Raw genomic sequence first — 57128 nt, forward strand, 5'->3', positions numbered from 1 at the left:
CGCCCGAGGCCCGTCGAACCCGCCTGACGGGATCCCGTCGGCGCTGTCACCAGCCTGTCGCATGGAGGTCATCGACCGGTCGCGGCGCTGTCATGCCAGGATCGCACGGCCGTCACGGCTGAGTCGCGCCAGTCTCCTACTCGCACCTCCGAACCGGAACGCTCCGGGGGGTAGCGAGGAACGAGAAAATGACTGTTCAAGCGATGCATGCAGCCGCGGGCGCCGGTGGTCGGCGAGGCCGGTCGATGCTGCTGCTGGCGGGTGCGGCCATGCCGCTGCTGATGGCGGCCCCGGCACAGGCCGCCGAGACGACGACCACGAACACCGGAACGGTCGGCGGCACCGCCGCCGCCGTTCCGGCCGATTCGGCTGACGTCACGGCCGGCAGCCAGCCACTCGAGGAGATCGTGGTCACCGCGACCAAGCGCGAGACCAATCTCCAGAAGACTCCGATCGCGATCAGCGTCGTCAATTCGCAGGCCCTCAAGGATCGTCACGTCGAGAGCCTCTACGACCTTGCCGACGGCGGTGTTCCGAGCCTGAGGGTGGCGACCTTCGAGGCGCGCCAGTCGGCGCTGACGGTCGGCATCCGCGGCATCGTTCCGCTCGATGCCAACCAGCCTGCCCGCGAGCAGGGCGTCGGCATCTACGTCGACGGCATCTATCTCGGGCGCCAGCACGGCCTCAACGCGGCGCTGTTCGACGTCGACCGGATCGAGGTTCTCAAGGGCCCGCAGGGCACCTTGTTCGGGCGCAACACGGAAGGCGGCGCGCTCAGCATCGTCACCAAGGCGCCGAGCGGCCAGTTCGCGCTCCGCGCCACCGGCGGTATCGCCAATTACGGCGGCTACAATGGCGACGTCCATCTCGACCTGCCGGCCTTCGCCGGCTTCGCGATCAAGGTCGACGGCATCGTCCAGCACCAGGACGCGACGACCAATGACCCGGAGCCCGGCTCGACCGGCTGGAACTTCTACAACCGGCGCGGCGTGCGCGCGGCGGTCCGCTGGACCCCGGTCCACGGCCTCACCGACGATTTCAGCTACGACAACGGCTATGACGCGAACACGCCCTTCTACAGCCAGCTGCTGAACTTCAACCCGAACAGCTGCGTCGCCGGATCCCAGTCCGCGTCGCCGAACTGCTCGCTTCCGGGCACCGCCTACACGACGCTCACCGGGACGGTGAAGCCGCTCCCGCCGGGCGTGATCGTCAACGGCGACAGCCGGATGAAGGTCGCGGACATCGGGGTTCCCCAGCGCAAGAGCATCGACAAGACGCACGGCTTCACCAATATCCTTAAGTACACCGTGTCTCCCGCGCTTGAGCTGCGCTCGCTGACGGCGTGGCGGGGCGTCGATGCGACCCAGTGGGATAACAGCGGCGGCGCTCACCGCGTGCCGGTGGTCACCCTGACCGCCGCCTGCACCGCCACCGCGCCGTGCGGGTTCAGCCGCTACAGCCTTGCCGACCTCCACCAGCGTCAGTTCAGCCAGGAACTGCAGGCGGTCGGTTCGATCGGGATCGTCGACTATGTCGCCGGCCTTTACTACTTCAATGAGCATGTCAGCGACGATGCGGCGACGCCCAACTCCAAGGGGGCCATCGCCACGCTCAACGGCGCCGGCCAGGTCGTCGGCGCGACCTATGTCGACATCCCCTTCTGCACCGCCAGCACCCCGGCGTTCGTCGGCGAAGCGGTCAACGGCTGCTCGATCGACCGCGCCTCCGAGGTCAAGTCGAAGAGCTATGCCGCCTACGGTCAGCTCACCGCCAACGTGACCGACGCGCTGCACCTGACGGTCGGCGGCCGCTACACGCACGACAAGAAGAAGGGCGTCCTCCACTACTTCCGCAACGTCAACTACGACACCAATCCGACAGTCGCGGCGGCCAACGGCTACCAGCCGCTCGACCAGAGCTGGAACCGGTTCAACCCGATGATGACGCTGGCCTACGACGTCTCGCCCGCGGTCCACGCCTACGCCAAATATTCTACCGGCTACCGCGCCGGCGGAGCGAGCTCGCGAACCGCCAACTATCAGGCGTTCGGGCCGGAGGACATCAAGGCCTACGAACTCGGCCTCAAAACCGACTTCTTCCAGCACCGCGCCCGCTTAAACCTGGCCGGCTACATCATGGATCGCAAGAACAGCCAGGTCGACATCAGCTTCATCCAGCCGGCGGCGGGATCCAACGTCAACGTGCTGCGGACGATCAATGCGCCCGGGATCACCAAGATCCGCGGCGTGGAGGCAGACCTCACCGTATCGCCGGTCGACCGGCTGCAGCTCACCGCGTCCTATGCCTACACTTACACCGACATCCCCGCCGTTCCGATCACCTACACCGCCGGCGGCGTGTCGACGACGGTGCCGCAGAAATTCTACATCGTCTTCACCCCGCGCAACGCGGCGAGCGGCGCGATCGACTATTCGATCCCGCTGGGCGGCTCGGGCACCAGCCTGCGCTTCCATGCCGATGCCAACTATGCCCAGTCGACCCAGGCGTTCGACCAGTTTGCGCTGCACAACGATGCCTCGTTTATCGTAAACGGCCGGGTCTCGCTTGCCGACATCCCGCTGCGCGGCTCGACGGTGACGGTCTCGGCCTGGGCCCGCAACCTGTTCGACGAGCAATATGTGTTCCGCCGGGATCCCTCGAACAGCCTGCCGGCGGGTCCGACCACCAGCGTGGTCAACGGCAGCATCGCCAACGTGCTGGGTGACTACGGCAACTTCAATGCGCCGCGGACCTTCGGACTGGAGGCCTCGATCCGGCTCTGAGGCGCCGCATCCGGGGCGGCAGACAGGATCTCCCGCCTAGTCCTCGATTATGACGAAAAAGAAAAGGGCGGCGGAGCCGATGCTCCGCCGCCCTGGTTCATGCCGTTGCCTCGCCTTCAGGCCGCCGGCGCGATCTCGCCTTCGTCACCCTCCGCAGCGCGGGGTCGACGGGTCCGGCGCCGCCGTGGCGCGGCGTCTTCGGCTTCCTCGCCGTTGGCGGGAGCGCCGATCGCCGGCGGCAGTCCGGCAAGCGCCAGCCCGCCATCCTGAGCCTGGCCGTCCTCGGCTGGAGCCGCGTCCCGACGCGGTGCCCGGCCGCGGCTCCGGTCGAAGCGGATGGTCCGCCCGTTCGCGTCGCCGTCGCTCCCGTTGGCCGCGCCATCTTCGCCGTCCGCCCGCTCGGCGACCCGCTCGTCCTGGCGATCGCGCCCGTACCGTTCACGCCGATCGCGACGCTCGGGGCGGTCCTGCCGCTCCGGCCGGTCCTGGCGCTCGGGCCGTTGCGGACGTTCGTCGCGCTCAACCGCCTCGACCATGTCCTGGTCGTTGTCGGCCTCGATGCCCTCGTCGTCGAACTCGTCGTCCTCGTCGAAGTCACCGCGCGCGCGGCGCTGTTCCTCGAAGCGCGAGCGGCTTTCGCTCAGCACCCGGAAATAATGATCGGCGAACTGCAGATAATATTCGGTCTGCACGCGGTCGCCGGCAAGCTGGGCGTCGCGCGCCATGTTCTTGTATTTCTCCAGCAGCTGGGCGGCATTGCCGCGCTGGCGGTTATCGCGGGCGTTGCCGCCGCCGTTTCCACCCATGCCCTGCGGACGCTGGCCCCCGCGACCGCGACGGCGGCCACCCTGACGATTGTTGATCAACTGCTTTCTTTCCCCGGCACTGGCGCCCTCGGGCGCATGTTGTACCTTCCCCGACCGAGCAACGGCACGGCACCACCGGTACCGTTCCCGCCCTTGTCGCTCCGCTCAAGCGAAAACGCACCGCTTGCTCGAAAGAATCGTCGGGGGTGGACTGGGGCGATCCGGCCTGTTCTTCAGCCTCAGGCGTGAAGCGGCCCCGTCCTCGAAGACCTTATCTAATGGTTCGCGCACGAATTTCCAAGTGAAAAGGCGCTCACCTAAATCAGAAGCGCACGGGGGCGCCCGGCGAGATCATGCGCGAGGCGGACGTCGAGCCATTCCCGGCGGAACAGCTCGGCCGCGCTGTCCGCCTGGTCGAACCCGATCTCGATCGCGGCGAGTCCGCCGGGTGCCTTCACCCGCGCGATCTCCGGCGCCAGCCGGCGGTAGTCCGACAACCCGTCCTCGCCCCCGAACAGGGCTTCGGGCGGCTCATGCTCGGCGACCCCGGGCCCAAGTTCGGCTCCCGGCGCGACATAGGGCGGGTTGCACAGGATGAGGTCGAACGGCTCGTCGATTCCGCTCGCCCAGTCGCCGAGGTGGAAGGTGGCACGCGGCTCGAGCCCGAGGCGGCGGGCATTCGCCGACGCGTAGGACAAGGCACGTCGGCTGCTGTCGATCCCGAGCCCGGTCGCGCCATGCCAGATGTCCAGCGCCGCGAGCAGCAATGTCCCGGGGCCGGTCCCGAGGTCGAGCACCCGCCTCGGCGGGTCGCGCCTGTCGAACCACTCGATCGCGCTGGCGATCAGCACCTCGCTGTCAGGCCGCGGGATGAGGACGCCGGGCCCAACGTGAAGGTCGATGTTCCAGAATGCCCGCCGGCCCGTGATGTAGGCGACCGGCTCTCCAGCGAGGCGGCGGTCGACCATCGTCCAGTAGCGCTTGGGCACCGTCCAGTCCGGCGGATTGAGCAGCAGCCGGTCGCGGTCGATCCCGAGCGCCTCCGCCATCAGCAGCTCGGCGTCGAGCCGGGCGGTATCGCTGTGAGGCGACAATTTCCGCGCAGCCTCTGCGAGCGCGCGGGTGATGTCCTTCACTGTTCTTCCAAGCCCGCCAGCCGCTGCGCCTCGTCCTCAGCGATCAGGGCGTCGGTCAGGTCCTTGAGCGCCGGCCCCTCGAGGATCTCGGGCAGTTTGTGCAGGGTCAGGTTGATCCGGTGGTCGGTGACTCGCCCCTGCGGGAAATTATAGGTGCGGATCCGCTCGGAGCGGTCGCCCGACCCGACCATTGATTTGCGCGCCCCCGCCCGCTCGTTCGCCAGCCGCTCGCGCTCCATCTCGAACAGGCGGGTGCGGAGCACCTTCAGCGCCTTGGCCTTGTTCTTGTGCTGGCTCTTCTCGTCTTGCTGGATCACCACCAGCCCGGTCGGCAAATGGGTGATGCGGACCGCGCTGTCGGTGGTGTTGACCGACTGCCCGCCCGGCCCGGAAGAGCGATAGACGTCGATCCTCAGGTCCTTGTCGTCGATCTGCACGTCGACGTCCTCGGCCTCGGGGAGCACGGCAACGGTCGCCGCGGACGTGTGGATCCGCCCCCCGCTCTCGGTCGCGGGGACGCGCTGGACCCGGTGCACGCCGCTCTCGAACTTGAGCCGGGCGAACACGCCGCCCCCGGCGATCGAGGCGACCGCCTCCTTGTAGCCGCCGACGTCCGACGCCGAGGCGCTGATCAGCTCGAACTTCCAGCCCTGGAGATCGGCAAACCGCTGGTACATCCGCAGCAGGTCGCCGGCGAACAAGGCGGCCTCGTCGCCGCCGGTGCCGGCTCGCACCTCGAGCATGGCCGCGCGCTCGTCGGCCGAATCCTTGGGCAGCAGCTGGATGGCGAGGCTCCGCTCGGCACCGGGCAGCTGCTCCTCGATGTCGCGCAGCTCCTCCTCCGCCATCGAGCGGAGCTCCTCGTCCGCCTCGCGGGTCATCACCTGCAGGCTCTCGCGCTCGGCCCGCAGCCTACGGACCTCGCGCGCCGCCGCGGCGACCGGCTCGATCTGCGCATATTCCTTGGACAGGCGGACGAAATCGTCGGGCGCGAGCGTGCCCGCCGCCATCGCCTCGGACAGCTCGTTCTTCTTCGCCTCGATCTGGGCGATCCGCTCCGACGAGATCTGCATCAGCGCCCGTCCGCCTCCGCCGGCTGCGGTCCGAGCAGCAGCGCGATCCGCGCGACCAGGTCGGCGTCTCCCACCGGCTCGCCCCGGATCGGAGTGAAATGATGCTCGCCCTGCGGGTGTTCCTCGGCGCGCAGGAAGAGGATCCCGAACAATCCTTCCTTGCGGGCACGCTCGGTCTGCTTCTTGGCATTGCCGCGCAGATAGGTGCGGACGGGGATGCCCGATCCGCGCAGCCGCGCCGCGACCTTGGCGACCAGCGGCTGCTCCGCCGGCGTGTCGGGAATGACCGCGACGAGCTGGCGATCCTCGGACGGCGGCGGGTCGATCATCAGGCCGAGCCGCTCGATCCCCGCCGCCCAGCCGACCGCCGGCACGGGCGGGCCGCCCAGCGCCTCCATCAGTCCGTCGTAGCGGCCGCCAGCCAGCACCGTTCCCTGCGCACCCAGCCGGTCGGTGATGAACTCGAACGCGGTATGGCGATAATAGTCGAGCCCGCGCACCAGTCGCGACGCGCGCGTCCAGCGCACTCCCGCCGCGTCGAGCCCGGCGGTCACCGCCGCGAAATAGTCCGCTGCCTCGTTCGTCAGGTGCGCGTCGATCTCGGGCGCGGCATCGGCGATCGGGCGATCCTGCGGCGCCTTGCTGTCGAGGATGCGCAGCGGGTTGCGGTCGAGCCGGTCGCGGCTGTCCTCGCTGAGGCTCGCGGCGTGCTCGCTGAAATGGGCGTGGAGCGCGTTACGCCAGGCAGTGCGGGTCGTTGGGTCGCCGAGTGTGTTGAGGTTGAGCACCACCTCGTCCTCGCCGAGGCCGAGCTCCTTCAGCAGCTGCGCGGCGAAGGCGATCACCTCGACGTCGGCCTGCGGCTCGGCGGCACCGAGGATCTCGGCGTCGAGCTGGTGGAACTGGCGGAAGCGACCCTTCTGCGGCCGCTCGTAGCGGAAGGCCGGTCCGTGCGTCGCAACCTTGAGCGGTGCGAACTGCTGCCAGCCCTCGCTCAGATAGGCGCGCGCGATCCCGGCCGTGAACTCGGGGCGCAGAGTGATCGGGTCGCCGGAGCGGTCCTCGAAGCTGTACATCTCCTTGGACACGACGTCGGTGGTCTCGCCGAGCGAGCGGGCGAAGACCGCGGTCGGCTCAATCACCGGCACCTCGACCCGCTTGAAGCCGAACAGCCGGCGCACGCGGTCGAACGCCGCGACCACGGCGTGGAAACGGTCGGCATCCTCGCCGAGCAAGCTCTGGGTGCCGCGCACCGGCTGGGGAATGTTCGTCTGGGCCATGGAAAACTCGTCGCGAGCCCCTAGCGGCCTCCACCCGGATTGGCTAGGCGCGCGTCATGCGCAATCTCCGTTTCGCCGCGCTGTGCTTCGCGGCTCCCCTGGCCATCGCCGCCGCGTCGCCAGTGCCGCCCCAGAACAGCCGTCCGCAGCCCGTGCCGATCGCCGACACCATCCCGGTCCCGCGCGACACTCCCTATCCTGGCACGCTGCAGCTGACGGTCGACGCGACCGACACCGCGCGCGGCATCTTTCGGATCCGCGAGCGGGTCCCCGTCGCCCAGGCGGGCGACCTCGTCCTTCTCTATCCCGAGTGGCTGCCCGGCAACCATTCCGACAGCGGCCAGATCAACAAGGTCGCCGGCTTCCGCCCCACCGCCAACGGCCAGCCGCTCAAGTGGCGCCGCGACCCGGTCGACGTCTATGCCTTTCACGTCGACGTGCCGCAGGGCGTGAGCGCGGTCGACGTCGAGTTCCAGTACGTCTCGCCGACTGACGGGAACCAGGGCCGGATCGTCATGACCCCGGACATGGCGAGCATCCAGTGGATCGCCAACTCGCTCTATCCAGCCGGCTATTTCGTCCGCCAGATCCCGATCCAGGCATCGGTCATCCTCCCGGCCGGCTGGCAGGTCGGGACCGCGCTCCGGCCGCAGGCGCAGGTCGGCGGCCGGATCGACTATCCGGTCACCAGCTACGAGATCCTGATGGACTCGCCGCTGATCGCAGGGCGCAATTTCCGCAACATTCCGCTGACGGATCGGGTGAGCATCGACGTGATCGGCGACACTCCCGCCGACCTCGAGGCCAAGCCCGACCAGATCGCCGCCCATCGCCGCCTCGTCGAGCAGGCGGTCAAGCTGTTCGGCGCGCAGCATTACGACCACTACAACTTCCTGCTGACCATCTCGGACAATCTCGGCGGCTCGGGGCTGGAGCATCATCGCAGCTCGGAAGACGGCGTGCGACGCGGCTACTTCACCGAATGGGACAGCGTGCTGCGCGACCGCAACCTGCTGCCGCACGAATATAGCCACAGCTGGGACGGCAAGTATCGCCGCGGCGAAGACCTATGGACGCCCGACTACAAGACGCCGATGCGCGGCACCTATCTCTGGGTTTACGAGGGCATGACCCAGTTCTGGGGCTATGTGCTCGGCGCCCGCTCCGGCATGCTGTCCAAGCAGGACACGCTGGACGCGCTCGCCGCCACCGCCGCCGCCTATTCCGAGGGCACGCCGGGGCGGGCGTGGCGGCCGTTGGTCGACACGACCAACGATCCCGCCATCGCTAAGCGCGCGGCGCAGCCGTGGCGCAGCTGGCAGCGCAGCGAGGACTATTATTCCGAGGGCCAGCTGATCTGGACCGACGTCGATCGGATCATCCGGACCCGCTCCGGCGGCCGCAAGTCGATCGACGATTTCGCCCGCGCCTTCTTCGGCGGCCGCGACGGGGACTATGGCGAGGTCACCTACAACCTCGACGAGGTGGTCGCGACGCTCAACCGGGTCCAGCCCTACGACTGGAAGACCTATCTCACCACCAAGGTCTACGAGATCGCCGCCAATCCGCCGCTCGAGGGCCTGACCCAGGGCGGCTACAGCCTCGTCTACAGCGACCAGCCGACCAAGTGGATCAAGTCGGGCGAGGCGCGCGGCAAGACGACCGACCTCAGCTACTCGGGCGGCCTGTCCCTCGGCAGCGACGGCAAGGTCTCGGGCGTGATCTGGAACAGCGCGGCGTTCAATGCCGGGATGGCGGTCGGCAACACCATCCTTGCTGTCAACGGCCGCGCCTACAGCGCCGATGCGCTGAAATCGGCCATCACCGCGGCCAAGGGAACGACTGCGCCGATCGACCTTTTGGTCAGGAGCGGCGACCAGTTCCGTACGCTAAGGCTCGATTGGCACGGGGGTCTCCGCTACCCGCGCCTCGTCAAGGTCGGCCGCGGCAACGGCACCCTCGATCAACTGCTGGATCCCAAATGAACATCGATCTGATCCCCGCGGGCAAGAATCCGCCCGAGAATGTCAACGTCATCATCGAAGTGCCGATCGGCGGCGAGCCGATCAAATATGAGTTCGACAAGGCGTCGGGCGCGATCTTCGTCGACCGCATCCTCCACACGCCGATGCGCTATCCGGCGAACTACGGCTTCATCCCGCAGACGCTCGGCGGCGACGGCGACCCGCTCGACTGCCTGGTCATGACGCGGCACCCGCTGATCCCCGGCTCGGTGATCCGGGCGCGGCCGATCGCGGTGCTGTTCCTCGAGGACGAGGCCGGCGGCGACGAAAAGCTGCTGGCGGTGCCGGACACCAAGACCACGCAATATTATACCGACGTGGAGGAAGGGACCGACCTGCCGGCGATCGTCGCCGCGCAGATCGAGCACTTCTTTACCCACTACAAGGACCTGGAGCCCGAGAAGTGGGTGCGGGTCGGGCACTGGGGCGGAAGCGAGGACGCATTCCGCGTGATCCGCGAGGGTCTCGAGCGCGCCCAGCAGGCCAAGGCCGCCGCGGCCTAGCTCCTCTATTATCCGTTGTTCGAAAAGGGCGGCCCGGCGTGAGCGGGGCCGCCCTTTCCTTGTCAGCGCGAGGCGCCGGGTAGCCGGGCGAAAAAGCGGCTCGGCAGGAACAGCTTGCGCAGGCTGATGCTGACCGAGCGGCCGACCGGGTCGAGCAGGTCGGGCTGGTAACTGATCGGCACCGCGCCCGTCGCGTCGCGCACGCGCTGGCGGACATCGAAGATGTTGTTGATGTCGAGCCGGACCTGGGTGCCGCGCAGCCAGGGATGCTTCAGCACCCAGTCGAAGCGGTCGCCGGGATTGACGAAGAAGCGCAGGTCGGTGGTCGCCAGCGGCGAGAAGCGGAGATCGCCGTTGGGGCCGCCGATCACGCTCGTCCCGCTCGCATAGTTGACCGAGGCGCGAACCCCGAACCCGTTGTTGAAATAGCCGCCCTCGGCCTGGACGTTGTGCTGCGGGGTTCCGCCGCCGGCGCCGAGCGTGCCGCCGTTGCGGAAATCGATCGGGGCGAGCCCGTCGCGGATGTAGAGCCGGTCGCGCAGGGTGACGGTGTCGGTGAGGCTGAACTGCAGCCGGCCGCCCTGTCCGAAGCCGCCGCGACCGCCGCCGCCTCCGCGTCCGAAGCCGCCGCCGCCGAAGCCCCCGCCACCGCCGCCGCCCGGGCCGAAGCCGCCGCCGCCCGGTGGCGGACCGCCGTCGCCGCCACCGGGGGGCGGCGGAGGCGGCGCGCCATCCGCGCCCGGCCGGCCACCGCCGCCGCCGCCCTGGGCCTGCTGGCGGGCCCGGCGGAACTGGTCGATCAGGGCCTGCGGGGGCCGCTTCGACTTGAGCGGCTTGGAAAAGTTGAACCCGATCCGCAGCGTGTCCGTCTCGCGCCGGTCGAAGTTGACCGGGCGCAGGTCGGCGCGGAGCAGCGTTCCGCTCGCATCGCGGACGAAGCGGTCGGGGAAGGCCGCCTGCAGCGCCGCGGTCGGCGCCCCGAGCGCCTCGACCGGGTCGTTCAGCCGGCTGTGGACATAGTCGGCACGGAAGGTGAGGTCGGTCGCCTCCCACGGCTGCCAGTTGCCGCCGAGCTTGAACACACTGCGGCGGTCGTTCTGCAAGGCGGGGTTGCCGCCGGTCACCGCGGTCACCGTGCTGGTGGTGCCGTTGATGAAGTCGAAGATGCGCACGCCGGGCTGTTCGAGCACCGGGTCGCCGAGCTGGTTGAGCGTCGGCGCCCCCTCCTCGCGCGTGTAGCTGCCGATCAGGTTGAGCCGCGCGACCGGCGACCAGTTGGCCCCGCCCCCGAGGGTGGTCAGCGTGCCGGCGTCGCTCAGATGCTCGACCTCGGCGTTGGCGTTGAGCGTCAGCGTCCCGATCGCCCCCAGCGCGCCGTTGCGCTTGGCGACGGGGAGGTCGACGTTGACCGAGCCCCCGAGCTGGTCGCGGCCGAGGTCGGATTCTGTCAGCCCGATCGAGCGGCGCGAGCGGCTGTAGAGGTCGCGGGTGCTGCCCGACGCGCGCAGCGTGATGTTCGAGCGGCCCGCCGGCAGGTCGAGCAGCGGACCATTGGCGGTCAGGTCGAGGTTCGCCTGATGGTTCTCGCTGTAGGCGCGGTCGGTCTGGATCTCGGTCCGGTCGGTCAGCGTCCGGGTGATGTCGATCTCCGCCGCGCTGTTCGCCGTCCAGCGCCACTTGCCGGCGTCGCCGTTGAGCAGCCCGGCCAGCCGCGCGCTGTCGGTCTGCTGGTTGCGGCCGAGCGGATCGAGGATGCCCGAGGCCGGCAGGCCGAGCAGCGAGCGGCCGCTGTCGTGCTGGAGCCGGAGGTCGACCGTTCCCGCCACCTTCTGGCTGAGGTTGCGGTTGACCGTCGCCCCCACCCGCACCTGGTCCGACGCGCCCCGCAGCGTCCGGAACGGCCGCGGGTCGGGCCCGACGAAGCTCGGATCGAGCAGGATGTTGCGCTCGGCCTCGGTCAGCGCGCCGCTCCGCTCGGCATGCGCGGTCAGTGTGGTGCGGCCGTTGCGGTCGATCTGCAGCCGGGTGAGATCACCCTGCTGGCTGGTGTAGCCGCCGGCGGTCGGGACCCCGCCCTGGACCCGAGCCACGGTCGAGCGGAAGCGCTGGCGGAGAACGATGTTGATGACCCGCTGGGTTGCGGCATAGCCATATTTGAGCGCGACCTCCTCGGGCAGGATCTCGACCCGCTCGATCGCCTCGGGCGGCAGGTCGCGCAGCTCCTGGAAGCCCGAGCTGCGGCGGCCGTTGAGCAGCACCACCGGGGCCTCGCCGCCGCGCCCGCGCGCGCTGCCGACTTGGGGGGCGAGCTGCTGGATGAGCTCGTCGACGCTCGCCGCCCCGTAGGCGCGGACGTCGCGCGCGTTGAGCGTGTTCTCCGCCGGGATGTCGCCGACCACCGAGCCGCGCGGGCGCTGGCCGGTGACGACGATCGCGTCCTCGTCCTCCGTGGCATTGTCGTCCGCGGTCGCCGGCGCCGCCGGGGCGGGCTGGACCTCGGCGACCGGCGGCGCGGTCGGCTCGCCGGCCGGCGGTGGCGGGGTCTGGCCGGCGGTCTGGGCGAGAGCGGGCGCGGCGAACAACGCGGCGGAAGCGAACAGGGTGCGATGCAGCATGGAAATCCGTAACGTTGGGAGAACAGTCATGCTCCCGCCAGTCATTGCGCCCGGATGAACTTAGCCTTTAAGCCTCGTATCCGCTTCGACCAACAGGAGTCTCAAGGTGACGAACGGGCGTGTAGGCGTATTGGCTTTCTTTCTCCTGACAGGATCGGCGGCGCTGGCGCAGCGGCCGGCCGGCCCTGCCGAGCGGGCGACGCTCGGCGCGATCGAGCGGATCCGGCGGATCGACCCGGCGGTCGGGGCGGTGATCGCGATCGATCCGACCGCCCTCGGCCAGGCCCGGCGCGTCGACGCCGCCGGCACGCGCGGGTCGCTCGCCGGCGCGCCGGTCCTGATCAAGGACAATATCGAGGAGGCCGGCCCGCTGCCGACCACCGCGGGCAGCCTGGCGCTCGCGGGCAACGTCACCGGCCGCGACGCTCCGCTGGTCGCCCGGCTGCGCGCCGCCGGGGCGGTGATCCTCGGCAAGACCAACCTCAGCGAATGGGCCAACATCCGCTCCAATCACAGCATCTCGGGGTGGAGCGCGGTCGGCGGCCAGACCCGCAATCCCTGGGCACTCGACCGTGATCCCTGCGGCTCGTCGAGCGGCAGCGGCGCGGCGGTCGCGGCCGGTCTGGTGCGGATGGCGATCGGGACCGAGACCGACGGCTCGATCACCTGCCCCGCCGCGGTGAACGGCATCGTCGGGTTCAAGCCCACGGTCGGGATGGTCAGCCGAACCTTCATCGTCCCGATCAGCGCGAGCCAGGACACGGCGGGGCCGATGGCGGCGAGCGTCCGCGAGGCGGCGATGCTGCTGACCGCCATCGCCGGCAGCGACAGCCGCGATCCCGCCACCCGCGGCGCGGACGCGCACCGGGTCGACTTCGCCGCCGGGCTCGACCCCCACGCGCTTCGCGGCAAGCGGATCGGGGTGATGCGGTTCGCCTCCGGCTTCGGCACCGACGCCGCCTTCTCGACCGCGCTCGCGATCCTCCGCGAGCAGGGCGCCACCCTGGTCGAGATCAAGAGCTTCGACGACAAGGCGATCGGGCCCAACGAGAACAAGGTGCTGATGGCCGAACTCAAGGCCGGCATGAACGACTATCTCAAGAGCTCGCCGGCGAGCGTCCCGCGCTCGCTCGCCGAGCTGATCGCGTTCAACGAGGCGCATGCAGGGCAGGAGATGGCGCTGTTCGGGCAGGAGACGTTCCTGACCGCGCAGAAGACGAAGGGCCTGGATGCCGAGTGGCGCAAGGCGCGTGATACCAGCTTCGCCGCCGCCGGCCCGAACGGGATCGACCGGCTGATGAAGGCCGATCGCCTCGATGCGCTGGTCGGTCCGACCATGCCGCCGGCGTGGAAGATCGACGCGGTCAACGGCGACCAGATCGCTGGCGGCGGCGCGGGCGGCCTCGCGGCGGTCGCCGGCTATCCCCACCTGACCGTCCCGATGGGTCTGGTGAAGGGGCTGCCGGTGGGTCTGAGCTTCATCGGCGGCAAGTGGGACGACGCCAAGATCCTCAGCCTCGGCTATGCCTATGAGCAGGCACGCGGGCCTTTCCCGACGGCGCCGCTGGTTCCCTCGATCGAGCGGGTCCCGCCGGTCGCCCAGCAGCTCGCCCCGCAGCGGCTCTAGGCGGTCATCCGGAGCCCGGCGATCGCGCCGACGATGACGAGGATGAGGAGGAGCCGGAGCGTCGCCGCCGGCTCCCCGAACCAGATCATCCCGACGATCACCGTGCCGACCGCGCCGATCCCGCCCCACACCGCATAGGCCGTGCCCATCGGGATCGTCCGCGAGGCCGCCTCGAGCAGGCCCATCGAAAGCGTCACCGAGGCGAGGAAGCCCAGCGTCCAGGACGGGTTGCGGAACCCGTCGACGAACCGCAGCGTGGTGGTGAACCCCACCTCGAACAGACCGCCGACGATCAGCAACAGCCAGGCCATGTCGCGCCTTTCACTTTACGGCGGCGCGCGGGCCGCTAACCCTTGTCTCCATGGCTGAGACAGGCATCGGCAGCAAGCTTGCGCCCCCGCGCTTCCTCCTGTTCCTGGCGGTGCTCGCAGCCGGAATCGGTGCGGCGTTTGTCTATCACCAGCGGATCACGCTCGGCTTCCTCGCAGCGTTCGACCTTGCCGCGCTGGTGTTTCTCGCCTCGGTGCTGCCAATGCTGATGGTCGACGACCCCAACCGGATCCGCGAGCAGGCGCGCCGGAACGACGCCAACCGAACGATCCTGCTCGCGATCACCTTCGTGGTGACGGGGGTGGTGCTGGTCGCGATCGCCTCGGAAAGCTCGGCCCGGCATCTCGGCTGGCCGATCAAGGCGCTGATCATCGCCACGATCATCATCGCCTGGCTGTTCAGCAACGTCATCTATACCTTCCACTACGCGCATCTCGCCTATGGCGACTCGCCGGGACAGGAGTGCCGGAGCCTCAGCTTTCCGAAGACCGAGGCCCCGATCTACTGGGACTTCATCTACTTCGCCTTCACCCTGGGCATGACCTTCCAGACCTCGGACGTCGACATCCAGGACCAGCGCATCCGCAAGGTCACGGTGGCGCACTGCCTCGCCGCCTTCTTCTACAACATCGGGGTGCTGGCGTTCACCATCAACGTGCTCGGCAGCTCGTCCGGGGGCTAGGCGGCGAGCTCGGGGACCCGTTTCTCGCGCCGCGCCGCGACCCAGCAGCCCGCGACGATCAGCACCGCCCCGGCCAGCGTCGCCGCCGCGACCCGCTCGCCGAACACCAGCCAGCCGAACAGGGAGGCCCAGACGAAGCCGCTATATTCGGTGACCGCCAAGTAGCCCGCCTCCGCCCGCGCATAGGCCCAGGCGAACAGCAGCGCGCCGGCGATCGACAGGACCGAAGCGATCGCGATCGCCGGCCACTGCCCGTGGGGCGGGACGACACCACCCGCCAGCGGCAGCGCGGCAACCATGCAGCCGGCGACCACCAGGTTCTGGAAGAAGCTGATCTCGAGCGGCCGGGCGGCCATCGCCTGGGTCCGCATCAGCACGATGTTCACCGCGTAGCACAGCGCCGAAAGGATGATCGCCCCGCTTCCGAGCAGCGCCTCGCGGCCAAGGTCGGCGCGCAGCTCGCCGAGCATGATGACGCCGACCCCCGCCAGCGCGAGCAGCGCGCCGGCGACCGTCCGCGGACCGATCGTCTCGCCGAGCGTCGCCGCGGCCAGCACCAGCGCGATCAGCGGGGCGATGAAAGTCAGCGAGATGGCTTGCGCCATCGGCACCCTCCCCAGTCCCCAGAAGAACAGGAACGCCATCACCGCCATGGTCAGCCCGCGCAGCAGGTGGATTCGCAGCACCGTGCGGGTCGGCCATGCCCGGCGGCGGGGCAGGTAGAGCAGCGAGGAAAGGAGCAGCGACGCCAGCGAGCGCCACAACATGGTCGAGAAGATCCCCAGCGCGAGCACCAGCGTCTTCACCGCCGCGTCCATCGCCGACAGCAGCCCGACCGCGCCGAGCGCAGCGAAAAAGGCAGGCAGCGGGAGCTGGGCGACGCGGTTCATGCCCGCCGCTCTAGCCGGCCGCCGCCGAAAGACTAGCGCAGCACCATCGTGTCGCCGTGGATCTCGACCGCGCTCAGCTGGCTGAGGAAGCTCTGGCCGAGCAGCGACTTCGTCCCGCCGTCCATGATCACCGCCCCGACGTTCGCGGCGGACCGACCGCCGAGGCTGACCCGGTCGAGCAGCACCATCGAACCCTTGAGCTCGCCCGACGCGGTCGCGCCGACCGTCTGGAAGCTCGCGCGATCGAACTGCAGCCCGGCCCCCTGCGCGTCCTGCGGGGTCAGCGCCACGGTGGTCGCCCCGGTATCAACGAGGAAGTGCACGGTCGCGCCGTTGACCTGCGCGTCGACGTAGAAGTGCCCGTCGGGCGAGCGCTGGATTACCGTGTCGGGCCCGGCCGTCGTGTCGATCAGTGTCGGCGGCGGCGCGCTGGCCTCCACCATCTGCACCGGCGGCGGCGCTTTGGGCGGAGCGGTTCCGACCGGCGAAGGCGAAAGGCTGCCGGGCATCAGCGCGCCGGCGACCACCGCACCGATCAGTAGCAGGAAGACCGCCCGCAGCATGCGCGCTCAGCCCGCCGCGTGCGAGGCGTCGATCAGCAGCGGCGGCTCGCTCGGCCGATGCGGCGCCAGCTCGCCGAGCAGCGCGCCTCCGGTCAGCAACAGGATGATGAGCTTGGCCATCGCCGCGACTCTGCGCCGCGGTCGGTGAAGAAAGCGCTAAAGCCTATTCCGCCGCGGCGGGAACCGTCTCGCGCGTGGCCTCGATCTCGGCCGCCTTCGCCTCGACCAGCCGGACGATATGGTCGATCATGCCCTCGTCCTGGACATGATGGTCGGTCACACCCGATAGATAGACCATGTGCCGGCCGTTGCCGCCGCCGGTCACCCCGATGTCGGTCTCGCGCGCCTCGCCGGGTCCGTTGACCACGCAGCCCAGCACGCTGAGGCTCATCGGCGTGCGGATGTGCTGCAGCCGCTCCTCCAGCCGCTCGACGGTGCGAATGACGTCGAAGCCCTGCCGAGCGCAGGACGGACAGCTGACCACCCGCACCCCGCGGCTGCGGATACCAAGCGCCTTCAAAATCTCGTAGCCGACGCGCACTTCCTGTTCTGGCTCGGCCGAGAGCGAGACGCGGATCGTGTCGCCGATCCCAGCCCACAGCAGGGAGCCGACCCCGATCGACGACTTGACCGTCCCGCCGATCAGGCCGCCGGCCTCGGTAATCCCGAGGTGAAGCGGGCAGTCGACCGCCTCGGCCAGCGCGTGGTAGGCGGCGACCGCGAGGAACACGTCGCTCGCCTTCACCGCCACCTTGTAGTCGCGGAAGCCATGGTCCTCGAGGATGCGGATATGGTCGAGCGCGCTCTCGACCAGCGCCTCGGGACAGGGCTCGCCATATTTCTCGAGCAGGTCCTTCTCGAGACTCCCGGCATTGACCCCGATCCGGATCGCGCAGCCGTTGGCGCGGGCGGCGGAGATGACCTCCTTAACCCGCTCCTCCGACCCGATGTTGCCGGGATTGATGCGAAGGCAGGCGGCGCCGGCGTCGGCGGCCTCGAGCGCACGCTTGTAGTGAAAGTGGATGTCGGCGACGATCGGCACGGTCGAGGCGCGCACGATCTCCTTCAGCGCGGCCGTGCTCTCGACGTCCGGACAGCTGACGCGGATGATGTCGACCCCGGCCTCTTCGCAGCGGCGGATCTGGTCGATCGTGGCGCGCGCATCGGAGGTCGGCGTGTTGGTCATGGTCTGGACGGTGACCGGGGCGTCGCCGCCGACGGGGACGTTGCCGACCATGATCTGCCGCGACTTGCGCCGCTCGATGGTACGCCAGGGACGGATGGAGGACATGGTGGGGATATAGGGCAAGGGAGTGGCCGCGCCAACCGGGCGAAGCCGGGCGGGTTTCGGATTCGCCCCGATTAACCATGCGTGTTAAATGGCGCCTTTCGCGGATTCGCTCGGGGATCGGCGGCGATGACGGAACATCAGCGACTGCTGCCCAGGGATCGTCCGCGAAGCCGCGCGCGAACCCCGAAGCAGCGCTATGCCGCCTTCATCAGCTATGCGCACGAGGACGAGGCCTGTGCCGCTTGGCTCCACGAGGCGCTCGAATGCTTCCGCGTCCCGCCGCAGCTGGTCGGCCGGCTGACCAAGATGGGCGCCATCCCGCAGCGGCTCACCCCCGTCTTCCGCGACCGCCACGAGCTCGCTGCCAGCGACGATCTCGGTGAGGAGATCGAGGACGCGATCGCCGGCTCGCGCTTCCTGATCGTTCTCTGCTCCCCTGCCGCCGCCGCCTCGGTCTGGACCAACAAGGAGATCGACAGCTTCAAGCGCCGTCACGGCGAGGAGCGGGTGCTGGCGCTGATCAACGACGGCGAGCCGGGCGCCTCGGCGATGCATGGCCGCGAGGGCGAGGAATGTTTCCCGCCTGCGCTGCGGGTTCGCTACGACAAGCGCGGCCGTCCCACCACGCAGCCGGCCGAGCCGATCGCCGCCGATCTCCGCGCGCAGGGCGACGGGCGCCGGCTGGCGCTGCTCAAGATCATCGCCGGCATGCTTGGGGTCGGGCTCGACGACCTCGCCCAGCGCGACGCGCACCGGCGGCATCGCCGCATGTTCGCGCTCACCGCGGCCTCGCTCGCCGGGATGCTGGTCACCAGCGGTCTGGCGGTCACCGCGATCCGCGCCCGCGATGCCGCGCGCGAGGAACGGCGCCAGGCCGAGGGGCTGGTCGGCTTCATGCTCGGCGACCTCCGCCGCAAGCTCGAGCCGCTCGGCCGCCTCGACGTGCTCGACAGCGTCGGAACGCGCGCGCTGGCCTTCTACGCCCGGCAGGACAAGCGGAGCCTGTCGGACGATTCGCTGGCGCAGCGCTCGCGCGCGCTCACCTTGCTCGGCGAACTGGCCCAGACCCGCGGCGACATGGCGGGAGCGCTGACCCGCTATGCCGAGGCCAAGGCGACCACCGCCGAGCTGCTGCGCCGTCGCCCGGACGATCCGCAGCGGCTCTTCGACCACGCGCAGAACGTTTACTGGACCGGCTATCTCGACGAACAGCGCGGCGATCTCGATCAGGCGATCGCGGCAATGCGCGACTATCGGCGGCTCGCCGCTCAGATGGTCCAGCGGGCGCCGGGCAAGCCGGAATACCAGCTCGAGGTCGTCTACGCCGACACCAACCTGGGGACCATGCTGATGCGGGGGCGGCACTATCGCGAGGCCGCCGACACCTACCAGAACGCGCTCAACCAGAGCGAGCAGCTGGCCGCGGCGCAGCCCGGCTCGCAGGATGCGCAGGAGCAGGTCTCCGGAGCACTCGGCTGGCTCGCCGAGGCGCGCGAGTTCGGCGGGGAGTTCGACGAGGCGCGGCTCCTGCGCGAGCGCGAGACCCGGCTCGCCCAGCAGCTATGGGCGAGGAGCAAGGGCGACATGTCCTTCCGCCGCGACGAGCTCGCCGCCCGGGCCGCGCACGCGCGGATCCTGGCCGCGCTCGGCGACAGCCCCGCGGCGCTGAAGGAATATGAAACCGTCAACCAGCTCGGTGCGCAGCTGCTGAAGACCGATCCGAGCAATAGCGAGTGGCAGCAGGCGATCGTCACCGCCGCGACCGGCGAGGGCACGGCGGCGCTGGTGGCGGGCGACCTCGCGCGCGCGGCGGACGCGACCCGCCGGGCCTGTTCCGGGACCGACGGGCTGGTCGCCCGCGACCGCAGCGTCGCCGCGTGGCGGACGACCTTCCGCGCCGAATGCCTCCGCCTTCGCGGCGCGCTGGCCGAGCGGAAGGGCGACCATGCCGCCGCCGCGGACTCCGCCCGAGCGGCGATCCTGGCCTGGCGGAGCGCGAGCAGCGGGGCGCCGCGGGCGATGGGGATCGCCCAGGCCGAAGCCCGCCTCGGCCAGGCTCTCACCGGCCAGGGGCGGCTCGCCGAGGCCGGCTCGGCGCTGGCGCGCGCCATGGCGAGCTGGCCGCGCGGGGTCGAGGAGCGCCCCGACGAGCTGGCGACCAAGGCGCTGCTGCTGCGCGCGTCGGGGCAGGAGCCGGCGGCGCGGCAGCTGGCCGCGCGGTTGGCCGCCATGGGCTATCGCCGGGCCGATTTCCTCGCCCGGTGGCAACAGGGGAGCAGGCAATGATCGACGACAAGGACTCCGGCGTAGTCAAGATCCACATCAGCTTTCCCGACGGGAAGTTTCCGCCGGTGCCGGCGGTGGACGTCGAGGTGCCCGGCAAGATGAAGGCCAAGAAGCTGAAGAAGCACGGCCTGTGGTTCGAGCAGGTGTCCGCGCACGACATCCACATCGAGATCGCGGGCGGCGACGCGGTCGACGCGCGGTTCCGCGGGGCCAACAGCAAGGAAGTCGGCAAGGCCATCTACATCAAGGCCGGCGCGCGCGAGGACGATTGCGCCAACGATCCCGGGCTCGCCGACTTCACCGTCAAGAACTTCGACAAGCGCCACCTGCACCTCGTCACGCCCAATCGCGAGGAATGCTGGGCCTACCACCTCTTCTTCGAGACCACCGAAGGCGACTGCGACGTCGACCCCATCATCAAGAACGGCGGCACCATCCCCAGTGTCTGAACGTCCGGTATGCGTCTCCTCCCGCCTGAAGGAGAGCAAGGTTGAACCAGATGCGAGCAGCGGGGCGCTTCGGCGACCTGCCCGGCGTGCCGGTCACCTGCGAGGTGCACACCACCGCCGATCCCGACCCCCATGCCTGCTACCGGCTGGTCTGGAAGCAGCACGGCGAGCCCTGCGGCGAGGGCGCCACGCTCCAGCTCGAGCCCCGCAGCGGCTACCATGACGTGATTTTCGACATCGTCGACGACGCCGGCCGCGGCATCCGCTTCCTCCACGATCCGCGGCACAGTTTCGCCGAGGATCCGGCCAGCCCCGCGGGGCAGATCGACGGCGACTCGGTCAGCATCGATCGCCGCCGGCTCACCGTGCGCGACCGCAACGACCAGCGCGCCTGCGTCATCCGCGCCCTGCTCCGCTTTGACCCGCCGCCCTTCGCCGCCGCGATCGAGATCCGCAACGGCGGCGCTGGCCACGGAGGATCCGGCTGGCTGGGTGTCATCGCGGCGCTGGCGATGGTGATGGTCGCGGCGCTTGTGGTGCTCGAACTGCGATAGCAAAGCCCGCACCGAAGCGGCTAAAGCCCAGCCCGTGTCGATTCGAAAGCTGGTGCCGGCGCTCGCCGGTCTGTTCGCCCTTGTCCTCTCCGCCCCTGCCTCGGCCTGGTGGGAATATGGTCATCAGACGGTTGCCAGCATCGCCTGGCTGAGCGTTCGGCCGGAGACCCGCGCCCGGATCAGCGAGCTGCTTCGCCAGGAGAAGCTGCTCGACACGCCGACCTGCCCGGCCAAGACCATCGAGCAGGCGAGCGTCTGGCCCGATTGCGTCAAGCCGCTCGGCGACCGCTTCTCCTTCGCCTACAGCTGGCACTACCAGAACACCGAGATCTGCCGGCCCTTCTCGCTCAAGGCCGACTGCAAGGACGGCAATTGCGTCGCCTCGCAGATCGACCGCAATGCCCGGCTCCTCGCCGACACCACGGTCCCAGCGCGCGAGCGGGTCATGGCGCTCGCCTTCCTCGTCCACTTCGTCGGCGACCTTGCCCAGCCGATGCACGCCGCCGGCCACAACGGCGACCGCGGCGGCAACGACGTCAAGGTGAACTATGGCGTGGTCCCGTCCAACCTGCACAGCATCTGGGATGGCTATCTCGCCGAGCGGGCCTTCTCGACCCCGCCGAAGGACGCAGCCGGGATCCTGGCCCAGTCCACGCCCGCCGAGCGCGCGCGGCTTGCGGCGGGGACGACCGAGGACTGGTCGCGAGAGGGCTGGGAGCTGGCCCGGCGCTATGCCTATGGCTCGATCCTCCAGGACCCCTGCGCGGTGCCGGCGCAACAGCCGACGTCGATGAGCGAGCAGACGATCCGCTCGCTGGTCCCGATCGTCCGCCGGCAGGCGCTCGCCGGCGGCCTGCGCCTCGCCAGGTTGCTCGACGACGCGCTCGGGCCGCGTCATCTCGCGCCCGGCCAGAAGCCGCCGAAATCGCCCGTTCCGCCGAAGCCGGCGGGCTAGGCCCGCAACCTTCCGCTTCACTCCTCCGTTGCGCGGCTTTCCCCACGGAGGCCTGAGATGATCACGAGAACGGCGACCGCCCGCTACGAAGGCATGGGCAAGAGCGGCAAGGGCTGGGTGTCGACTCAGTCGGGCGTGCTCAAGGACCAGCGCTACGGCTTCAACACCCGCTTCGAGAACGAGCCCGGGACCAACCCCGAGGAACTCATCGCGGCCGCCCACGCCAGCTGCTTCACCATGGCGCTGAGCTTCGCGCTCGCTAACGCCGGCGTGAACGATGGCACCCTCGAGACGGAGGCTCGGGTCAAGCTCGACCAGGACGGCGCCGGCTTCAAGGTCAGCCGCTCCGACCTGCGGCTTCGCGCCAGTGTTCCCGGGATCGACGATGAGCAGCTTCGCCGCCTCGCCGACGAGGCGAAGCAGGGTTGCCCGATCTCGAAGCTGCTCAACGCCGAGATGAACCTCGAGGTCGAGACCACCACCCCGGCGGCCTGATCCGCGGTCCCCTTGCGTGAGTTGAAGATGCTGGCCATGCGCGGGCCATGGCCAGCGCCGCGCAGGGAGAACGAACCGCCGGCCTGCTGCTGATTGCGGCGGCAGGAGCGGCGGTTCTCGTCGCCAATTCACCGTTGGCGCCTGCCTATCAGCGCCTGCTTCATTCCGGCCTCGGTCCGCTGTCGGTCCAGCACTGGATCGGCGACGGGCTGATGGCGCTCTTCTTCCTGCTGGTCGGGCTGGAGGTGAAGCGGGAGTGGCTGGTGGGGCGGCTGTCCACCTGGCGCGAGCGTCGCCTGCCGATCGCCGCAGCGGCGGCGGGAATGGCCGTCCCCGCGGTCGTGTTCCTGCTGGTCAGCCGCGGCGACCCGAGCCTGATCCCGGGCTGTGCAGTTCCTGCCGCCACCGACATCGCCTTCGCGCTCGGCGTGCTGGCGCTGCTCGGCAGCCGTGCCCCGCCCGCGCTGAAGCTGCTGCTGGTCGCGCTCGCGATCATCGATGATGTCGGCGCGGTGGCGATCATCGCCATCGCCTACTCTGGCGGCCTGCATGCGCTCGCGCTCGGCGCCGCCGCGCTGCTGTTCGGTGCCATGCTGGCGATGAACCGCGCCGGGGTGCGGTGCCCGCCGGCCTATCTTCTCGGCTTCGCCCTGCTCTGGATTGCCGTTCACGAGTCTGGAGTCCATGCGACCATCGCCGGGGTCCTCGCCGCGCTGGCGGTTCCGCTCCGCCCCGGCGAGCGCGGATCGACGCTGGAGCGGATCGAGCGCCCGCTCCACCCGCTCGTCATGTTCGGGATCGTCCCGCTGTTCGGCTTCGCCAGTGCCGGCGTTGCGCTGGGCAGCAGCGGCGCGCTGCTGGCACCGCTGACCCTGGCCGTCGCGCTCGGCCTGTTCCTCGGCAAGCAGCTGGGCGTGTACGGCGCCGTCCGCCTGTTCGGTCGTCCCGAAGGAGTCAGCTGGCCGCAGCTCTACGGCGGTGCGCTGCTGTGCGGGATTGGCTTCACCATGAGCCTGTTCATCGGCGCGCTCGCCTTCGTCGATCCGGTGCTGGTCGAGCAGGCCAAGCTCGGCACGCTGGTCGGGTCGCTGCTGTCCGGCGGCTGCGGCTACGCCGTCCTCCGCTTCTGCAGCCCGAGCCCGGTGCCGGCCAGCCGCGGCGACCAGCAGGCCGCCGACGAGATCTTCTACGAGGACGATTGATGCGGATCTTCTGGGACGAGCGGCAGCTGGCGCATCGGCCGTCGATCGAATTCTTCAACGGCGCGCTGGAGCCTGCGAGCGAGACTCCCGCCCGTGCCGAGCAGGTGCTGGCGGCGGTCGGCCGAACCGAGCCGGTGACGGAACGCGGCATGGCGCCGCTCGAGGCCGTTCACGACCCTGCCTACCTCGAGCTGCTGCGGACAGCGCACGACGAATGGCTCGCAGCGGGTCGCAGCGGGGATGCCCTGCCTTACTGCTTCCCTATCTCCCGCCGGCCGCGGAAGCTCGAGCGGGTCGACGCGCGGCTCGGCGCCCATGCCACCGACACCTGTGCTCCGATCACGGCTGGGACTTGGGAGAGCGCCACCTGGGCGGCCTATACCGCGCTCGCCGCGGTGGATTCGGCGCTCGCCGGGGAGCACGCGTTCGCAGTGACCCGGCCGCCCGGCCACCACGCCGGCGCCGCCTTCATGGGCGGCTACAGCTACATGAACCATGCCTGCGTCTCGGCCGAGCACGCGCGCGCGGCCGGTCGGCGGGTGGCGGTGCTCGACCTCGACTATCACATGGGGAACGGCAGCGAAGACATCCTGGCGGGTCGCGACGGGCTGTTCCTCGCCTCGCTCCATGCCGATCCGTCGACCGATTATCCCTTCTTCTGGGGCGACCGGAGCGAAGGCAACATCCGCAACACGCCGCTCCCGCGCGGCACCGGCTTCGCAGCCTACGACCATGCGCTCGCCGAAGCGCTCGAGTGGATCGGCGAGCAGGGATGCGACCTGCTCGTGATCAGCTTCGGCGCGGACACCTACCGCGGCGACCCGATCAGCCACTTCGAGCTGGACACCTCCGATTATGAGCGCCTCGCACAGAGGATCGCTGGGACAAATCTTCGCGCAGCCATTGTCCTTGAGGGCGGCTATGCGCTCGACGCGCTCGGCCGCAATGTGGCGAGCTTTCTCGCCGGCTTCTGACTAGACGGACACAATGGATCATTTCGACCTGCGCGACGGGGTCCTCCACTGCGAGGACGTGCCGCTCCCTCTGATCGCCGACGCAGTCGGGACCCCGACCTACGTCTATTCCGCGGCGACCATGGTGCGCCACGCCGAGGTGATGACCGACGCGGTGGCTGGAGCCGGCAACGGCGAACCGCTCGTCGCCTATGCCGCCAAGGCCAATTCCAACGCCGCGGTGCTCCGCCAGCTCGCCGGGGTCGGTCTGGGCGCCGACGTGGTCTCGGTCGGCGAGTACCGCCGGGTCCGCTCGGCCGGGATCGCGCCGGAGAAGATCGTCTTCTCGGGCGTCGGCAAGACCGAGGCGGAGATGGCTGAGACGCTCGCGGGCGGGCTGTTCCAGTTCAACGTCGAGTCGGTCGAGGAGCTGCGGATGCTTTCGGCGGTTGCCGCCGCCCAGGGCCGGGTCGCGCGGGTCGGGCTTCGCATCAACCCGGATGTCGAGGCCGGAACGCACGCCAAGATCACCACCGGAACCGCCGACAACAAGTTCGGGATCGCCTACCAGGACGCGCTCGCCGCCTACGCGGTCGCGCGCGACCTGCCGGGGCTCAAGGTGCAGGGCGTGACCATGCACATCGGCAGCCAGCTGGTCAGCCTCGACCCACTGCAGGCGGCCTTCGCCAAGCTGGGCGCGCTGATCGGCGCGCTTCGGGGCGACGGCCATGCGATCGGCGTCGCCGACCTCGGCGGCGGGCTCGGCGTGCCGCACGGCGACGACCAACCCGACCCCGCCAGCCCGGCCGCCTATGGCGAGATGGTGCGGCGGGTGACGGCGGGCTGGGACACGCGGCTGGTGTTCGAGCCGGGCCGGCTGATCGTCGGCAACGCCGGCGTGCTGCTGACCCGGGTCATCCGGGTCAAGCCGGGCGCCCGCCACCCCTGGCTGATCGTCGACGCCGCGATGAACGACCTGATGCGCGTCGCGCTCTACGACGCGTGGCACGAGATGAACGCGGTCCGGCCGAGCGGTGCTCAGGCGACCTACAATGTCGTCGGCCCGGTTTGCGAGAGCGGCGACACCTTCGCGATGGCCCGGACCATGGACCGGGTCGGCGCGGGCGACCTCGTCGTGTTCCGCACCGCCGGCGCCTATGGCGCGTCCATGTCCAACAATTACAACAGCCGCCTGCTCACCGCCGAGGTGCTGGTCGACGGCGGGCGCTGGGCGCTGGTGCGGCGACGGGTCGATCTCGACGACCTCGCCGGGGTCGCCGATCCGATCTGGCGCTAGGGGCCGAGCGTCAGCAGCCAGAGGTCGGGGCTCGTCCCCAGCCGCATCGGCAGCAGCGTCGTCCCGAGCCCCGCAGTGGTCACCTCGATCAGGTCCGGTTCGCGCTTCAGACCGCATAGATAGCGATCGCCGAAGCGCGAGCTCTTCTCCGGGGCGCCGACCAGCGGCAGGCTGATCTGCCCGCAGTGGGTGTGCCCGGCGAGCAGCAGGTCGGCCCGGCCGCGGATGATGTCGGCCACGTCGGGGGAATGGCTGAGCACGACCATCGGCTTGCTGTCGGCATGGAGCGGGCCGAGCACGCGCATGTCGTCGTGGAAGGTCAGAATGTCGTCGATTCCGGCCAGGGTAATCGGGCCGGCGGGCACGACCTGGTTGCGGAGCAGGCGAATGCCCTCGCGTGGGAAGGCTGCTCCTGCATCGCGGGCGCCGTCCCAGCGGTGATGGTCATGGTTGCCGAGCACTGCATAGACGCCGAGCGGCGCGTGCAGACCCCGGAGTGTCGCGACGGCCTCGTCCATCGAGAAGACCCCGGACAGGACCTGCTTGTCGGAGACATAGTCGCCCGCCAGGAGGATGAGGTCCGGCTTCAGCCCGTTCATCTGCCCGACGATGCTTGCCATCCGCGCCGGCGGCATGTCGGGCTCGGAGACATGGAAGTCGCTCGCCAGCAGCACCTTGATCGGGCGGGCCCCGGCCGGCCAGCCGCGCAGCGCGACATAGGCCTTGCGTACGACCGGCGCCTGCTCGGCATCGAAGAGCAGCAGCGCCGCCGCGGCGAACAGCGCCAGCCCGATCCATCCGGCGATCCGGCCCCAGCCGCGCACGCGCCTGCGAGCCTACAGCTTCTCGGTCAGCTCCGGGACGATCTTGAACAGGTCGCCGACAAGGCCGACGTCCGCTACCTGGAAGATCGGGGCGTCCTCGTCCTTATTGATCGCGATGATCGTCTTAGAATCCTTCATCCCCGCGAGATGCTGGATCGCGCCGGAGATGCCGACCGCGACATAAACCTGCGGGGCGACGATCTTGCCGGTCTGGCCGACCTGATAGTCGTTGGGCGCGTAGCCGGCGTCGACCGCCGCGCGGCTGGCGCCGACTGCGGCACCGAGCTTGTCGGCGAGCGGATCGATCAACGAGTGGAACTGCTCGGAGGAACCGAGCGCCCGGCCACCCGAGACGATGATCGCCGCGCTGGTGAGCTCGGGCCGTTCGCTCTTCGAGGTCTCGGCCGACACGAACCTGGCCTTGCCGTCAGTGACGGCGGCCTCGATCGGCTGGACGCTCCCGCTGCCGCCCTCGGCCGCCACCTTCTCGAACGCGGTGGTGCGGACGGTGATGACCTTCTTGGCATCGCTCGAGCGCACCGTGGCGATCGCATTGCCGGCGTAGATCGGCCGCGTGAACGTGTCCTCGCTCTCGACCGAGAGGATGTCGCTGACCTGCATGACGTCGAGCAGCGCGGCAACCCGCGGCGCGATGTTCTTGCCGGTGGTGGTGGAGGCCGTGAGGAAGGCGTCGTAGCCGTCCATCAGCCGGACCGCGACCGGCGCGACCGCCTCGGCGAGCGGATGCTCGAGCTCGGCGCCGCCGGCGACATGGACGGTGCCCACGCCGGCGATCTTCGCCGCGGCCTCGCCGACCGGGCCTACACCCGCGCCGGTGACCAGCAGGTCGACGTCGCCGAGCTTGGCGGCGGCGCCAACGGTGGCGAGGGTCGCGTCCTTGATGGCGCCGCCCTCATGTTCGACCAGGACCAGAGTCTTCACTTCGCCACTCCCATGCCCTTGAGGCGCTCGACCAGTTCGTCGACGCTCCCGACCTTGACCCCGCCCTGCCGCTTGGCCGGCTCGGCCACCTTCAGCGTCTCCAGCCGCGGGCTGACGTCGACGCCGTAATCGGCGGGCGTCTTCTGCGCGAGCGGCTTGGACTTGGCCTTCATGATGTTGGGCAGCGAGGCATAGCGCGGCTCGTTGAGGCGAAGGTCGGTGGTGACGATCGCCGGCAGCTGCAGCGCCACGGTCTCCAACCCGCCGTCGACCTCGCGGGTGACGTTGACGCTCTCGCCGTTGACCTCGACCTTGGACGCGAAGGTGCCCTGCGGCCAGCCCAGCAGCGCGGCGAGCATCTGCCCGGTCTGGTTCGAATCGTCGTCGATCGCCTGCTTGCCCAGCACCACCAGGCCGGGCTGCTCTTCCGCGGCGACCTTGGCGAGCAGCTTGGCGACGGCGAGCGGCTCGACGTCGGCGTCGTTGGTGATGAGGATCGCGCGATCGGCGCCCATCGCGAGCGCGGTGCGGAGCGTCTCCTGCGCCTTCGCCGGTCCGATCGAGACAGCGACGATCTCGGTCGCGGCACCCTTCTCCTTGAGCCGAATCGCTTCCTCGACCGCGATCTCGTCGAATGGGTTCATGCTCATCTTGACGTTGGCGAGGTCGACCCCGCTCCCGTCCATCTTCACCCGCGGCTTGACGTTGTAGTCGATCACCCGCTTTACCGCGACCAGCACTTTCATCGGTTCACTCTCCTCCGGCCGCCCGGGCGTCCCGGCGGCGCTCCCTTCAGCTTCGCTTGAGGTCCGGCATTTCCCGGACGAACGTGTTGTGAAGCGCGACGATGCATGGCTCGCCGTCGCGGTCGTCGACGATCACGGACATCAACGCTTCGTGCGCGCCGGCCATCGGTCCCTCGGCGACGTCGAGGCTGGCCTTGACGTGCATCAGCGCCAGCCCGCCCAGGTCGCGCAGATCCTGGACCGAGAAGCGGTTCCGGCTGCCCTTGTAGACCGACTCGAAGATGCCCCGGTGCCCCGCCGCGATCTCGTCGCGGCCGCAAGCATGGTGGCCCAGCACGTTGACGAAGTCCGCTTGCGGCGAGAAGACCGCCGCGAAGGCGTCGCCGTCCCCGGCATTCCACGCCGCGGTCAGCGCGGCGCAGAGAGCATCGGCGGCGGCGCGGTCGATCATCGGCTCAGGCGGCCTTCTTCACTTCCGCAACGATCTTCTGCGCGGCATCGCCGAGGTCGTTGGCGGCGACGATCGGCAGGCCCGAGTTGGCGAGGATGTCCTTGCCCTGCTGGACGTTAGTGCCTTCCAGCCGGACGACCAGCGGAACGTGGAGGTCGACTTCCTTGGCCGCCGCGACGATGCCTTCGGCGATTGTGTCGCAGCGCATGATCCCGCCGAAAATGTTGACGAGGATGCCCTTCACCGCCGGATCCGACAGGATGATCTTGAACGCCGCGGTGACCTTCTCCTTGTTGGCGCCGCCGCCGACGTCGAGGAAGTTGGCCGGGAAGGCGCCGTTCAGCTTGATGATGTCCATCGTCGCCATCGCGAGACCGGCGCCGTTGACCATGCAACCGATGTCGCCGTCGAGCTTGATGTAGGCGAGGTCGTACTTGGACGCCTCGATCTCCATCGGGTCCTCCTCACTGAGGTCGCGCAGCTCGGCGAGGTCCTTGTGGCGGAACATGGCGTTCGAATCGAACCCGACCTTGGCGTCGAGGACCATCAGCTTGTCGTCGGCGGTCACCGCCAGCGGGTTGATCTCGATCTGCGAGGCGTCGGTGCCCTGGAAGGCGGCATAAACGCCGGCGAGCAGCTTGGCGCACTGCTTGGCGAGGTCGCCGCTGAGCCCGAGCGCCGCCGCCACGGCGCGGCCGTGGTGCGGCATCAGCCCAGTCGCCGGATCGATGGTGATCGTCTCGATCTTCTCCGGCGTGTCGTGGGCGACCGTCTCGATGTCCATTCCGCCCTCGGTCGAGGCGACGACCGCCACCCGGCCGGTTTCGCGGTCGACCAGCAGCGCGAGGTAGAATTCCTGGGCGATGTCGACGCCGTCGGTGATGTAGAGCCGTTCGACCTTCTTGCCCTCGGCGCCAGTCTGGACGGTAACCAGGGTCTTGCCGAGCATCTCCTCGGCGCTGGCTCGGACTTCCTCGACGCTCTTGGCCAGGCGGACGCCACCCTTGGCGTCAGGCCCGAGCTCCTTGAACTTGCCCTTGCCGCGGCCGCCGGCGTGGATCTGCGCCTTGACCACCCACAGCGGTCCGGGGAGCTGCTTCGCGGCCTCGACTGCCTCGTCGGCGCTCATCGCGGCATGACCGGCGGGGACCGGCACGCCGAACTTCGCGAGCAGTTCCTTGGCCTGATATTCGTGAATGTTCATGGGAGCTTCCTATGGCTTTGCGCGGCCCTAAAGCATGACTCCGCCGCGCTGCCAAGTTAGAGAGCACTTCGTGAGCGATCCCGCCGCGCCCGTCCGCAAGATCATCCATGTCGACATGGACGCCTTCTACGCCAGCGTCGAGCAGCGTGACGATCCCGCGCTGCGCGGGCTCCCGGTCGCGGTCGGCGGGGGCCACCGCGGCGTCGTCGCGGCCGCCAGCTACGAGGCGCGCAAGTTCGGCGTCCGCTCGGCCATGCCGTCCGTCACCGCGCGGCGGCGCTGCCCCGACCTCGTCTTCGTCAAGCCGCGGTTCGACGCCTACAAGGCGGTCAGCCGGCAGATCCGCGACATCTTCGCCGACTATACCGACCTGATCGAGCCGCTGAGCCTCGACGAGGCCTACCTCGACGTGACCGAGGACCGCCACGGGCTCGGCTCGGCCCGAGCCATCGCCGAGCAGATCCGCGCGCGAATCCGGTCCGAAACGGGTCTGACCGCCTCGGCGGGGGTCAGCTACTGCAAGTTCGTCGCCAAGCTTGCGTCGGACCAGAACAAGCCCGACGGTCTGTGCGTCATCACCCCGGCACAGGCCGCGCGCTACATCGCCTCGCTGCCGGTCAGCCGCTTCCACGGGGTCGGCCCGCGAACCGCGGAGAAGCTGCAGCGGATGGGCGTCCACACCGGCGCCGACCTCGCCGCGCTGAGCCTCGCGGAACTGGAAGGCCGCTTCGGCAGCTCGGGCCACTGGTATTTCCGCATCTCGCGCGGGATCGACGACCGACCGGTCCGCGCCAACCGCGAAGCCAAGTCGGTCAGCGCCGAGCGGACGTTCGACAGCGATCTCCACGACCGCGCGGCGCTGCTTGAACAGCTCGAGCGCGTCGCGGGCCTGGCCTGGACGCGCATCGAGCGGGCGCAGGCGCTCGGCCGGACGGTGACGCTCAAGATCAAGTTCAGCGACTTCCGCTCGATCACCCGTTCGCGCAGCTTCGTGGTGCCGATCGAGGACGAGGCGGGGTTTGCGGCGGTGGGCCGCTCGCTGCTCGAGGCCGAGCTCCCCGTTCCACTGGGCGTTCGGCTGCTAGGCCTTGGAATCGCTAGTTTAACACCGAGCAATAAATCACTACCGATCCAACTCGGACTGGCAATTTGATGACACCCGTGCTACATGGCGAAGAGAGGATCATGCGCTGCTCGGCGTGATTCCGTTCACTTGCACGATTTGAAGAGGATCGATTCACGGCCGCAGACCGACTTGGGGGGCGCTGCAGCTGGGAGAATCCACTTATCCTCGACATTAGGAAGGTAGCAGAATGGCAGCGAAGGCGTTGAACTTCGACGTTGGCGACTATGTTGTTTACCCCAAGCACGGCGTCGGACGCGTCGTCGAACTGCAAAGCACCGAAATCGCCGGCACCCGCCTGGACCTCTATGTCCTGCGGTTCGAGAAGGAGAAGATGACCCTCCGCGTTCCCGTCACCAAGGCGGACTCGGTGGGCATGCGCAAGCTGTCGTCGGACAAGACGATGAAGGACGCGCTCGAGACCCTCAAGGGCAAGCCCAAGGTGAAACGCACCATGTGGTCGCGCCGCGCCCAGGAATATGAGGCGAAGATCAACTCGGGCGACCTGACCTCGATCGCCGAGGTGGTCCGCGACCTGTTCCGCCCCGACGACGCCCCGGAGCAGAGCTATTCGGAGCGGCAGATCTTCGAGGCCGCCTCGTCGCGTCTGGCCCGCGAGCTCGGCGCGATGGAAGGACTCGACGAAAAGGGCGCGCTCGCCAAGCTCCTCGAGATCCTCAACAAGGCCGCGCTGATCCATCACAAGAAGGACGTGGTCGAGGAGGCCTGACACCTTCGCCGCACGGCAACCAGGAAAGGGCGCTCCGCTTGGGGCGCCCTTTTCGTTTCAGGGTTGCACGACCTTGATCCCTGCTGTATTGTTTGCATAACACAGTGGGAGAATGACTATGCGTCTGGTTGCCATCCTGCTCGCGTCGGCGACGCTTGCCTCGTGCGGGGTCGTCACGGCCAAGGACGCGGGGCCGACCGCCACCCGCAACTATGCCATCGGTGGGTTCGAGAAGATTGAGGTCGCTGGCCCTTACGACGTGGCCGTAACCAGCGGCGGCCAGCCCTCGGTGCGCGCGACCGGCGGCTCCAACCGGCTCGACGAGCTCGTCGTCGAGGTCGAGGACGGTACGCTCAAGATCCACCCCAAGTCTCACAGCGGGATCAGCTGGGCCTGGGGTGGTCATTCGAACGGCACGGTCCGCATCGACGTCAGCGCCCCGGACGGGCTGCGCGAGGCGATGCTGGCCGGCTCGGGCGGGATGCAGATCGACAAGGTTCAGGCGCCGAGCTTCAGCGGCAGCGTCGCCGGCTCGGGCAGCCTCCAGCTGGCGCAGCTCGCCGCGCAGGACGTCTCCTTCTCCATCGCGGGGTCGGGGGGGATCCGCGCCAACGGCGGGACGGCGACCCGCAGCAAATATGAGATCGCGGGCTCGGGCGACATTCAGGCGAGCGGGATGCGCGCGCAGGACGCCAAGGTCGAGATCGCCGGCAGCGGCAGCGTCGCCGCCCACGCCACCGCCACCGCCAAGGTCGAGATTCTCGGCTCGGGAGACGTGACGATCAGCGGCGGGGCGCGCTGCGAGATCGAGAAGCACGGCTCGGGCGACGTGCGCTGCTCCTAGTGACTTGTTAACCACGGCAGGCGAGAGTGCGGCCATGCGCCGCCTCCTCCCGCTCGTCGTCCTCGCCGCCACGCTGGCCGCGGCTCCTGCCGCCGCCGCCGTGCGCAGCTTTACCGTCACCGGCTTCGACCGGGTCCGCATCGACGGGCCGTACCGGGTCAGCTTGGTCACTGGCGTGTCGCCGTTCGCGCGGGCTAGCGGCAATTCCGCCGCGCTCGACGGGGTAACGGTCGAGGTCCAGGGCACGACCCTCTACGTCCGGCCCAACCCGAGCGCCTATGGGGGCTACCCGGGCGAGTATCGCGGCCCGGTCGAGATCAGCGTCGGCACGCACGACCTCGGTCAGCTGTGGATCAACGGCTCCGGGAGCGCGGACGTGCAGCGCGTCGGCGGCCTCAAGTTCAACCTCTCGGTCCAGGGCTCGGGTTCCGCCAGCATCGCCGCAGCCGACGTCGACCAGCTCGTCGTCGGGATTGCCGGGACCGCGTCGGCGCGGATGGGCGGCAAGGCCCGCAGCGCCAACATCTATGTCCGCGGCACCTCCTCGTTCGACGGCAGGGGCCTGGCCACGACGGACTCGCGGGTCGTCGCCGAGGGGCCCGCCACGGTCGCGCTTCAGGTCGTCAACAGTGCCAAGGTCAACGCGCTCGGCGCGTCGGTCGTCAGCCTGTCGGGCCACCCTGCGTGCGAGCTGCACGTCGAGGGCTCGGCTACGGTCGAGGGCTGCAAGGCCCGCTAGAGCAGCGCCAGGCTGACCAGCTTACCGTAGAGCCGCGGCGGGAGCGCGGCGAGGCCGCTGTCGTCATTCGCGCCGGGCTGCGGCGCGTCCTCGTCCTTGAGATAGCGCCAGCCCTGGTGCGCGCGCATCGGCGCCGGCGGCACGCCTTGCAGGGTCGGATCGCACAGGATGTTGATCCGACCGTCCTCGCGATCCTCGAAGCCGAGGATTTCCTGCCGGCCGATCAGCCGATGCTGGACGATCCAGTAGATGCAGCCGCCGACCAGTTCGGCGCAGCGCTTGGGCCGCATCCGGGTGACGATCTTCACCACCTCGCCCTCGCGGCGCGAATCGAGCCGGCGGGCGAGCGACTCGAGATCCCGGCAGGCGATCGCGACCTTGCTAAGGTGAAGTGCTGACACCTCGCTTCAATGCCGCAAAAAGCGGCCGCTTTGCAAGCGCTTAGCTGCCGAGCCCGACCAGCGCAGCAAGCCCGAGAAAGCTGAAGAAGCCCATCACGTCGGTGGCCATGGTGACGAACACCGCGGATGAGACGGCGGGATCGATCTTCATTCGGTCGAGCGCCACCGGGACCATGATCCCGGCCAGCCCGGCGACGAGATTGTTGATGATCATCGCCGTTCCCATCACCGAGCCGAGCAGCGGATTTGCGTAGACGAGCGCGACCCCGGTGCCGATCAGCAGCCCCAGCGAGAGGCCGTTGGCGAGCGCGATCTTGAGCTCGCGGGCGATCATCCGGACCGTGTTGGAGCTGGTCAGCTGGTTGGTGGCGAGCGCCCGGACCACCACCGCGAGCGTCTGCGTGCCCGCGTTCCCGCCCATGCCGGAGACGATCGGCATCAGCACCGCGAGCAGCGCCAGCCGGCTGATCTCGCCCTGGAACAGGCCGACCACGCTCGCCGCGACGATCGCGGTGCCGAGATTGATGATCAGCCAGGTCAGCCGGGTGCGGACGGCGAAACGGACCGGCTCGTTGATGTCGCCGTCGCCCGCGCCGGACAGCAGCAGCACATCCTCGCCCGCTTCCTCCTGGATGATGTGGACGATGTCGTCGACGGTAATCATCCCGACCAGCCGGCCCGACTTGTCGACCACCGCCGCGGACACCAGCGCATATTTCTGGAAGCGGAGCGCCACGTCCTCCTGGTCCATGTCGACCGGGATCAGCGTCTGTTCGCGTGCCATGATCTCGGCGACCGGCACCTCGCGCCGCGTACGCAGGATGGCCGACAGCTTGCACGTCCCGACCGGGTGGTGCCTCGGCCCGACCACGAAGACTTCCCAGAAGTCGTCGGCGAGCTGCTCGCCCGAGCGGAGATAGTCGATGACCTGGCCGACGTCCCAATGCTCGGGCACCGCGATCAGCTCGCGCTGCATCAGGCGGCCGGCGGACTCCTCGGGGTAGGTCAGCGCCTCCTCGATCGCGGCGCGATCGTCGGGCTCCATCGCGCGCAGCACTGCGCGCTGCTCGTCCTCCTCGAGATCCTCGAGGATCGCCACCGCGTCGTCGGTGTCGAGCTGGCCGGCGAGATCTGCGACCTGCTCGGGCGCCATCTCGTCGATCAGCGTCTCGCGGACATAGTCGTTGAGCTCGGCGACCACGTCGGCGTCGACGATCCCAGCCAGTGCCGCGACCAGCCCGTCGCGCTCGTCGACCCGGGCGAGTTCGATCAGGTCGGCGACATCGGCCGGGTGGAGCGGCGCGACCCGCGCGCGCGCGGCCTCGTTGTCCCCGGCCTCGACGAGGTCGAGCACCTCGCTGACGAACTCGGGCCGGAGCCGGTCGTCGCTGTCGTGGATGAGGTCGACTTCAGGCGGGGCGACGGCGACGTTGTCGTCGGGCGTGGCGGTCGCGACCCTTTCCAGTTCGCTCATCTGCCTGACCCCTCGCCGACCCGAGCGGCCCTCCTATGGCCGCGCCCGCTCTGGCGCAAGGCGAAGGGCCGCCCTACATGCGCCCCGTTCCCATTTCACCGGAGATGATCCCATGGCCGACGCGCCGCAGACGCTGACCCTCACTCTTTCGACCGGTGGCGACGTCGTCATTCGGCTTCGCCCCGACCTCGCGCCGGGCCATGTCGAGCGGATCACCAGCCTCGCCAACGAGGGCTTCTACGACGGCGTCCTGTTCCACCGGGTCATCCCCGGCTTCATGGCGCAGGGCGGCGACCCGACCGGCACTGGCAGCGGCGGCTCCAAGCTCCCCGACCTCCAGGCCGAGTTCAACAACGAGCCGCACGTCCGCGGCACCTGCTCGATGGCCCGCACCAGCTATCCGCACAGCGCGAACAGCCAGTTCTTCATCTGCTTCGACGACGCGCGCTTCCTCGACAAGCAGTACACCGTGTGGGGCAATGTCGAGAGCGGCATGGAGCATGTCGACGCGCTGCCCAAGGGTGAGCCGCCGGCCAACCCGGGCAAGATCGAGAAGGCCACCGTCGCTTGATGAGGCCGGTCACGCTGATCACCGGCGCGTCTGCCGGGCTCGGCGTAGACTTCGCGCGCCAGCTCGGCGCCAGGGGTCACACCCTGGTGCTGGCGGCGCGCCGGATCGACCGGCTCCGCGCGCTGGCGGCCGAGCTGGGCAACGCTCGGCCGGTCGCCATCGACCTGTCGGAACCGCGCGCGGCGGAGCGGCTGCTCGCCGATCTCGCGGTACACGGCGAGCATGTCGACTGGCTGGTCAACAATGCCGGGTTCGGGCTGACCGGGCGGGTCGCCGAGCAGGACGGCGCGCGCCTGCGCCAGATGATCGACCTCAACTGCGGGGCGCTGACCGAGCTCGCCCATGCGGTGCTGCCGGGCATGATCGAGCGGCGGGGCGGAGCGATCCTCAACGTCGCCTCGACCGCCGCCTTTCAGCCGGGCCCCGGAATGGCGGTCTACTTCGCGACCAAGGCTTTCGTCCTCAGCTTCACCGAGGCGCTCCACGAGGAAGTCCGGCCGCACGGGATCAAGGTCAGCGCGTTGTGCCCCGGGCCGACCCGGACCGAGTTCGGCGATGTCGCCGGGTTCCGTGGCAACGGGTTGAGCGAGCGGCTGTCGGCTGACAGCGCTTCGGTGGTGAAAGCCGGGATCGAAGGGCTGGAGAAGAACCGCGCCGTCGTCATCCCGGGCGCGGCCAACAAGCTCGGCGCGCAGGGCCATCGGCTGCTGCCGCGCGGTGCGCTGCGGCGGATCGCCGGCAGCATCAAGCTGTAGCGAAAGGGAGCGGACCTGCCCGTCCGCCCCCTCGCATCAACCTACTTGCAGGCCTTCTTGCTGGCGTTGCCGGCCTTGCTGCAGTTGTAGGTCACCGCCTTGCCGGTGGCCGTCCTGGTCGTGACCATTCGGCCGGTCGAGGCGACCTTCACCGGCTTGCCGTTGACCTTCTGGGTGACGTGCGTGGTCACCGCGGTTTTGGCCGGTGCGGCAGTCGGATGGCTCGTTACCTTGGTCGCTGCGGTGGTGTGGGTGGCGGTCTTCGTCGCGGCCACGGCGGGAGCGGCGGCCAGCATCGCGATGGCGGCGGCGGCGGCAACAGCTTTGAACATGGCATTCCCTCCAAAATCGGGACTCATGGCCCCGCTTTTCCGACCGGCTGGCGAACTGGATCAGTCCGCCCGATCGTCAGCCGACTGTAAGCTCGTCTTCCGCCGCAGCCCGTTTCCGCCGCATGACAAGCCGGTCAGGCCGCCTGCGCAACGGCCCGGCCTTTTCCCATAATCGGCGCTCCCCACATTGAACGGAACGGACGCGGCGTCGTTCAACGGGCGGGGTGTCCGCCGAGCGTCGCATCAGGAGAGAATCAAGGATCATGGCTGACGTTGAAACGGATGTGCGCCGCCTGCAGGTCGCCAATCTGCCGCCCGCCGACAGCGGTCGTGGGCTGGCCCGGCTGCCGCGCAAGCTGATGGATGCGCTGGGGCTCAACGATGGCGACGTGATCGAGATCATCGGCAAGCGCTCCACCCCGGCCCGCGCAATCCGCCCCTATGACGAGGACGAGGGGCTCGACGTCATCCGCCTCGACGGCCTGCAGCGCGCCAATGCCGGCGTCGGCGCGGGCGACTTCGTCGAGGTGCAAAAGGCCGTCTCGCGCCCCGCCACCAAGGTCACCTTCGCCCCCGCTCAGAACAATGTCCGGCTGCAGGGCTCCACCGAGGCGCTTAAGCGCAGCTTCGCCGCGCGACCGCTGACCCAGGGCGACACGGTCGCGACCGCGGGGCACCAGCGGGTCAATGCCGATATGCCGGACCATATCCGGCAGTTGCTCAACGCACCGGCCTTCGCGCTGCAGGAAGTGCGGCTGCAGGTCGTCTCCACCGCGCCGCGGGGAGTCGTGCACATCGATCAGAGCACGGTCGTCGAACTGCTGAGCGAGTTCAGCCCTGCCGATGGCGATCGCCGCGCCGACGTCACGTACGACGATCTCGGCGGGCTCAAGGACACGGTCGACGCGCTGCGCGAGATGGTCGAACTGCCGCTCCGCCATCCCGAGTTGTTCCAGCGCCTCGGCGTCGACCCGCCCAAGGGGGTGCTGCTCCATGGCCCGCCCGGCACCGGCAAGACCCGGCTCGCCCGCGCCGTCGCCAACGAGAGCGACGCGCAGTTCTTCCACATCGCCGGCCCGGAGATCATGGGCTCGGCCTACGGCGAATCCGAGAAGCAGCTGCGCGAGCTGTTCGAGAAGGCGAGCCAGGCCGCGCCGTCGATCATCTTCATCGACGAGATCGATTCGATCGCGCCCAAGCGCGGCCAGGTCACCGGCGAGGCCGAGAAAAGGCTGGTGGCCCAGCTGCTGACCCTGATGGACGGGCTCGAGCCGCGTCAGAACCTGGTCGTCATCGCCGCCACCAATCGCCCCGAGGCGATCGACGAGGCGCTTCGCCGGCCTGGCCGGTTCGATCGCGAGATCGTCGTCGGCGTACCCGACGAGACCGGCCGCCGCGAGATCCTCGGAATCCACACCCGCGGCATGCCGCTGGCGTCCGGCGTCGACCTCGACGAGCTCGCCCGCCGCACCTACGGATTCGTCGGCGCCGATCTTGCCGCGCTGACCCGCGAGGCCGCGCTCGAGGCGGTGCGGCGGATCATGCCCAAGCTCAACCTCGCCGAGGAGACGATCCCTACCGAGATGCTCGACCAGCTGTCGGTCGACACCAGCGATTTCGAGGGCGCGCTCAAGCGGGTCCAGCCCTCGGCGATGCGCGAGGTGATGGTGCAGGTGCCGAACGTCGGCTGGGACGACATCGGCGGCCTCGACGAGGCCTCGTCGCGGCTGCGCGAGGGCGTCGAGCTTCCGCTCAAGCACCCCGAGGCGTTCCGCCGTCTCGGCATCCGCCCGGCCAAGGGCTTCCTCCTCTACGGGCCGCCGGGCACCGGCAAGACGCTGCTCGCCAAGGCCTGCGCGCGTGAGGCCCAGGCCAATTTCATCGCCACCAAGTCGAGCGATCTTCTCTCCAAATGGTATGGCGAAAGCGAGCAGCAGATCGCCCGGCTGTTCGCCCGCGCCCGCCAGGTCGCACCGACGGTCATCTTCTTCGACGAGATCGACAGCCTGGTCCCGGCGCGCGGCGGCGGGATGGGCGAGCCGCAGGTCACCGAGCGGGTGGTCAACACCATCCTCGCCGAGATGGATGGGCTGGAGGAACTCAACAGCGTGGTGGTGATCGGGGCCACCAACCGCCCCAACCTGATCGACCCGGCGCTGCTCCGCCCCGGCCGTTTCGACGAGCTCATCTACGTCGGCACGCCGGACACCGCGGGGCGGCGGCGGATCCTCGCCATCCACACCGAGAGCATGCCGCTGGCCAGCGACGTCGATCTCGAGAGCCTCGCCCAGCGCACCGAGCGCTTCACCGGCGCCGACCTCGAGGACCTTGTCCGCCGCGCCGGCCTGACCGCGCTGCGCCGCGGCATCGACGAGGGTCAGGTGGCGATGAGCGACTTCGAGGCTGCGCTGCACGAGACCCGCGCCTCGGTGACGGCGGAGATGGAAGAGGATTATCAGCGCATCCAGGATACGCTGAAGAGCGACGCGGTGCGCCCGGACCCGCCGGGGATCGGTTTTGTCATGCCTGGCATGCTCCGCCCCCGCAACGCGGCGAAGAGCGGCGAGGCCTAGAGCCGCCGCCGCGCCACCGCGACCAACGCCAGCAGGAGGACCGCCCCGGCCACGAACGGCAGGTGGCGGTTCACCTCGTAGAGCGCCATCCCGAGCGAGGGCGCGAGCACGTAGCTGATCCCGTTGGCGGCGGTGATCACGCCGGCGACTCCACCCTGCTCGGCGAGCGGGACGGCGAGGCTGGCGCCGCCGGTGAAGCCCGGCCGGGTGAAGCCGAAGCCGAGGCTGGTGATCCCGAAGGCGAGCACCAGCCCGTAGAGGTCACGCGCGAGGATCGTCCCGAGCAGCCCGGCGGCGGCGATGGTCGCGCCGACGAGGATGAGCGTCCGTGGCCGGAGATGGAGGCGCGGGATCAGGCCCCACTGCGCCGCCAGGGTCGCGCCCGCGCCGGCCATCATCACGATCGCGATCGACTGCGGCGCGACACGTGGCGTCAATCCCAGCTGGTCGATCACGAAGAAGCCGAGGCAGGTCAGGGTCGCCGCCTGCGCATGGCCGGCGGTCACCCCGGCGAGGATCCAGCCGCGGATCCGCGGGTCCTTCCAGCTGAGGCGGCGGCTGTTGCGCGGCGCGAGTGCGGCGCGGATGCTGGCGCCGGTGACCATCGAGGCGAGCGAGGGATAGCTCATCGCCGCGCCGCGCCCGTGGCGCGGGTCGCGCTGGTCGTCGGGCAGCCAGCGCAGGATCGCCAGCCACATGGCCAGCCCGATGAGGGTGAAGGCGAACAGCGGCCCGGGCAGCCCGACGAACGGCAGGATGAACAAGGGCGCCAGCGCCGGGCCGACGATCGTCCCGAGCCCGAAGCTGCTGCTCAGCGCCGACAGCGCGGCCACCCGAGCCGAGCGCCGCGTCTTGCCGGCGAGATAGGCCTGGGTCGCGCTGGGCGTCGCCGAACCGAAGGCGCCGTAGATCGAGCGGAACAGCGCGAAGAGGACGAAGGTCAGCGCCCCGCTCGTCCAGCGATGCAGCCCGGCCATCAGGCACAGGCCGCACAGCAGCATCGACAGGATGAAGCCGCCGACCCCGACCAGCGTCAGCCGCTTGCGGCCGTGGCGATCGCTGAGCTCGGCCCACAGTGGCGCCAGCAGCACCCACAGCACCGCCGACCAGGTGTAGGCGAGCGCCACCCAGAAATCGCCGATCCCGATCTGCCGGCCGATCGCCGGCATGACCGACTGCAGCGCCGTGTTGCCCGACGCCGACAGCAGCATCGCCCCGAACAGCAGCAGGAAGTGGAGCCCGGTCAGCGCGCTCCCGCCAACCTTCCGCCGTTCGCCCGCCGCCCGCATGCCTGCTCCATAGGGTAGGCAGGGCGAGCCGAAAACCCGCCGCCCGGAACTTGCCAAGCGCTGGCGCTTTTGCCAACGCTCGGGGTCTTCCCTGAACTGGAGCTTTCATGTCGATTTCGCCAGCACGTGCATTGAAGGGTAGCAAGCGTCTTGCGCGTCGCGGCTCCGCTCGGTCCAAGAATGCCCGCTGGGCCTTCCTGCGCGGCTTCATCAAGCACCCGGTGATGGTCGGTTCGATCATCCCGTCGAGCCGAAAGCTGATCGACCGCATGCTGGCGCCGGTCGACTGGGAGAAAACCCGCCTGTTCGTCGAATATGGGCCGGGCGTCGGCACCTTCACGCGCCCGATCCTCGAGCGGATGGGGCCGGACGCGACGCTGATCACCATCGACACCAATCCCGAGTTCACCACCTATCTGCGCGAGGACATCGACGATCCCCGGCTGGTCGCGGTGACCGGCTCGGCCGCCGACGTCGAGAAGATCATCGCCGACCGTGGCTTCAGCCACGCCGACTACGTCCTCTCCGGCCTGCCCTTCTCGACCCTCCCGCCCGGCGTCGGCGATGCGATCGGCGCGGCGACCTCGCGGGTCATCCGGCCCGGCGGCGCCTTCCTCGTCTACCAGTTCAGCCCCAAGGTCCGCGATTTCATCGCCCCGGTGTTCGAGCGGCTGGAGCGCGGGTTCGAGTGGGTGAACGTGCCCCCTGCGACCCTCTTCTGGGCCTATCGCGAGCCGGCCGCGGCCGAGTAGGCCGCTACTTCTCGGCGCCGAAATTGAGGCGGCGGGTGACGGTATAGTCCATGCTCGTCACCAGGAAGTTCGAGATCGCCCATTTGACCCTGCGCGGCAGGCTGGCGCGCGCCTTGTGGATCTCCGGCGTGATCCGCAGGCAGTCCGCCATCTCGCGCTCGAAATAGCCGCGCATCTGGGCGGCGAAGCCGGGGTCGTCGACCCGCAGCATGACTTCCAGGTTGAGGTAGAGGCTCCGGAAGTCGAAGTTGGACGAGCCGATGTGAACCACCTCGTCGAACACGGCGAGCTTGGTGTGGAGCTTGACCGGCTGATACTCGTAGATCTCCGCCCCGCGCCGCAGCAGGCGGGAGTAGGTGAAGCGCGCCGCGGCGATCGTCGCATTATTGTCGGTCTTGCCGGCGGTGATGATCCGCACGCAGCCGGTCCGCGCGAGATGGCGGATCCGGCGGGTCATCCCGAAGGGCGGGGCAAAGTAGGCGGCAATCAGGTCGAACCGGTTGCTGTCCTGCAGGTCGCGGGCGATCCGTTCGGGCCAGGGATTGCGGCGCTGCATCGGGCCGGAGAAGACCCACTGAACCTTGCCGCGGCGCTGGGTGTAGCGGGTCACCAGCCGGCGCAGGTCGCGCATGCGGGGCTTGTGGCTGGTGGTCCAGCGGAACAGCGCGTCGAAGTAGCGGCCGGCGTGGTGCGCCGCCGGTCCCTCGACCAGTAGCCACAGGTCGCGCCAGCGCTTCTCGCTGACGTCCTCGAGGTAGGACTGGCTGATGTTGGCGCCGCCGACGATCGCCCGCCGGTCGTCGGCGACGACGAGCTTCTGATGGTTCCGCAGCAGGTAGCGGGCGCTGTAGCGCGGGTGGAACACGCAGAAATGTCCCCCGGCGTCCCTCAGCCCGGCGAAGAAGTCGGGCTTGGCGGTGCAGCCGAAGCCGTCGATCAGCAGCGTGACCTTGACCCCGCGCTGCGCCGCGCTGACCAGCCGGTCGCGCACAGCCTGCCCGGCCGAATCCTCGGTGAACATGTAGAAGAGGATGCGGAAGCTGGTCTCCGCCTCGTCGATCATCTCTAGAAGGGTGCGCAGCCGCTCGGCCCCCTGTTCGATCAGCAGCAGTCGGTTGCCGGCGATCTCGGCGCAGATCGGGCCTGTGGCGGCGTTCGGCGGGTCGGGCTGGGCGGCCATCGGGGTCGATGTGCCTGTCCGGGCCCCGCAGCGCAAGGGCGGCACTTTCCTTGACTTTCGAGCAGCCCGGCCCTAGGTCGCCGCCTTCTCCCATTCTCGTGAAGAAGGTTCGCGATGGCGCGCGTCACCGTCGAAGATTGTGTCGACAAGATCCCCAACCGCTTCGACCTGGTGCTGATGGCCGCCCAGCGCGCCCGCCAGATCTCGGCCGGTGCGGAACTCACGATCGATCGCGATCGCGACAAGAACCCGGTCGTCGCCCTGCGCGAGATCGCCGACGAGACCGTGCGTCCGCGCGACCTCAAGGAAGCGGTCGTGTCCGGGCTGCAGCGGGTCCGCGTCGACGAGGAGGACGAGACCGACGAGCTGTCGAGCCTCGGCGATGCCGCGGAGGCGCTGCGCCTCACCGCTGCGGCGCCGCCGCGCCCGAGCCCGAGCGGCGGCGACTACGAGTAGGCCGCGCCCGGCGCGACGCTGAACAAAAAAGGGCGGCCCGGAGCCGCCCTTTTTCTTGTCCGAAGCGCCGCCACCTCAGAAGTGCGGCAGGATCATCTCGCCGTCGTCCTCGATCCACACGATGTCCTCGATCCCGAGCTCGCGCCCGTCGTCGCCGCGAACCCGCAGTCGCTGGATCGGCTTTCCGTTGCGGCGCTCGATCAGGTGACAGCCGCCATTACCCCACTCCTCACCCCACTGGCGAAGCGCGACCAGCACCGGCAGCAGTGCCTCGCCGCGGCGGGTCAGGCGATAGACGACCTTGCGCCGGTCGAGCGGATCGTGGCGCCGGTCGAGAACGCCGCCGGCGACCAGCTTGGTCAGCCTGTCCGACAGGATGTTCCGCGCGATCCCGAGCCCGGCTTGGAACTCTTCGAAATGACGCAGGCCCATTACCGCTCCGCGGATGATGAGCACCGCCCACTTCTCGCCAATCAGCTCGACGGCGGGCGGCAGCGGGCATTCCGCCGTTACGCGCTTGAAACTGTCGATATGCGGCCGAAGCTCTGCCATTCCACTCCCTAACGCAACAACCTTGGCGGCGTTGTGACGGCCCTGCATATCACTGCTCGGGACTGAACCCTAGCCTAACGCACGAGCGAGCCGCTGGCTTCCTCCCTTTCGCACTTGCAACAGGGTGGTGCGCTCGCCCACATAGCAAGGGTGCTACGTCAATATGAGCTGGTCGAGCGGGTCCGCGCCTACGATCCCGATGCCGACGAGGCGCTGATCAACCGCGCCTACGTCTTCTCGATGAAGGCGCACGGCTCGCAGACCCGCGCTTCCGGCGATCCCTATTTCAGCCACCCGATCGAGGTGGCGGGCATCCTCACCGACCTCAAGCTCGACGACGAGACGATCGTCACCGGTATCCTCCACGACACGATCGAGGACACGGTCGCCACCACCGACGAGATCGAGAAGAAGTTCGGGCCCTCGGTCGCCCGGCTGGTCGACGGAGTCACCAAGCTCAGCAAGATCGAGGCCCAGTCGGAGAACGAGCGCGCGGCCGAGAACCTCCGCAAGTTCCTGCTCGCGCTCTCCGACGACATCCGCGTCCTGCTGGTCAAGCTCGCCGACCGGCTCCACAACATGCGCACGCTCCACCACATCAAGTCGGAGGAAAAGCGCCGCCGCATCGCCCGCGAGACGATGGATATCTACGCCCCGCTCGCCGAGCGGATCGGGATGTACGCGATCATGAGCGAGATGCAGACGCTCGCCTTCCGGCAGCTGGAGCCGGACGCCTACGCCTCGATCAGCCGCCGCCTCCAGCAGCTCCACGCCGAGGGCGGCGACATCGTCAGCCGGATTGGGCTCGGGCTCCAGCTCCATCTCGCCGACAACGGCCTGACCGCCGAGGTGACGGGCCGCGAGAAGCATCCCTTCTCGATCTGGAAGAAGATGGCCGAGCGGCACATCAACTTCGAGCAGCTGTCCGACGTCATGGCGTTCCGGGTGATCGTCGACCAGCCGGACGATTGCTACAAGGCGCTCGGCCTCATCCATCGCCGCTGGCCGATGGTCCCCGGCCGCTTCAAGGACTTCATCTCCACCCCCAAGCGCAACGGCTATCGCTCGCTCCACACCTCAGTGATCCACGACAGCAAGATGCGGATCGAGATCCAGATCCGCACCCGCGCCATGCACGAGCAGGCCGAGCGCGGGCTCGCCGCGCACTGGGCCTACAAGGAAGGCAAGCCGGCGGCCGAGGTGAAGGTCCCATGGATCGACGACCTGGTCGAGATCCTCGATCATGCCGCCAGTCCCGAGGAACTGCTCGAGCATACCCGGATGGCGATGTACCAGGACCGGATCTTCGCCTTCACCCCGAAGGGCGAGCTCATCCAGCTGCCCAAGGGCGCGACCCCGGTCGACTTCGCCTACGCCGTGCACACCGACCTCGGCGACAAGACCGTCGGGGCCAAGGTCAACGGCCGGGTGGTGCCATTGCGCACCCTGCTCGAGAACGGTGACCAGGTCGGGATCCTCGTGTCCGACGCGCAGCAGCCGCAGCCGAGCTGGCTCCGCTTCGTCGCCACTGGTAAGGCCCGCTCCGCGATCCGCCGCTACGTCCGCCACAAGGAGCGCGACGAGACGGTCGAACTCGGCCGCAAGATCTACCAGGAGATCGTCGAGCGGCTCCCCTTCCCGCTCCCCAAGGAAGCGCTGCCGCGGGCGATCCGCACCCTCAAGCTGGACAGCGAGGACAGCCTGATGACGGCGGTCGCGCGCAAGCGGATCGCCGACGAGGAGCTGATGGAGGCACTGATGCCGGGCTCGACCGGCAGCGACGTCGCCCCTCGTGCGCCGAGCCAGCGCCAGGCCATCTCGATCAAGGGTCTGACTCCGGGCGTCGCCTTCCACCTCGCTCCCTGCTGCCACCCGATCCCGGGCGACCGCATCGTCGGGCTGCGCCGGGAGGACGAGGAGATCGAGGTCCATGCGATCGGCTGCGACCTGCTCGCGACCGGGATCGACGCCGACTGGCTCGACCTCGCCTGGACCGACGACAGCGAGGGAGCGACCGCGCGGCTGCGGATCGTCGTCCGCAACGTCGCCGGGGCGCTCGGAACCATGGCGACGACGCTGGGTCAGCAGGGGGCGAACATCGTCAACCTCCACCTGATCCACCGCGACGGCAGCTTCCACACCTTCGACGCCGACGTCGAGGTGCACGATCTCGCGCACCTCCACTCGATCATCGCCGCGCTGCGGACGGTCGACGCGGTGGCGACCGCCGAGCGGATCTAGGCGGCGGTCGCCGCCGCCAGCACCGCCAGGTTGACGAGGTCGTTGGCGCTGGCGGTCATCGGCGCGATCTGCACCGGCTTCTCCATCCCCAGCAGGAACGGCCCCATCACGCTTTCCCCGCCGAGCGCGCGAAGCAGCTTGGCCGAGAGATTGGCGGACTGGAGCCCGGGCATGATCAGGATGTTGGCGGGCCCGGTGAGCCGGCTGAATGGATAGTAGCGCCGTTGCGAGTCATGGCTGAGCGCCACGTCGGCCGCCATTTCGCCCTCATATTCGAAGTCGACGCTCATCGTGTCGAGCAGCCGCACCGCATCGCGCAGGTTGGCGACATAGGCGCCCGGCGGATTGCCGAAGGTCGTGTAGCTGACGAAGGCGACCCGCGGCTCCAGGCCCATCCGCCGCGCGAAGGCGGCGGTGCGGACCGCGATCGCCGCCAGCTGCTGCGCGTCCGGCCGCTCGTTGACCGCAGTGTCGGCGATCATCACCGTCTCGTGCTGGCCGACGATGATGTTGACCCCGAACGGCTCGGCGTCGCTCTCGCGGCCGATCACCGTCCGCACCTGGCTCAGCGACTGGCTGTAGGGGCGGGTGGTGCCGGTGATCATCGCGTCCGCCTCGCCCAGCTGGAGCATCGCGGCGGCGAAGAAGTTGCGGTCCTGGTTGACCAGCCGCTCGACCTCGCGCCGGAGATGCCCGCGGCGCTGGAGCTTGGCGTAGATGTGGTCGACCGCGCGCCCGACCAGCGGCGAGTTGCGGCTGTTGAGCACTTCATATTCGCTCGGGTCGTCGACCCCCAGCTCGCGCAGCAGGTCGTAGACGTCCTCGCGCCCGACCAGCACCGGCGTTCCGTAGCCGCCCTCCTTGAAGGCGATTGCGGCGCGCAGCACGTTGGGCTCCTCGCCTTCCGCGAACAGCACCCGCTTGGGGTTCGCCCGCGCCGCCTGGTAGGCCATCGACAGCACCGACAGAGTCGGGTTCAGCCGCGCCCGCAGCGCCTGGCGGTAGAAGGCCATGTTCTCGATCGGCCGCTGCGCCACGCCCGAGCGCATCGCCGCCTCGGCCACCGCCGCCGGGACGATCTCGAGCAGGCGCGGATCGAACGGCGCCGGGATGATGTAGTCTGCGCCGAACTTCTGCGCCCGCCCGCCATAGGCCGCCGCGACTTCCTCCGGCACCGGCTCGCGCGCCAGCTCGGCCAGCGCCTGCGCCGCCGCGATCTTCATCTCGTCGTTGATCGCGGTCGCCCGCACGTCGAGCGCGCCGCGGAAGATGAAGGGGAAACCCAGCACATTGTTGACCTGGTTCGGATAGTCCGACCGCCCCGTAGCGACGATCGCGTCCGGCCGCGCCGCCTTGGCGTCGGGCGGCGTGATCTCGGGGTCGGGGTTGGCCATCGCGAAGATGATCGGCTGGGGCGCCATGTGCCGCACCATCTCGGGCTTGAGCGCGCCCGCCGCGGACAGGCCGAGGAACACGTCAGCGCCCTCCAGCGCATCGGTCAGCGAGCGCCGGTCGGTCACCACCGCGTGCGCCGACTTCCACTGGTCGAGGTCGGTCCGGCCCTGGTAGATGACCCCCGAGCGGTCGCACATGATGACATGGTCGGCGCGGACGCCCATCGCCTTGATCAACTCGGTGCAGGCGATCGCCGCCGCGCCGGCGCCGTTCACCACCACCTTTGTGTCCTCCAGCTTGCGATGGGTCAGCAGGCAGGCGTTGATCAGCCCCGCCGCGGTGATGATCGCGGTGCCGTGCTGGTCGTCATGGAACACCGGGATATTCATCCGCTCGCGCAATTCCTGCTCGATCACGAAGCAGTCGGGCGCGGCGATGTCCTCGAGATTGATCCCGCCAAAGCTCGGCTCGAGCAGCGCGACCGCCTCGATGAAGGCGCGCGGGTCCTCCGTGGCGACTTCCAGGTCGATCGAGTCGACGTCGGCGAAGCGCTTGAACAGCACCGCCTTGCCTTCCATCACCGGCTTGGAGGCCAGCGCACCCAGGTTGCCGAGCCCGAGGATAGCGGTACCATTGGAGATCACGGCAACGAGATTGCCCTTGGCCGTGAAATCATAAGCGCACTGCGCATTCTCGGCGATCGCGCGGACCGGGACGGCAACCCCCGGAGAATAGGCAAGGCTAAGGTCGCGCTGGGTCGCCATCGGCTTGGAGGCGACGATCTCGATCTTGCCGGGCCGGCCGCGCGCGTGGAAATCGAGCGCTTCGGCCTCGGAGAATTTGACGTTGCTTTCGGACATGGGCTCGGGAGTTACACGCCGCCTCCTCTGACGTCACCCCCGAGATGGAACCGATCTTTCCACAGTTATCGAGGGAAGATGCTTCGCGCGCCCGCCGCGCCCCGCTAGTCAAGCGCCATGGCCCGTGCCGACGCCCCGACCCCGATGATGGAGCAATACCACCGCCTCAAGGCCGAGGCGGCCGATGCGCTGCTCTTCTATCGGATGGGCGACTTCTTCGAGCTGTTCTTCGACGACGCGCGGATCGCCGCCGCCTGCCTCGACATTGCGCTCACGCGGCGGGGCGAGAATGCCGGCGAACCCATCCCGATGTGCGGAGTGCCGGTCCATTCGGCCGAAGCCTATCTCGCCCGGCTGATCCGCGCCGGCCATCGCGTCGCCATCGCCGAGCAGACCGAGAGCCCGGCCGAAGCTCGCAGGGCGCGCGGGTCCAAGGCGCTGGTCGATCGCGCGATCATCCGGCTGGTCACCCCGGGCACGCTGACCGAGGAGACGCTGCTCGACGGCGGCTCGGCAAACTGGCTTGCCGCGCTCGGCCGCGCCGGGGAGGAATGGGCGATCGCCGCGGCGGATATCTCCACCGGCCGCTTCGAGCTGGTCGCCTGCGGTCCCGGCGAGCTGGCCGCCGAGCTGGCCAGACTTGCTCCCGCCGAGACGATCGCCGACGGCGACGTTCCGGGCGTTCGCACCAGCGCCGGCAAGGGCGGGTTCGACAGCCTTGCCGGGGAGCGCGCGCTCAAGGCCCGCTTCGGCGTCGCCACGCTCGACGGCTTCGGCGAACTCGGCCGCGCCGAGCTGGCGGCGGCGGGCGGGCTGCTCGCCTATCTCGACGCGACCCAGAAGGAAGCAACCGCCTTCCTCGCCGCGCCGCGCCGGGTCGCCCGCGCCGAGCACCTGCTGATCGATGCCGCGACCCGTACCAGCCTCGAGATCAACCGTACCGCCGACGGCCAGCTCGCCGGGTCGCTGCTCGGCGAGATCGACCGCTGCGTCACCGCCGCCGGTCGGCGCCGCCTCGCCGGCGACCTCGCCGCTCCGCTGACGTCGCGCGGCGCGATCGAGGGTCGGCTCGCGTTGGTGCAGTTCTTCCACGAGGACCAGCTTCGCCGAACGCGAGTTCGCGAGGCGCTCCGCGCGCTTCCCGACCTCGGCCGCGCCATGGGCCGACTGGTCGCGGGCCGCGGCTCGCCACGCGATCTGGCGATGGTCCGCGACGGCCTCGCCGGCGCCGCCGCGCTCAAGGCCGAGCTCGAGTGCGAGCTGACCTGCCCGCCATTGCTGCTGTCCCTCCTTCCCTCGCTTGCCGGGCACGAGGCGCTGGTCGCCGGGCTGCAGGCGGCGCTCGTCGCCTCCCCGCCGATAGACGCGGCGAAGGGCGGCTATATCGCGGAAGGCTATGACGCCGAGCTCGACCGGCTTCGTCTCGCCTCGTCCGACGGGCGCCGCGCGATCGCGGCGCTTGAGGCGCGCTACCGCGAGGCGACCGGGATCGGCACGCTGCGAATCCGCCACAACGCGGTGCTCGGCTATCATGTCGAGGTGAACGCCAGGCAGGCCGAGCGGCTGATGCAGCCCGACAGCGGCTTCACCCATCGCCAGACGCTGGCAGGCGCGGTCCGCTTCAATTCGCCCGACCTGCACGAGGAAGCGAGCCGGGTAATCGAGGCGGGCGCCCACGCGCTCGCCGCCGAAGCCGCGCATGCCGCCGAGCTGACCGCCCGCTGCGTCGCCGCTGCCGCCACGATCGATCGCACCGCCGAGGCGATCGCCCGGATCGACGTCGCCGCCGCCCTCGCCGAGCGCGCCGCGGAGGGCGGCTGGATTCTGCCCGAACTCGCCGACGAGCCCTGCCTCGAGATCGTGGGAGGCCGCCACCCGGTGGTCGAAAGCGCGCTCGCCCGGTCCGGCGACCGCTTCATCGCCAACGACTGCACCCTGTCCGCAAGCGACCGTCTATGGCTAATCACCGGCCCGAACATGGGCGGCAAGTCGACTTTCCTACGTCAGGCCGCGCTGATCGCGCTGCTTGCCCAGGCCGGCAGCTATGTCCCGGCGACGAGTGCGCGGCTGGGAATTGTGGACCGGCTGTTCAGCCGGGTCGGGGCCAGCGACAATCTCGCGCGCGGCCGCTCGACCTTCATGGTCGAAATGGTCGAGACCGCCGCCATCCTTGCCCAGGCCACCCCGCACAGCCTCGTCATCCTCGACGAGATCGGCCGCGGCACCTCGACCTACGACGGGCTGGCGATCGCCTGGGCGGTGGTCGAGGCGATGCACGCGGCGCGCTGCCGGACCCTGTTCGCCACCCACTATCACGAGCTCACCCGGCTTGCCGACAAGCTCGACGCCCTGTCGCTCCACCATGTCCGCGCGCGCGAGTGGAAGGGCGACCTCGTCCTTCTCCACGAGGTGGCGGAAGGCCCGGCGGACCGCAGCTACGGCATTGCCGTCGCTAGGCTAGCCGGGATGCCGCCCGCGGTCGTCGCGCGGGCTAAGGCGGTACTCGCCAAACTAGAGGCGGGTCGCGACGCGACCGGCGGGATCGCTGCCGGGCTCGTCGACCTGCCCCTCTTTGCCGCACTGGGGAGCGAGCCCGAGCCGCCCGCGGACCCGCTGCTCGACAGCCTTGCCGCGCTCGATCCCGACGCGCTCAGCCCGCGTGAAGCGCTCGACGCGCTCTACCTGCTGAAACGGCTCGCCGCGGAGCGGTGAAGATTTGCGCTACCTCCGCGCGGCGGGTGCGTTAACAATCCCGCCATGCCGCAGCCGCGCTACGAATTGATCGAGGACAAGCGCGCGATCATCGACCGTCGCGCGATCGCCGAACAGATCGCCGCCCTTAAGGACGGGCCGACCCTCCGCAACGAATGCTGCCGGCTGCTCGGCGAGGCACTGGCAGCCGGTCGCGCCGAGATCGGCCGGCGGATCCTCGCCGACCCCGCGCGCGGGCGGGCCCACGCCGCCGCAACCAGCTGGATGACCGACCAGCTCGTCCGCCTCATCCATGACCTCGCGGTCGAGCGGCTGATCCCGCGCGGCAACCCGACCAAGGCGGAGCGGCTCAGCCTCGTCGCGCTCGGCGGCTACGGGCGCGGGGAGATGGCGCCGTTCAGCGACGTCGACCTCATGTTCCTGATCCCCGGTCCGCGCGCGCCCTTTTGCGAGCAGGTGATCGAGACCATCCTCTATCTCCTCTGGGACCTGAAGCTGAAGGTCGGCCAGTCGAGCCGCACCCCGGCCGAGGTCATCGCGCTGGCCAAGGGCGACATGAGCGTCCGCACCGCCATGCTCGAGGGCCGCTTCGTATGGGGCGACCGGGCGCTCAACGAGGAAGTCGCGGTCCGCTTCCGCAAGGAGGTGGTGGCGGGCACCACCGCCGAGTTCGTCGCCGCCAAACTTGCCGAGCGCGACGAGCGGCACCGGCGGATGGGTGACAGCCGCTATGTGGTCGAGCCCAACGTCAAGGACGGCAAGGGCGGGCTGCGCGATCTCCACACTCTCTACTGGATCGGCCAGTACATTCACCAGGTGAACTCGCCCGCCGAGCTGGTCGGGGCGGGGCTGCTGAGCCGCGAGGAGTATCGCCGGTTTGACCGTGCCGAGCGCTTCTTCTGGTCGGTGCGCTGCCTGCTCCATCTCACCGCCGGGCGCGCCGAGGAGCGACTGGGCTTCGACCATCAGCGGCAAATCTCGACGGCGATGCACTACGCTGACCGCCCGGGGAAAAGCGCAGTCGAGCGCTTCATGCATTTCTACTTCCTTCAGGCGAAGACCGTCGGCGACCTCACCGGCGTGTTCCTTGCTCACCTCGACGAGCAGATCGCGCAGAAGGGGCGGAGGTTCGGCCTACCCGCCTTCTTTCGCCGCAGCCGCAAGCTCTCGGGCTTTGTCGTCGACCGCGGGCGGCTGTCGATCCCGCGCGACGATTATTTCGCGGAGCAGCCGGCGCGGCTGGTGGAGATCTTCGCGCTGGCCGCGCGCGAGGCGATGGAGATTCATCCCACCGCGATGCGCGCCGCCGCCCGCGACGCCAAGCTGGTCGACCAGGTCCGCGACGACCCCGAGGCCAACCGCTGCTTTCTCGCCACCCTCACCGCGCGGGTCCCGGATCTCGCGCTGCGCTGGATGAACGAGGCCGGCGTGTTCGGCCGCTTCGTTCCCGACTTCGGCCGCGTCGTCGCACAGATGCAGTTCGACATGTACCACCACTATACCGTCGACGAGCACACGATTCGCGCGGTCGGCCTGCTCGCGGCGATCGAGCGGGGCGAGCTCAGCGACGATCATCCGCTCGCGACCGCGCTGTTCCGGCAGATCGGCTCGCGGCGCGCGCTCTACGTCGCGGTCCTGCTCCACGACATCGCCAAGGGCCGCGGCGGCGACCACAGCCAGCTCGGAGCGGAAGTGGCGCTGAAGCTTTGCCCGCGGCTCGGGCTCGACCCGGCCGAGACGGAGATGGTCTCCTGGCTGGTCCGCCATCACCTGCTGATAAGCAACACGGCGTTCAAGCGCGATCTCGCCGACCCCAAGACGATCGATGATTTCGCCAATATCGTTCAGAGCATGGAGCGGCTTCGCCTGCTGCTGATGCTCACCGTGGTCGACATTCGCGCGGTTGGCCCGGGCACCTGGAACGACTGGAAGCGGCGGCTGCTCACCGCCCTGTTCGACGCCGCCGAGGAGCGGCTCCGGCTCGGCCACAAGGAGCGCGGTCGGTCCGAGCAGGTGATGGTCAAGGTCGAGGCGCTTGGCGCCGCGATGGGCTGGAACCGGCGCGAGCGCGACCGCTACGGCGAGCGGCTACCCGACAGCTACTGGCTCGCCGAGAGCGACGAATCGATCGTCGCCAACGCCCGCCAGGTCGCCGCGCTGGAGCCCGGCCAGATCTCGATCCTGGTCGGCAGCGGGGATGAGGGAGCAACCCTCGTCACCGTCTTCGCGCCCGACCGCGAAGGCCTCTTCTTCCGCATCTGCGCCGGCCTCGCGTCCGCCGGCGCGAGCATCATCGACGCTCGCATCCACACGACCCGCGACGGAATGGCGCTCGACAACCTCTTGGTTCAGGACTCGCAGGGTCGCGCCTATTCCGACAAGCGGCTGCGCGGGCGGCTCGCCAAGGCGCTGGAAGGCGCGCTCGACGGACCACCCCCGCTGCTGCCGACCCGGCTGGTCGAGCCGCGCCAGGCCGCCTTCTCGGTCGCCCCCTCGGTGATCGTCGCCGAGCGCGCCTCGCGGCGGACCACGGTGGTGGAGGTCCATGCCGCCGACCGTCCTGCGCTGCTCGCCCGTTTGACCCAGGCGATCCACGAGCAGGGCCTGCTGATCCATTCGGCGCACATCTCGACATACGGCGAGCGAGCGGTCGACACCTTCTACCTGACCCGGGGCGACCGGCAGAAGCTGCTGGCCGCGGACATCGAGGCGCTGCGCGGCGGCCTGCTCGCCGCCGCCGCCCAGCCGGAGCGGGCCGAAGCCGCCTGATTAGCCAAGCGCTACAACGGAATAGCCCCGCCGCATCGCCGCGACGGGGCCTCCCCTGTTGTTGGTCGTGAAGCCGGCCTCAGCCGCGCTCGGGCGCGGGCGGCGGCGGCGGGGGCGGTGGCGGCGGCGGCGGGGTCGGGCAGACGTCCGTCACCGCAATCACCGACCCGTCGTAGCAGGTCTGGGTCTGGACTGGCGGCGGCGGAGGCGGCGGCGGGGGAGGTGGCGGCGGCGGCGGCGCGGCCGGGCTCTCCTGCCACTTGTAGCGCAGCGTCAGCCCATAGGTGCGCGGCTCGGCCAGGAAGGCGCCATAAAGCTGCGTCGTCCGCGGGACTAGGGTCGGGAACTGGTCCGTCGCACGTTGCGTGCCGCTGCCCTGCAGCGGCGCGTCGAACGCCACCTGCTTGTAGTTGGTGTTGAGCAGGTTCTGCGCCCACAGCTCGATACCCCACTGCTGCGAGGGTCCGCGCACGCCGACGCGGGCATTCACCACCGTGTAGGCCTTCTGGGTCTTCTCGATGTCGAGGTCCGACCCGGTGTTGAACTTCGACGAATGGCGAGCGTCGACGTAGAACAGGCCGCGCAGGCCGCTGTCGCCGATCGGCGGGGTCCAGCTCAGCGAGCCGGTCAGCACCAGCTTGGGCGCGTTGGACACCTGCCGGCCGGGCAGCTGGAACAGCGCCGGGATGAGCGCATTGCCGCCTGCCCCGATCAGGTTGTGGCGGTACTTGGTGTCGACATAGGTGACACCGAGCGCACCGTTCACGTCCCGCATCGGCTGGAAGAAGGTTTCCACCTCGACGCCCTGCGAACGCACGCCCGGCTTGCGCTTGCCGCCGCAGGCGACTGTCGCGCCGCTGAGATCGGTGTCCGCACCGCCCAGGCTGCTGGAGCAGCTGCCGATGTTCTCGACCACGAAGTTGACGCCGTTGAAGGTGTTCAGCTGGAAATTGCTGAAATCCTCGCGGAACAGCGCGACGTTCACGTCGAGCCCGCGGCCGTTGTACTTGGCGCCGACCTCATAGGCGTCGACCAGTTCGGGCGAGAACTGGAGGGCGTTGAGGTCCACCGCGCCGAAGGTCAGGCCGGCGCGGTCGAGGTTGAACCCGCCCGCCTTGTAGCCGCGTGAATAGCTGGCGTAGGTCAGCACCTGCGGCGTGACCTTGTAGCCGAGCACCGCGGTGCCCGACCACTTGCTCTCGGTCTTGCGGCCGCCGCTGTAGCTGCCGTTGACCGAGTTGATCGCGCACGGCGCGGCGCCAAGCGGCGTCAGCACCGACCCGGCGAGCGCAGTCGCCAGACCAGCGATCGCTGGGTTGAGCCCGCCATTCCCGGCGGGGTTGGCTGCCGCCGCCGCCGCGAGGGCGCGGAGGCGAGCGATGTTCGCCTGGTAGGTCGAGCAGACGCTGGTCGAGAAGAGGTCCGCGTTCAGCGTCTTCTTGTCATGCGTGTAGCGCACGCCGAGCGTCAGCGAGAGCTGGTCGGTGAACTTGATGATGTTGTGCGTGAACAGCGCGTAGTTGGTGCCGTTCTGGCGGAACAGGTCGCGGGTCGTCTGGTTCGCCAGCGGCGTGTTGACGACCTGGCTGGCCACCGCGTTGACGACCAGCGGGCGCGCCGCCACGGGAATCGCCGCGAATGCCGGATTGGTCGCCAGCTGGTTGGCGAGGAAGGCCTGCGCGAACGGGTTCAGCAGGTTGTAGCCCGGGAAGGTAGCCAGCGCCGGGCTGCTCGCGCGGACCAGCGAACCGAAGAAGCGGTCCGCATCCGCGCCGGTCGACAGATTGTCGGCCAGGTTCAGCTTCTCGTCTGCGTAGTAGCCGCCGACCAGCCAGTCCAAGTGGTTGTTGAAGGCGTTGCCCTGGAGGCGGAGCTCCTGGGTGAAGGTCTTGAACTTGCTGTAGCCCGAGCCGTCGTTCGGCCGGTACAGGATGTCGAGATTGTTGAAGTCGGCATCCTGGCCGCGGATGAACTTGTTGTAGCGATAGGCGGTGATCGAGGTCAGCTCGGCCGCGCCGAAGTCCCAGACTGCCTCGGCGCTCGCGCCATAGTCCTTGACGTCGCCGCGGAAGCTGCGGCCCGGGGTCACCGAGATCAGGCGATCGTAGGGCCGGTCGTTGATGATCGCGCCCAGCGACCGCTCGAGCGCCGCGATGCTGCTCGGCGAGGAGCCCGCCGCGGTATAGTCGCGGGTCGGCAGGTAGACGGCGGCGCAGCAGTCCTCGTTGCGCTTGGAATAGTCGCCGATGACGCGCAGCGAAAAGGCGTCGCTCGGCTTGAACAGCAGCTGCCCGCGGACCAGCCCGCGATCGCGGCCGTTGACCCGGTCGCCCGAGATCACGTCCTTGAGGAAGCCGTCGCGCTTCAGGTAGACGCCGTCCAGCCGGAAGGCGAGCGTGTCGGAGATCGGGCCGGTGATGCCCAGCTCGCCGCGCCGCATGTTGTAGTTGCCGACGTCGACCTGCGCGTTGACGCCCCAGCGGAACTGCGGCTTGGCAGTGATGATCGAGATGAGGCCGGCCGAGGCGTTGCGCCCGAACAGCGTACCCTGCGGACCGCGCAGCACCTCGATCCGATCGACCTGGCCGAGCTCGGTCAGGCCGACGCCGTTGCGGCTGCGGTAGACGCCGTCGATGAACACGGCGACCGAGCTCTCGAGGCCGGGGTTGTCACCGACCGTGCCGATGCCGCGGATGCGGGCCGTGCCCGCGCCGCCCTCGGACGAGCTCGAGCTCACCAGCAGCGACGGCGAGACCTGGGTCAGCGCGCGGATGTCGGTGGCGCCGCTGTTCTCGAGCGTCTGGTTGGTCACCGCGCTGACCGCCAGCGGAACGTCGCTCAGCGCCTCGTTGCGGCGGGTCGCGGTGACGACGATGTCGCCCTGCTGCTGCTGCGGCTGAGTCGAGTTGGCGCGGTCATCAACCGCAGCCGCCTCGGTCGTCGCGCCCTGCGTCGCCGTCGCGCCGCCCTTGTCGGTGTCGGTCGTGGTGCCGGACGTCGATTGTGCCCACGCCGGCGTCGACAGCGCCACCAGGCCTGCCGACACGAGCCATACGGATCTGCGCATCTCTACCCCTCTCTCCAGTCTTATTTTGGAGAGAGGCTAATTCAGCGCCGGGGGTAAGGAAAGCGAGCGAACCGCCAGTAAACGGCAGAAAGCCGCCGACCGATGCAGGATTACAACAACCTTGTTTCGCAGCTGCGTCATTGCCGCTACGGCAAGCGCGCTTACTTCGGCGCGAGCACCATCAGCATCTGACGACCTTCCATCCGTGGCCGGGCCTCAATCTTGGCCAGCTCCGCGGTTTCGTCGGCAACGCGCTCCAGAACGGCCATGCCGAGCTGGCCATGCGCCATCTCGCGGCCGCGGAAGCGCATGGTGATCTTCACCTTGTCGCCCTCGCCGAGGAACTCGA

49 protein-coding genes (2 of these 49 running past the window's edge) are annotated in these 57128 nt (G+C 69.3%); 26 read left to right on the plus strand and 23 right to left on the minus strand.

Going from position 1 to position 57128, the window contains the following annotated elements:
* Both HMF7854_RS01215 and HMF7854_RS01220 read left to right on the plus strand, forming a co-directional pair.
* A protein-coding gene (locus HMF7854_RS01215) for an acyl-CoA thioesterase (RefSeq protein WP_126717439.1) crosses the window boundary here: on the plus strand, window positions 1-27 show its 3' end. It extends 345 nt beyond the left edge of the window; 27 of the gene's 372 nt are visible here — the last part of the coding sequence; its start codon lies beyond the left edge, outside the window; the stop codon is at window positions 25-27.
* Window positions 28-245: 218 nt separating this feature from the next.
* The gene (locus tag HMF7854_RS01220) at window positions 246-2786 is read left to right on the plus strand and encodes a TonB-dependent receptor (RefSeq protein ID WP_126717440.1); all 2541 of its coding nucleotides are present in this window, start codon (window positions 246-248) and stop codon (window positions 2784-2786) included.
* Between the two features lie 116 nt (window positions 2787-2902).
* Here the strand turns inward: HMF7854_RS01220 and HMF7854_RS01225 are convergent, their stop codons facing one another.
* From HMF7854_RS01225 to hisS, 4 genes are all read right to left on the minus strand, one after another.
* The gene (locus tag HMF7854_RS01225) at window positions 2903-3652 is read right to left on the minus strand and encodes a DUF4167 domain-containing protein (RefSeq protein ID WP_126717441.1); all 750 of its coding nucleotides are present in this window, start codon (window positions 3650-3652) and stop codon (window positions 2903-2905) included.
* A gap of 257 nt (window positions 3653-3909) precedes the next feature.
* The gene (prmC, locus tag HMF7854_RS01230; protein ID WP_126719991.1) at window positions 3910-4719 is read right to left on the minus strand and encodes a peptide chain release factor N(5)-glutamine methyltransferase; all 810 of its coding nucleotides are present in this window, start codon (window positions 4717-4719) and stop codon (window positions 3910-3912) included.
* 5 nt (window positions 4720-4724) lie between these two features.
* A complete protein-coding gene (prfA, locus tag HMF7854_RS01235; protein WP_126717442.1) occupies window positions 4725-5801 on the minus strand; it encodes a peptide chain release factor 1 in 1077 nt (358 codons plus the stop codon).
* Complete coding sequence (gene hisS, locus HMF7854_RS01240) at window positions 5801-7081, minus strand: histidine--tRNA ligase (RefSeq protein WP_126717443.1); 1281 nt, start codon at window positions 7079-7081, stop codon at window positions 5801-5803. Before hisS ends, prfA begins: the two co-directional genes overlap by 1 nt.
* A 56-nt stretch (window positions 7082-7137) precedes the next feature.
* Here hisS and HMF7854_RS01245 point away from each other — a divergent pair, with 56 nt between their 5' ends.
* Together HMF7854_RS01245 and ppa are read left to right on the plus strand one after the other, a co-directional pair.
* Window positions 7138-9066, plus strand: a complete 1929-nt coding sequence (locus HMF7854_RS01245; protein WP_126717444.1) for a M61 family metallopeptidase — start codon at window positions 7138-7140, stop codon at window positions 9064-9066.
* Window positions 9063-9608 carry an inorganic diphosphatase gene (gene ppa, locus HMF7854_RS01250; RefSeq protein ID WP_126717445.1) on the plus strand — a complete coding sequence of 182 codons (546 nt, stop codon included), beginning with the start codon at window positions 9063-9065 and terminating at the stop codon, window positions 9606-9608. The genes HMF7854_RS01245 and ppa overlap by 4 nt, the downstream gene beginning before the upstream one ends.
* Before the next feature lie 62 nt (window positions 9609-9670).
* On the opposite strand, the gene HMF7854_RS15900 is transcribed toward ppa, so the two are convergent.
* On the minus strand, window positions 9671-12223 hold the full coding sequence (locus HMF7854_RS15900) for a TonB-dependent receptor plug domain-containing protein (protein ID WP_221766397.1): 2553 nt from the start codon (window positions 12221-12223) through the stop codon (window positions 9671-9673).
* A gap of 106 nt (window positions 12224-12329) precedes the next feature.
* On the opposite strand from HMF7854_RS15900, the gene HMF7854_RS01260 reads away from it, so the two are divergent.
* Entirely contained in the window at window positions 12330-13850 is a 1521-nt protein-coding gene (locus HMF7854_RS01260; protein WP_126717446.1) for an amidase, read from the plus strand.
* On the opposite strand, the gene HMF7854_RS01265 is transcribed toward HMF7854_RS01260, so the two are convergent.
* Window positions 13847-14161, minus strand: a complete 315-nt coding sequence (locus HMF7854_RS01265) for a DMT family transporter (RefSeq protein ID WP_126717447.1) — start codon at window positions 14159-14161, stop codon at window positions 13847-13849. The genes HMF7854_RS01260 and HMF7854_RS01265 overlap by 4 nt on opposite strands.
* 50 nt (window positions 14162-14211) lie before the next feature.
* Here HMF7854_RS01265 and HMF7854_RS01270 point away from each other — a divergent pair, with 50 nt between their 5' ends.
* On the plus strand, window positions 14212-14862 hold the full coding sequence (locus HMF7854_RS01270; RefSeq protein WP_126717448.1) for a DUF1345 domain-containing protein: 651 nt from the start codon (window positions 14212-14214) through the stop codon (window positions 14860-14862).
* On the opposite strand, the gene HMF7854_RS01275 is transcribed toward HMF7854_RS01270, so the two are convergent.
* From HMF7854_RS01275 to ispG, 3 genes are all read right to left on the minus strand, one after another.
* Entirely contained in the window at window positions 14859-15752 is an 894-nt protein-coding gene (locus HMF7854_RS01275) for a DMT family transporter (RefSeq protein ID WP_126717449.1), read from the minus strand. The two genes, HMF7854_RS01270 and HMF7854_RS01275, sit on opposite strands and share 4 nt — an antisense overlap.
* 32 nt (window positions 15753-15784) lie before the next feature.
* On the minus strand, window positions 15785-16315 hold the full coding sequence (locus tag HMF7854_RS01280; RefSeq protein ID WP_126717450.1) for a retropepsin-like aspartic protease family protein: 531 nt from the start codon (window positions 16313-16315) through the stop codon (window positions 15785-15787).
* Window positions 16316-16478: 163 nt separating this feature from the next.
* Window positions 16479-17606, minus strand: coding sequence for a flavodoxin-dependent (E)-4-hydroxy-3-methylbut-2-enyl-diphosphate synthase (ispG, locus tag HMF7854_RS01285; RefSeq protein ID WP_126717451.1), 1128 nt, complete (start codon window positions 17604-17606; stop codon window positions 16479-16481).
* Window positions 17607-17732: 126 nt separating this feature from the next.
* On the opposite strand from ispG, the gene HMF7854_RS01290 reads away from it, so the two are divergent.
* Genes HMF7854_RS01290 through lysA form a run of 8 tightly spaced genes read left to right on the plus strand, consistent with a single transcriptional unit; the run spans window position 17733 to window position 25797 of the window.
* Window positions 17733-19892 (plus strand): toll/interleukin-1 receptor domain-containing protein, encoded by a 2160-nt coding sequence (locus HMF7854_RS01290; RefSeq protein WP_126717452.1) that lies wholly within the window; start codon window positions 17733-17735, stop codon window positions 19890-19892.
* Window positions 19889-20341, plus strand: a complete 453-nt coding sequence (locus tag HMF7854_RS01295) for a hypothetical protein (RefSeq protein ID WP_126717453.1) — start codon at window positions 19889-19891, stop codon at window positions 20339-20341. The genes HMF7854_RS01290 and HMF7854_RS01295 overlap by 4 nt, the downstream gene beginning before the upstream one ends.
* A gap of 41 nt (window positions 20342-20382) precedes the next feature.
* On the plus strand, window positions 20383-20895 hold the full coding sequence (locus HMF7854_RS01300; RefSeq protein ID WP_126717454.1) for a hypothetical protein: 513 nt from the start codon (window positions 20383-20385) through the stop codon (window positions 20893-20895).
* 40 nt (window positions 20896-20935) lie between these two features.
* Window positions 20936-21850, plus strand: coding sequence for a S1/P1 nuclease (locus HMF7854_RS01305; protein WP_126719992.1), 915 nt, complete (start codon window positions 20936-20938; stop codon window positions 21848-21850).
* Window positions 21851-21907: 57 nt separating this feature from the next.
* Entirely contained in the window at window positions 21908-22345 is a 438-nt protein-coding gene (locus tag HMF7854_RS01310; protein ID WP_126717455.1) for an OsmC family protein, read from the plus strand.
* 47 nt (window positions 22346-22392) lie between these two features.
* The gene (gene nhaA / locus HMF7854_RS01315; RefSeq protein WP_126717456.1) at window positions 22393-23547 is read left to right on the plus strand and encodes a Na+/H+ antiporter NhaA; all 1155 of its coding nucleotides are present in this window, start codon (window positions 22393-22395) and stop codon (window positions 23545-23547) included.
* Window positions 23547-24521, plus strand: a complete 975-nt coding sequence (locus tag HMF7854_RS01320) for a histone deacetylase family protein (protein ID WP_126717457.1) — start codon at window positions 23547-23549, stop codon at window positions 24519-24521. The genes nhaA and HMF7854_RS01320 overlap by 1 nt, the downstream gene beginning before the upstream one ends.
* Window positions 24522-24534: 13 nt before the next feature.
* Entirely contained in the window at window positions 24535-25797 is a 1263-nt protein-coding gene (gene lysA / locus HMF7854_RS01325; protein WP_126717458.1) for a diaminopimelate decarboxylase, read from the plus strand.
* Here lysA and HMF7854_RS01330 read toward each other — a convergent pair.
* Genes HMF7854_RS01330 through sucC form a run of 5 tightly spaced genes read right to left on the minus strand, consistent with a single transcriptional unit; the run spans window position 25794 to window position 29964 of the window.
* Window positions 25794-26621 (minus strand): metallophosphoesterase, encoded by an 828-nt coding sequence (locus HMF7854_RS01330; protein WP_126717459.1) that lies wholly within the window; start codon window positions 26619-26621, stop codon window positions 25794-25796. The two genes, lysA and HMF7854_RS01330, sit on opposite strands and share 4 nt — an antisense overlap.
* A gap of 12 nt (window positions 26622-26633) precedes the next feature.
* Window positions 26634-27563 carry an electron transfer flavoprotein subunit alpha/FixB family protein gene (locus HMF7854_RS01335; RefSeq protein ID WP_126717460.1) on the minus strand — a complete coding sequence of 310 codons (930 nt, stop codon included), beginning with the start codon at window positions 27561-27563 and terminating at the stop codon, window positions 26634-26636.
* Entirely contained in the window at window positions 27560-28309 is a 750-nt protein-coding gene (locus HMF7854_RS01340; RefSeq protein WP_126717461.1) for an electron transfer flavoprotein subunit beta/FixA family protein, read from the minus strand. The genes HMF7854_RS01335 and HMF7854_RS01340 overlap by 4 nt, the downstream gene beginning before the upstream one ends.
* A 46-nt stretch (window positions 28310-28355) precedes the next feature.
* On the minus strand, window positions 28356-28760 hold the full coding sequence (locus tag HMF7854_RS01345; protein ID WP_126717462.1) for an SgcJ/EcaC family oxidoreductase: 405 nt from the start codon (window positions 28758-28760) through the stop codon (window positions 28356-28358).
* 4 nt (window positions 28761-28764) lie between these two features.
* Complete coding sequence (gene sucC / locus HMF7854_RS01350) at window positions 28765-29964, minus strand: ADP-forming succinate--CoA ligase subunit beta (RefSeq protein WP_126717463.1); 1200 nt, start codon at window positions 29962-29964, stop codon at window positions 28765-28767.
* 70 nt (window positions 29965-30034) lie between these two features.
* Between sucC and dinB the strand changes: the two genes are divergently transcribed.
* From dinB to HMF7854_RS01370, 4 genes are all read left to right on the plus strand, one after another.
* Window positions 30035-31117, plus strand: a complete 1083-nt coding sequence (gene dinB, locus HMF7854_RS01355; protein ID WP_126717464.1) for a DNA polymerase IV — start codon at window positions 30035-30037, stop codon at window positions 31115-31117.
* A gap of 160 nt (window positions 31118-31277) precedes the next feature.
* Window positions 31278-31817: a CarD family transcriptional regulator gene (locus HMF7854_RS01360; RefSeq protein WP_126717465.1), complete on the plus strand. Its 540-nt coding sequence runs from the start codon at window positions 31278-31280 to the stop codon at window positions 31815-31817.
* Window positions 31818-31935: 118 nt separating this feature from the next.
* Complete coding sequence (locus tag HMF7854_RS01365) at window positions 31936-32661, plus strand: head GIN domain-containing protein (protein ID WP_185829114.1); 726 nt, start codon at window positions 31936-31938, stop codon at window positions 32659-32661.
* Window positions 32662-32695: 34 nt separating this feature from the next.
* Window positions 32696-33400: a GIN domain-containing protein gene (locus HMF7854_RS01370; RefSeq protein WP_126717467.1), complete on the plus strand. Its 705-nt coding sequence runs from the start codon at window positions 32696-32698 to the stop codon at window positions 33398-33400.
* Here the strand turns inward: HMF7854_RS01370 and HMF7854_RS01375 are convergent.
* Window positions 33397-33801, minus strand: coding sequence for a DUF1489 family protein (locus HMF7854_RS01375; protein WP_126717468.1), 405 nt, complete (start codon window positions 33799-33801; stop codon window positions 33397-33399). The genes HMF7854_RS01370 and HMF7854_RS01375 overlap by 4 nt on opposite strands.
* Before the next feature lie 40 nt (window positions 33802-33841).
* On the minus strand, window positions 33842-35275 hold the full coding sequence (gene mgtE / locus HMF7854_RS01380; RefSeq protein ID WP_126717469.1) for a magnesium transporter: 1434 nt from the start codon (window positions 35273-35275) through the stop codon (window positions 33842-33844).
* A 112-nt stretch (window positions 35276-35387) separates the two neighbouring features.
* Here mgtE and HMF7854_RS01385 point away from each other — a divergent pair, with 112 nt between their 5' ends.
* A complete protein-coding gene (locus HMF7854_RS01385) occupies window positions 35388-35846 on the plus strand; it encodes a peptidylprolyl isomerase (protein WP_126717470.1) in 459 nt (152 codons plus the stop codon).
* A complete protein-coding gene (locus HMF7854_RS01390) occupies window positions 35846-36601 on the plus strand; it encodes an SDR family NAD(P)-dependent oxidoreductase (protein WP_126719993.1) in 756 nt (251 codons plus the stop codon). The genes HMF7854_RS01385 and HMF7854_RS01390 overlap by 1 nt, the downstream gene beginning before the upstream one ends.
* A 41-nt stretch (window positions 36602-36642) precedes the next feature.
* On the opposite strand, the gene HMF7854_RS01395 is transcribed toward HMF7854_RS01390, so the two are convergent.
* The gene (locus tag HMF7854_RS01395; RefSeq protein ID WP_126717471.1) at window positions 36643-36933 is read right to left on the minus strand and encodes a hypothetical protein; all 291 of its coding nucleotides are present in this window, start codon (window positions 36931-36933) and stop codon (window positions 36643-36645) included.
* 263 nt (window positions 36934-37196) lie between these two features.
* Between HMF7854_RS01395 and HMF7854_RS01400 the strand changes: the two genes are divergently transcribed.
* Window positions 37197-39506, plus strand: a complete 2310-nt coding sequence (locus HMF7854_RS01400) for a CDC48 family AAA ATPase (protein ID WP_126717472.1) — start codon at window positions 37197-37199, stop codon at window positions 39504-39506.
* On the opposite strand, the gene HMF7854_RS01405 is transcribed toward HMF7854_RS01400, so the two are convergent.
* Entirely contained in the window at window positions 39503-40795 is a 1293-nt protein-coding gene (locus tag HMF7854_RS01405) for an MFS transporter (protein WP_126717473.1), read from the minus strand. The genes HMF7854_RS01400 and HMF7854_RS01405 overlap by 4 nt on opposite strands.
* 107 nt (window positions 40796-40902) lie before the next feature.
* On the opposite strand from HMF7854_RS01405, the gene HMF7854_RS01410 reads away from it, so the two are divergent.
* A complete protein-coding gene (locus tag HMF7854_RS01410) occupies window positions 40903-41547 on the plus strand; it encodes a class I SAM-dependent methyltransferase (RefSeq protein ID WP_126717474.1) in 645 nt (214 codons plus the stop codon).
* 4 nt (window positions 41548-41551) lie between these two features.
* Here the strand turns inward: HMF7854_RS01410 and HMF7854_RS01415 are convergent, their stop codons facing one another.
* Window positions 41552-42727, minus strand: coding sequence for a phospholipase D-like domain-containing protein (locus tag HMF7854_RS01415; protein WP_126717475.1), 1176 nt, complete (start codon window positions 42725-42727; stop codon window positions 41552-41554).
* A gap of 114 nt (window positions 42728-42841) precedes the next feature.
* On the opposite strand from HMF7854_RS01415, the gene rpoZ reads away from it, so the two are divergent.
* Complete coding sequence (gene rpoZ, locus HMF7854_RS01420; RefSeq protein WP_126717476.1) at window positions 42842-43183, plus strand: DNA-directed RNA polymerase subunit omega; 342 nt, start codon at window positions 42842-42844, stop codon at window positions 43181-43183.
* Window positions 43184-43258: 75 nt separating this feature from the next.
* Here rpoZ and HMF7854_RS01425 read toward each other — a convergent pair whose 3' ends face one another.
* On the minus strand, window positions 43259-43735 hold the full coding sequence (locus HMF7854_RS01425; protein ID WP_126717477.1) for a winged helix-turn-helix transcriptional regulator: 477 nt from the start codon (window positions 43733-43735) through the stop codon (window positions 43259-43261).
* Between the two features lie 150 nt (window positions 43736-43885).
* Here HMF7854_RS01425 and HMF7854_RS01430 point away from each other — a divergent pair, with 150 nt between their 5' ends.
* Window positions 43886-45976 carry a RelA/SpoT family protein gene (locus HMF7854_RS01430; RefSeq protein WP_126717478.1) on the plus strand — a complete coding sequence of 697 codons (2091 nt, stop codon included), beginning with the start codon at window positions 43886-43888 and terminating at the stop codon, window positions 45974-45976.
* Here HMF7854_RS01430 and HMF7854_RS01435 read toward each other — a convergent pair.
* On the minus strand, window positions 45973-48231 hold the full coding sequence (locus tag HMF7854_RS01435; RefSeq protein ID WP_126717479.1) for an NADP-dependent malic enzyme: 2259 nt from the start codon (window positions 48229-48231) through the stop codon (window positions 45973-45975). The two genes, HMF7854_RS01430 and HMF7854_RS01435, sit on opposite strands and share 4 nt — an antisense overlap.
* 117 nt (window positions 48232-48348) lie before the next feature.
* On the opposite strand from HMF7854_RS01435, the gene mutS reads away from it, so the two are divergent.
* On the plus strand, window positions 48349-50943 hold the full coding sequence (gene mutS, locus HMF7854_RS01440; protein WP_476712807.1) for a DNA mismatch repair protein MutS: 2595 nt from the start codon (window positions 48349-48351) through the stop codon (window positions 50941-50943).
* A 45-nt stretch (window positions 50944-50988) separates the two neighbouring features.
* A complete protein-coding gene (locus tag HMF7854_RS01445) occupies window positions 50989-53712 on the plus strand; it encodes a [protein-PII] uridylyltransferase (RefSeq protein WP_126717480.1) in 2724 nt (907 codons plus the stop codon).
* 79 nt (window positions 53713-53791) lie between these two features.
* Here the strand turns inward: HMF7854_RS01445 and HMF7854_RS01450 are convergent, their stop codons facing one another.
* Window positions 53792-56779 carry a TonB-dependent receptor gene (locus HMF7854_RS01450; protein WP_221766398.1) on the minus strand — a complete coding sequence of 996 codons (2988 nt, stop codon included), beginning with the start codon at window positions 56777-56779 and terminating at the stop codon, window positions 53792-53794.
* A gap of 161 nt (window positions 56780-56940) precedes the next feature.
* Window positions 56941-57128 carry the final stretch of a translation initiation factor IF-3 gene (gene infC, locus HMF7854_RS01455; RefSeq protein WP_126717481.1) on the minus strand. 346 nt of this gene lie beyond the right edge of the window, so only the last 188 of its 534 coding nucleotides appear in the window; the start codon falls outside the window, past its right edge — the gene reads right to left on this strand; the stop codon is at window positions 56941-56943.

This window comes from Sphingomonas ginkgonis (assembly GCF_003970925.1).
GTDB classification, from domain to species: Bacteria; Pseudomonadota; Alphaproteobacteria; order Sphingomonadales; family Sphingomonadaceae; genus Sphingomicrobium; species Sphingomicrobium ginkgonis.

Bases quoted from the DNA above. Each gene is read 5' to 3' on its own strand.
- HMF7854_RS01220 (WP_126717440.1), top strand. From the start codon at position 246: ATGCTGCTGCTGGCGGGTGCGGCCATGCCGCTGCTGATGGCGGCCCCG.
- prfA (WP_126717442.1), bottom strand. From the start codon at position 5,801: ATGCAGATCTCGTCGGAGCGGATCGCCCAGATCGAGGCGAAGAAGAAC.
- hisS (WP_126717443.1), bottom strand. From the start codon at position 7,081: ATGGCCCAGACGAACATTCCCCAGCCGGTGCGCGGCACCCAGAGCTTG.
- HMF7854_RS01245 (WP_126717444.1), top strand. From the start codon at position 7,138: ATGCGCAATCTCCGTTTCGCCGCGCTGTGCTTCGCGGCTCCCCTGGCC.
- ppa (WP_126717445.1), top strand. From the start codon at position 9,063: ATGAACATCGATCTGATCCCCGCGGGCAAGAATCCGCCCGAGAATGTC.
- HMF7854_RS15900 (WP_221766397.1), bottom strand. From the start codon at position 12,223: ATGCTGCATCGCACCCTGTTCGCTTCCGCCGCGTTGTTCGCCGCGCCC.
- HMF7854_RS01265 (WP_126717447.1), bottom strand. From the start codon at position 14,161: ATGGCCTGGCTGTTGCTGATCGTCGGCGGTCTGTTCGAGGTGGGGTTC.
- HMF7854_RS01270 (WP_126717448.1), top strand. From the start codon at position 14,212: ATGGCTGAGACAGGCATCGGCAGCAAGCTTGCGCCCCCGCGCTTCCTC.
- HMF7854_RS01275 (WP_126717449.1), bottom strand. From the start codon at position 15,752: ATGAACCGCGTCGCCCAGCTCCCGCTGCCTGCCTTTTTCGCTGCGCTC.
- HMF7854_RS01280 (WP_126717450.1), bottom strand. From the start codon at position 16,315: ATGCTGCGGGCGGTCTTCCTGCTACTGATCGGTGCGGTGGTCGCCGGC.
- ispG (WP_126717451.1), bottom strand. From the start codon at position 17,606: ATGTCCTCCATCCGTCCCTGGCGTACCATCGAGCGGCGCAAGTCGCGG.
- HMF7854_RS01290 (WP_126717452.1), top strand. From the start codon at position 17,733: ATGACGGAACATCAGCGACTGCTGCCCAGGGATCGTCCGCGAAGCCGC.
- HMF7854_RS01295 (WP_126717453.1), top strand. From the start codon at position 19,889: ATGATCGACGACAAGGACTCCGGCGTAGTCAAGATCCACATCAGCTTT.
- HMF7854_RS01310 (WP_126717455.1), top strand. From the start codon at position 21,908: ATGATCACGAGAACGGCGACCGCCCGCTACGAAGGCATGGGCAAGAGC.
- nhaA (WP_126717456.1), top strand. From the start codon at position 22,393: ATGGCCAGCGCCGCGCAGGGAGAACGAACCGCCGGCCTGCTGCTGATT.
- HMF7854_RS01320 (WP_126717457.1), top strand. From the start codon at position 23,547: ATGCGGATCTTCTGGGACGAGCGGCAGCTGGCGCATCGGCCGTCGATC.
- lysA (WP_126717458.1), top strand. From the start codon at position 24,535: ATGGATCATTTCGACCTGCGCGACGGGGTCCTCCACTGCGAGGACGTG.
- HMF7854_RS01340 (WP_126717461.1), bottom strand. From the start codon at position 28,309: ATGAAAGTGCTGGTCGCGGTAAAGCGGGTGATCGACTACAACGTCAAG.
- HMF7854_RS01345 (WP_126717462.1), bottom strand. From the start codon at position 28,760: ATGATCGACCGCGCCGCCGCCGATGCTCTCTGCGCCGCGCTGACCGCG.
- sucC (WP_126717463.1), bottom strand. From the start codon at position 29,964: ATGAACATTCACGAATATCAGGCCAAGGAACTGCTCGCGAAGTTCGGC.
- HMF7854_RS01360 (WP_126717465.1), top strand. From the start codon at position 31,278: ATGGCAGCGAAGGCGTTGAACTTCGACGTTGGCGACTATGTTGTTTAC.
- HMF7854_RS01365 (WP_185829114.1), top strand. From the start codon at position 31,936: ATGCGTCTGGTTGCCATCCTGCTCGCGTCGGCGACGCTTGCCTCGTGC.
- HMF7854_RS01370 (WP_126717467.1), top strand. From the start codon at position 32,696: ATGCGCCGCCTCCTCCCGCTCGTCGTCCTCGCCGCCACGCTGGCCGCG.
- mgtE (WP_126717469.1), bottom strand. From the start codon at position 35,275: ATGAGCGAACTGGAAAGGGTCGCGACCGCCACGCCCGACGACAACGTC.
- HMF7854_RS01385 (WP_126717470.1), top strand. From the start codon at position 35,388: ATGGCCGACGCGCCGCAGACGCTGACCCTCACTCTTTCGACCGGTGGC.
- HMF7854_RS01390 (WP_126719993.1), top strand. From the start codon at position 35,846: ATGAGGCCGGTCACGCTGATCACCGGCGCGTCTGCCGGGCTCGGCGTA.
- HMF7854_RS01395 (WP_126717471.1), bottom strand. From the start codon at position 36,933: ATGTTCAAAGCTGTTGCCGCCGCCGCCGCCATCGCGATGCTGGCCGCC.
- HMF7854_RS01400 (WP_126717472.1), top strand. From the start codon at position 37,197: ATGGCTGACGTTGAAACGGATGTGCGCCGCCTGCAGGTCGCCAATCTG.
- HMF7854_RS01405 (WP_126717473.1), bottom strand. From the start codon at position 40,795: ATGCGGGCGGCGGGCGAACGGCGGAAGGTTGGCGGGAGCGCGCTGACC.
- HMF7854_RS01410 (WP_126717474.1), top strand. From the start codon at position 40,903: ATGTCGATTTCGCCAGCACGTGCATTGAAGGGTAGCAAGCGTCTTGCG.
- HMF7854_RS01415 (WP_126717475.1), bottom strand. From the start codon at position 42,727: ATGGCCGCCCAGCCCGACCCGCCGAACGCCGCCACAGGCCCGATCTGC.
- rpoZ (WP_126717476.1), top strand. From the start codon at position 42,842: ATGGCGCGCGTCACCGTCGAAGATTGTGTCGACAAGATCCCCAACCGC.
- HMF7854_RS01425 (WP_126717477.1), bottom strand. From the start codon at position 43,735: ATGGCAGAGCTTCGGCCGCATATCGACAGTTTCAAGCGCGTAACGGCG.
- HMF7854_RS01435 (WP_126717479.1), bottom strand. From the start codon at position 48,231: ATGTCCGAAAGCAACGTCAAATTCTCCGAGGCCGAAGCGCTCGATTTC.
- mutS (WP_476712807.1), top strand. From the start codon at position 48,349: ATGGCCCGTGCCGACGCCCCGACCCCGATGATGGAGCAATACCACCGC.
- HMF7854_RS01445 (WP_126717480.1), top strand. From the start codon at position 50,989: ATGCCGCAGCCGCGCTACGAATTGATCGAGGACAAGCGCGCGATCATC.
- HMF7854_RS01450 (WP_221766398.1), bottom strand. From the start codon at position 56,779: ATGCGCAGATCCGTATGGCTCGTGTCGGCAGGCCTGGTGGCGCTGTCG.